The sequence below is a fragment of the Bradyrhizobium sp. Mp19 genome (assembly GCF_029952935.1).
In the GTDB taxonomy this organism is placed as follows: domain Bacteria; phylum Pseudomonadota; class Alphaproteobacteria; order Rhizobiales; family Xanthobacteraceae; genus Bradyrhizobium; species Bradyrhizobium elkanii.
Window position 1 is genome coordinate 1 of record NZ_JASAUT010000035.1, and the last position, 57,671, is coordinate 57,671.

Here is a 57,671-nt window from a genome sequence, read left to right on the forward strand (position 1 = left end):
CAGCGCGCATTCTCTCGCCCCCGAATCAACACGTAGGCAAGAGAATCACGTGGCGCTATTTAGGTACAGACCCTAACACGATCGACATCGTGTCTGACGTGAATCGATGCACGTACAGCCAAACTGAATAGCTCGCCGAGGAAGTGCCTAGTTGCCAATAGATTGGCGCCTTGCGCCGGCTCCGCGAGTACATCTTGATATGTTGCGCAAAGAACTCTTGCGCGAGCGTGCGTCGCACCTGCTCAGGCTCGCCGACATCGCACTGCACCGCGTCACACACCTCACCAATTCGGTCGACGATATCATCCGGATGACCCACGTCATCGGCGAGTATGCCGCGGCCTTCTCCGAAGGCGGATGCATTGTCCTGGAGCATGCCCGGGCTCCTTGCTCGAAGTGGAGCGTTTGGATCCACAGCAGGAGACTCACGCAGGGGAGTTGCGGCGCGGATGTCGAAGCGGCCCAAGGCCACGCCAACTAGCCACGAAAGTCGCCGGAGGTCGTCCGAACTTTCTTCCGACGGTTCGCCGACGTCGTCATCCCCGTCCTCTTCGGCTTCAGTCAGGCCAGATGCCCGTCCGATCTCCGAGAGAAGAAACGCCACGGACGGGGCTCCGATATTTAGGGCACTTGCCACGAGGTCATTGCATTCCGGCACCAAGGGGGGAGTATCGGCTTGGCACAGCGGCGCGCGGCTAAAGAGTCGCTCGGTCTCGTCGTACTGCAACTGTGCGATGTAGCCCCGAACTTTCGTGAAATAATTGCCGACAAGTTGCCGCTTTGCTCCGGCGTCCAGATCAGGTGTGGGAATGTTTGACACATATCCGACCTCGATCTTCCGCGGGGATGTGATCAAGCCCAGCAACGACCGCGCCACGTCAGACGCCAGATATTCCGGAATCCAAGCGTCATTAACAGCGTCGTTCACGTAAATTGTCGGGCTGTTGCCAGAGATGATCATCCCTTCCGGCAACGGAACCGGCGAAAATTTCCTGACGCGCCTTCCGAAGGAATATCCCGGACGGAAATAATAATCCGTTGACTGAATGAGCCGCGACCATCCCGAGCCGCCATATTTGCCGTCGACCGAGGTCTTCAGCTCTCTTCCGTTCTGGCGATAATTGATTACGAACGAGGTATCTACAAACAATCTTGCAGAAGCGCCGCCCTTCGCGATCGGACACCAAAAACGATCAGTGTACGTCATCTGCTCATACTGAGCAGGAGCCGTTCCGGGTGAGGCTGTCAGCAATCGATCTGGAGATACTTCCCACCAAAGCCTAACGAAACGCTGATCGTCGCCAGTCTCCAATCCCTGGCGCACTACGGCCCAATCGGACAAACTGGGGGCTGCAGCGAAGGCCGCAAGTGCGTCGTTCGGAGCCCAGTACGCGATTTGCTTGCTTGGAAGCGATAGAAGATCGCTGGTGCGCACCTCGAAGCGATCAGCCGCCTCGGTATTGCGTACGAGATCTTTCAATCGCAGATCTTTGTCATTCGCATCCAACAGTCGGAACGAGATTAGCGGAGCACCTCGGTCTTTTTCATCATCCAGCCGCTCCACGACATACGCAGCAGTGTCGACGGCCGCATCGAGCACGCCGCCGCCTAAGTCCGCGAGCAGCGTCGGCTTAGCGCTTGAGAAGAATACTTTGTTCCTCCAGTTCTTCGACTGGCCGAGAAACAGGCCGGTGCGGCTTGTAATCGCCCCCACGCAACCACGGTCGGCAGCCAAAGATAGCGCACGTTCCACGAAGCACTTGTATAGGTCGACCCGACGATCCGAGTACGAATTCGCCAAGAGTGGCTTTGCCTTCGCCGTTGCGTCTCCAAACGGCGGATTCATCAGAATGACGTCAAAACGGCGGTTCATGGTCTCGATGAACGCGATGCCCTGCTCGGCATCGTCTGCAAACAGCCGCCGGCGCGTCCCCTTCCCGTTGACCGCATCACTGACAAAGGCGTGCAGAGCCGAGAACATTTTGTCTTCGACCTGTTCGAAAAAGGCCGAATTGCTGATGCCAGATAGGTCAAGTTCCTGCTGCGCCTTGATCGGAGCCAAGCCTGGCAAAAACTTTTCCGCCTGAGCCTCTTGTTCCTTGTAGGCAACACGGGCTCTTTCGATCGATCGAGCCAGCGTTTGCTCGACAGGCAGCAGCGAACCCATTTCGCCAGCCAACCGCATCTCGCTAACGATTTCTTTGAACAAGTCGCCGATCATGGCAGGTTGAAGCGTCGCCGAAAATTCCTCGACTAACTTCGTATCGCCCGGCATCGGCTCCGCGATCACGACGTTCGCACGGCGAATGATGGGCCTTTCATCGCGCGAGATCTTCGCGTCCATGAAGGCCCGCTGGGCGCGCATCCAAAGGGCGAGTTGCGCGATCTGCGCGCAGCGCGGATCGATGTCGACGCCATGAAGGTTATGTCGAAGGATCAGGCCGGGCATCGCCAACTTGAGGGCGTCGAGCGTGGCGTAGTCCTGTCGAAGCGTCCTGCCCGTCGCGCTCGAGGCTGGCGAGGTCTCGTCGTTCCAAGCCTCTTCGTAGATCAGCAGCAGCAGCGCGAAGCAGTAGAGCAGAAAATGGCCCGAGCCGCAGGCCGGATCCAGAATCCGCAGATCGCGAGGGTCTTTCTTGGCCGGAATGGACGGCTCCGTGGTGCCGTCCGAAGTCTTCACCATGTACTCGCAGGTCTCGGCGAGGCCGGTACGCCCGTCGCGCATCTTGTGCCAGATGCGTCCGAGCGTGTTGTCGGTCAGGAACTGCACCACGTAGGAAGGCGTGAAGAACTGGTTGCGGATCGCAAGCTCGCGGCTGTTGCGCGGCGCCGCACTCTCGTCGCGCATCTGGCGACGCTCCTCGCCGGAGTTGAAGAACTGGTAGATCCAGCCGATCGTTTCGTCTTCCTTCCAAACCTCTTTGAGGTCGGCGCCGTTCAGGATCTCGAGGATTTCGTCGAAGGTCGCCTTCTTGGGCCAGAGGACGGAGGCAGGATCCCGGCGGTCGAACAGGACCTTCACCTCGGTGGAAAGTTCATCGAAAATGCTTTCGATGTAGAACCGGTAGCCGGCGCCGTCGGCGGTTTTCAGGGCCGGGGCCAGACCGCAGAATTCCGTGAAGCCGATCGAATTCTCGCCGCGGGTGATGCATTCCTGGACCAGCCCGCGCGGCTCGAGCATCTTGAGGGCGGCGAAACGGTTCAAGGTAGTGAAGGCGGCGTCCCCGGACGTAGTCGCGCACGGCGTCGGCCGGCTTCATGCCAGCGCGGCGCTTGTGCTCGATGGCAGCCACGACCCTGTCGCGCAGCAGGAGCTGGCGACCGGACAGATGCCGACCGCCCTCGTCGGCAACACGGCCGTCCAGACGCACGTCGAACACGCCGTCGAGCTGCTCGGCGAAGTCCTCCTGGAGGAGGCGGCGGATGCGCTGCGTGGCGCGTTCGATCGCGTTTCGGGTGTCCTTGTCCATCAGCCGGCGCTCACCTGACGATCACTTTCTTGCCCTCTCCGATGAGCCGCGAGAACTCGCCCCGGATCCCCTCCAGCGCCTGATCCAACTGCTCTTCGGTCTCGATGCCGCCCGAGAAGAACTGGCCGACCGACACGGTGGCCAGGCGCTCGCCCTCGAGGATCTTGTGCATCTTGGCGATGGCGGTCGCCAAGCGACTATCGGCCAGCTCCGCTTCTGATCGGAGGTGGCGGATCGTCTGGTTGTTCCAGTTCTTGTCCGCGCACTGTCGGAGGTGGCGCGAGACCTCGTCCCGCTGCGCCTCGTCGAGCCGTTCCCAGCCCGGCGTCTTCGTCAGCACCTCAAGGGCCCCCAGATAGGCCTTGACGCGAGCATCCAAGGCGGCGTCGTACCGCCGCTTGTACTCGGCCTTGATGGAGGCCGCCGCCGTCGAGATCGGCCCGATCTCGCGGTAGAACGTTTCCCTGCCCAGCAGGTCGCCGAGCAGTTTGCCCTGTTCCGGATAGACGCCGTCGAGGTCCGGTTCCTCCGCCAAGACGGGGACGAGCTGAGTGGCAGAGCGGGCTTCGGCAATCGTCTTCAGCGCCGCGTCGTTGAGGGCCGCAGCCAGATCGGAACCGCGCTTGATCGCATCCTTCAGGCTCTTGTGCGAGGCGTTGAAGGTGAGGATGGCGTTCTCTTCGTTGCCCTTCCGGATGGCCCGCATCTGGTTGACGGCACTTTCGAGGACGTCGGCGCCCGGGAGCTGGGCCGACCGCATCGTACCGAGAACGCCATCGAGGCCCTCTTCGTGGCGCTCGACCGCCGTGCGGATCTCGGCCGCGATCGGGCCCGGCGCCAGCTCCTTGACCTCGTCGCCGAACGTATCGCGATAGTTCTCCCCGGCTTCGGCAAGCACGGCGAAGTCGATGCCCTTTTTGGGCCGGAAGCTCGCGGCACGGAACGTGTTGTTGCCGGAGAAGCAGTCCTTGGCCGCGGTCGTGGTCGCCTGGTCGATCACTTGTCCCTTCGACGTCGCCTCGATCTTCCCCGCCCTGAGCAGGGAAAGGGTGAGGAGGCGCACGACGTCGAAGTCCCAGCCGAAGGGCGGCTTCAGAAATTCGTCCTCGAGATACTTGCCGGTCACCTGCTCGCCGTAGGCGGCCCGCTCTTCGATCTTCGTGAGGATCTCCGACAGCGGCACCACGTCCGTCCGGAACACCCTCTTGTTCTGCTCGTCGCGCAGCAGCTCAAGATGCGAGAACACGTTGGGCAGGCCCGCGAGGTTTTCCGCGGTGAGAAGGGCGTCGATGCCCTTGGTGACGTCGGTCTTCTTGGCGGAAGCTTCCGAGAAGCGGTTGTAGACGTCGGGCAACACCTGCTGCAGCACGCCCGTCACCGCCTTCGCGACGTCGGTGACGGCGCCGCCGGGGCTGCGATCGTTGCCGCGGAAGTACACTTTGCCGGCCAGGCAGGCCGTCTTAAGACGGCGCCCGAGCTCCTGCAGGTAATTGCGGTGACGGACCTTTTCCTCGGCGATGAGCGCGGTCTCGTCGGCGGTCGGGGCGCCGCGCCCCTTGCGCTTGATCATCTCGTCCGAGCGAAAGGCCTCGCGCATCTCGCGCTTGATGTCCTGGTCGAGCGCGATGCTCCAGAAGACGTCCTTCTGATCCATCTGGCTGCGCTTACGCAGGTTTTCCGCTTCGACGAGTGCCTGCTCCGCGCTATCGGCGAGATCGAGATGAAAGGAGACGTCGCCGGCGACCTCTTCGTTGCCGCCGACCATCAAGCCGGCCTTGAACGTCTTGGCGTCGCCCAGCGTGAAGCCAGGCTGCGGGGCCCAGAAGCCGGCGAGGACCGAGGCGTAGAGGCGCCGTTCGTCCGCCTTCTTGGGTTCGATGGACGCCCGGATGTTATCCCAGTCGTCTTCGGCCGGCGTCGGGATTCGGTAGCCACCATCGCCTTGACGGACCATGTGCGCGGACTCGAGCTGGATCAGGGCCTCGCGGACCTCGGTCAGCCTCGAATCGGCGTCCACGCGATCGACCAATCCCGCGGCGATGTTCTCCGGCGTCCGATGGACCGTCCGGACGAACTGCAGCAGGCACACGACCTTCGCGACGGCCTGGGCCAGGGGATGCTGAACCTTCTCGGGAATGGAGATGATCTTGGCGCGGATGTCGGAATTGATGTTGCCTTCGACCAGATCGTAGACCTGGTCGAGACGCACCAGAGCGCCGATGGTCGCGTCGGCAATCTTGGTGGCCGGGTTGATCAGGAGCTGCTGGGCGAGCTTGATGATCGTCCGGTTCGCGCCGCCGACGTGCTTGCTGGCGCCGCCCTGCATCCGCAGTCCGGAGACGATGTCGATGATCAGGTCGATCTGATAGGGCAGCAGCGGATAGAGGTCGACGAACCGTTCCCGGGACAGCGACGGCAAGGAGACGTCGGCGGTGATCTTGGAATTCAGATCGAGGCGGGCGCGATTGTCGTCGTAGAGCTTGCCGAGGGCGGTCTCCGCAGCGGCGTTCTTCGCCAGCACGCGGCGGCTGGTGACCTCGGAGATGTCGGACGGCTCGAGATGGACCTGGAGCGGAAAGCGATCCATCAGCTTCGGCAGCTCGATCCTGCGGTCGTCGAGGCCGCTGACGACCTCGCTCAACCGCTCCTGGGAGGTGACCGCGATCCAATATTTGCCGCGGCCCTTGACCCCGAGCTGCTGCACGATGGCCTGCAGGTCGAGCATCTTCTGGGTGTCCCTGGCGACGAACTGACCCACCTCGTCGACGACGAAGATGAGCGAGTGTCCCGGCTTGCGGCGCTTCATCAGCTCCACGATCCGGTCGGCAAGCCGGCCGGGAGTAATGTCGATCTTCGGACGCCCCTTCGACCACGAATCCGCCATCGGGTACGTGGCCGGCTCGAGCTTATGCAGCACGGCGCTCGCCTGGTTGAGGGCGAAGATCGGCAGGTTCTTCTGCGTGTCCCACGACTTCCCGTGAAGCTCCTGGAACACCTGCTTGAACTCGTCGAGGCGCCCCTCGGTCTCAAGGGCGATCTCCAGCTCAGCGGGATCGATCTCCTTGGCGTAGCCCAGGCTCGCCAAGAACAACCGGTACATGATCTCGGTCAGCATCTGATTGCCGGACCGGATGCCCCTGTCGGTCGAGACGTCGAAAATAACGGTATGCGTCGGGATCTTCTCGTTGATGGTCTTGAGCACGACCGACAGCTTCGGGTCGCCGGCGCGCGCCGCAAAGCGCTCTGCGGCCGGCACTCCGAGGATGTCGCGATCCTCGATCGCGAGGCCCAGCACCTTGGCGAAGCTCGACTTGCCGGATCCGAAGAAGCCGGAGATCCAGATCGCGACGCCCTCATGGGGCTTCTGGGGGGTCTCCTGGTAACGCTCCAGAACGTGGACGTAGTGCTTCTTGATGGCGTCGGTGACGACGTACTCGTCGATTTCGGATGCGATGATCTCGGACGACGTCTGGTCGACCTTGATGACTTCCTCGATCTGCCGAGTGATGTCGCTTGCGAACAGTGATGCGATCTTGGCCACGTTAGTCATTCCTCAGAAGATCTTCGGTCGATAGTTATGCTCGGCGTCGAGTTCGCCCATGAAGCGAAGGCCCGAGGCTCCGTCGAGGTCGCCCGGATAGAACAGGATGGTCGGCACGTGCACCCGCCCCTTGAGTTGCTCAAGCAAGGAGAAGGTCCGGTAGACCGGGTACAGCGCCCCGGTGCGCGAGATCAGGACGACATCCTTCTTCGGGTCCGGATCGGTGGGCATGCGGGTCGCGACGAGATCCACTAGAGGCGCATATTCCTCGAGGATGTTAGTGATGGTCTGGATGGTCTCCTCGACCGTTCCCGACCGCTCCGCTTCGTACCAGTCCTCAAGGGGGCGCTGCGAGGTCATGGCCTCGGATAGGCATTCCGCCAGCGAGATGCGCGTCACCCGCTTGCCCTTCTGGGTCAGCCGCGTGGCCAGCATCGTCAGCTCCCGCCGCAGCGGGTACTCCTGCTCCGGATCGTACCGGAAAAGCGCGTAGGGCATATCGTGATAGGCGCTAATCTTGGCGCGCGGGTCCGCGGCCGCCAGATGCGGCTCCAAATCGTTCCTCAAGCGCTTCTCGAAATCGGTCATGCCGCAACCCTCTCGGCGCATTCCAATGCGCTCTTAAACGGGAGCCCCACCTGGGCGACGTTGCCCGCCACTTCGTAGTTGAGCCGCTTGTACTGGTGGAGCCGCAAGAGGGCGACATGGACATCGGTCGGAGCCATGTAAGCGAGGCGCCAAAGCCGGCTGGAGAGCATCTTCGTGCTGTTGCCCTCCAGTTCGCTGATCATGTGGGCATAGAACATCGTCACGTCGTCGCTCATGGCGATCGAGGCGAACGTCTTGGCGGGGCCGTCGCCGGCCAGCATGCCGAGATCAACGGCCATCCTCAGCAGATCGCGGGCGCTCCGAAGCTGGCCGTACTCTGAAAGCGGCTTCGCCTTCGGACCGCGTGCCGCGGCGGCCTTTTCGAAGACCGGGCGTACGTCCTCGGAGCGGATCTGATAACGCCCCTTTTCGTGCTCGTTGAAGAGCCACCCCGTCGCGAAATCATGGAACGGCTGCTCCGTGGCCCCGATCCACAGACGCAGGCAGTCTCGCCAGTCGACGAGGGGCATGCCCCTCTTGGCGAGAGCGATCAAAGGGCGCACGGGCTCGATGTCGCGCAGACGGCGCTTGAGCGTGACGCTGACCTCCCGCTCCCATCCGGCGGTCTTGTGCCTTCCGGAAAGCGCAGACTTGATGTTCTCGGCGACCGACAAGCCGTCGCCCCAAGCCGCGAACAGCTCATAGGTCTCTTGGACCAGTACGCCCTTCCGCAGGAGGCGCTGCGACCACTCGGGGCGGATCTTCATGCGTCGGCCTTCCGCGCATAGGGGACGACCAGGTTGCCGGGCGCGCTTGAGGAGAACGACAGCGCCAACGAGGCGACGGTACGCCGGCGCCCCTCGAACTTATCCGGAATCTGGATCGACCGGCCGTCGGACGACTTCTTGATCTTGGCGTGGGCCTCGATCTCCGCCTCCGTGACCAGCTCGAAGTCCTTCAGCGCGGCTGCAACGTCGGTGGACTTCAACCCCGCGACGCGCTCGAAGAACGGCTGCCAGGCCCCGGCGGCGTCGAGCCAGCCCTCCCAGATCGAATCCAGGCGGTCTTCCAGATCGTCCGTCAAGCGCCAGAGATTGACCGACCCCGGCGGGTCGAAGATCTCCGCGCAGCGGGCGGCCGCGATCATCTGCACCGACTTCGCCTGGGCGAAATAGTGGGTCCGGGGAAAGCCGCGCCGCAGCACGATCACGCCCTGGCGCCCGAGCTGCCCCTGCGAATTCCACCAGCGGGCGCAGTCCATCTCGCCTAGGCGCGCCACGACTGTCCTCAGCCTCATCAGCCAAGCGAGATCGATGTCGTTGTAGGTGTCGGCGGCCCCCATATCGACCGCTACCGCTTTCCGGCGCGATGCCGCTCGAGCCATTCCTTGGCGGCGGTTTCCAGCACCTGCGACGCGGTCCTGTCCAGTTCGGCGGCCGCGACCTTTATGGACCGGATTACGTCCGGATCCATCGACGACAGGAACTGCTTTTTTTCCCCGTCCGGAGGCTTTCTTCCCCTTTTTGCTGCCGATTTCTTTTCCGCCATTACCCTGCCCGCGCGTTGTGCGTCCCAAGGAATCGTCCCATGGGTTGCGGGTTGCAGCAAGAGTCTGAGACCGGCGACCAGCCTTTTTCCCCGTCAATCGGCGGCTTTTTATCGATCCCAAAACGGAACATCCCTCTGAAATAGCGACAATTTTGCCGCGGCGGAAGCGCGATCCTTATCGACCTATATGAAATAGGTCTATCTAGACTATTGACTCTGGTTAAATGTTCCCGTTATGTTCTGTGCATAACGGTTGCGTTGTTGAGGTCGGTGATGTCGGGCGTCGTTGGAAATTGGAGGGTCGAGCTCATCGAGGCTCACCGCGACCACTTCGCTCCGCCGGCCGACACGCCGCTCGCGGCCCAGGGCGCTCCCGAGTGCGGCGAAGGCTGGCGCGACCTGCTGGACCGGATGTGCGTCCGGATCCGGGCGGCGGTCCAGTCCGGCGGTGGCACCTTCAAGTTCAGCCAGATCAAGGAGAAGTACGGCACTCTGAGGGTCTACTGGTCCGGCGCCCTGTCTCCGGAAGCGACCGCCTTGGTCGAGGAGGCGATCGCCCTGGCGGAAGCCCGCAGCGCCACGAGCTGCGAGGTCTGCGGCGAGCCGGGCCGCCTTTACGGCGACGGCTGGCTGACGACCCGCTGCGCCGCCCATGCGGAGGGCCGAGCGCCCGTCGAGGTCCGGCCTGGGTTCGAGAACATCCATATCGTCAGCTACGTGGCCGGCGACGAGGGCCGGGTCACCTGTCGGCGCTACGACCGCGAGAGCGACACCTTCACGGAGGTCGATCCCGCCTCTCTCGAAATCGGGGAGCATTGAGATGGCTATGGACTGGAAGCGCGACCTCATGCTCTGGCATCCGCGTCTGTTTCTCACGATGGCAGAAGAGCCCAGCCGTTCGTTCGGCTACCCGCATTGCGAGCGCGGATGGCAGGACATTCTGATGCGGCTGTGCCGCCGGATCGAAATCGCGCTGCGCGACGGCGAGACCTTCGAATTCGTCCGCGTCAAGCAGAAGATGGGCATCCTGCGGGTCGATTGGGACGCCGAGTCCTCGAAGGAGACCGAGGCGAAGCTCGGCCATGCGGTCGATCTCGCCGTCGCCCGCTCCGCCTGCACCTGCGAGATCTGCGGCTCCGACGGCCGGCTCTACGACAACAAGGGCTGGCTCGGAACGCGCTGTGCGCAGCACGCGGCGGGCGACCCGGTGCCGCCCAGATACGGATATGGCTTCGAGAACGTGCGCCGTCTGCGCCGGTGGCGCGGCCAGGCCGACGTCTACTACGCGCGCTACGACCGCGAGACCGACACCTTGACCGAGGTGCCGCCGCCGTCCGCGAGCCGGGAGGGATAGCGATGGCCAGATTCCGCTGTAGCGCCTGCGGCCATGACGGCGAAGTGACCTACGACCCGAAGCGCCACGCCTGCCCGCGCTGCGGCTCGTCCGAAGTCGTGTTCGCGCTTCCCATCGACGAACTGCCCGACGAGCTCGTCGAGGCAGTGGTTTCGGCCGAGCCTCTCGACGACCATCCGAAGAACGAGGATCGCTGACATGCGGCTCTGGATCCTCTCCGACCTGCATCTGGAATTGACGCGCGGCTGGGACCTGCCGTCCGGAGACGCGCGGCCGGATTTCGACGTGATGGTCGTCGCCGGCGACCTGATCCCGCGCATGGAAAGAGGCGTGAAGTGGCTGCTCGAGCGCGTGCCCGATCAGCCGGTGATCTATGTGGCCGGAAATCACGAAGCGTACGGCACCGACATCGACCGCACGCTGGAGAAGGCCAAGGCAGCCGCCGCCGGCACGAACGTGCACGTGCTCGAAAACGGGTGCGTCCGGATCGGCGTGGAGCCTCGTGATGTCCGACATCATGAGCATTCTGTCGACGTGACTTTCGCAGGCTGCACGCTCTGGACCGACTTCGGGATCAACGGGGACGCCCATCGCGCCATGACGGTCGCGGCCGAGCGCATGAACGACTTCAAGAAGATCCGGATGTCGGCCTACCGGCAGCGTTTCCTGCCGCACCACGCGCTTACTCGCCACTTCAAATCGATAGCATTTCTAAAGGCCGAGATGCGCAGGCCGCGCGAGGGCAAGCTGGTCGTGATCAGCCATCACGGTCCGATCCCCGCACCCCGCGGATCGGGCGAAGATCCCGCGCTCGACCCAGCTTTCAGGAGCGATCTTAGGCGGCTGATGTCGCCGGCGCCGGACGACGGCCGCGGCGCGCTGCGGCCGGCTGACCTCTGGATCTACGGCCATACCCACGAATCCTTCGACGCGGTGATCGGCGAGACGACGCGCGTCGTGTCGAACGCCAAGGGCTACGGCCCCTGGCCGGGGCAGATGCCCGCCTGGGACAACGCCGACTTCGATCCGAACTTCGTTATCGAAATCTAACCGAGGGGACGGCCATGACCGACGTCGACAACCAGAAGCGCACCGAAGCCACCCTGCCCGTCAACCAGGTTTCGAGTGTTTCGACATGCGTATCCGCAGGCTCCTCAGGGGCCGATCCGACTTCTTCGTTTCCGCCAAGGCACTTGCCCCGATCCCGGCGCGACATCCTGCTCTTCGAGCGGGTCTCATCCAGGCGTCGCTCGATCCCCAGGTTCGAACGATTGGTCACGTTGCGACCGCACATGTTGCGTCCGTACCGGTAGATCTCGACGCCGTCGTCCTGACGCGCGACGACGGCCGCTTCCTTCTCGACGTCGTCCCCGCGCGCAGGATCCGCGACGTCGACGAGGAGGGTCTCGTCCAGATCGCACTGCGCGATCTCGGTCTCAGGCCGTTCGTCGTCACGGCCGAGGACCTGAAGGCCGAGCCCCGCCGCACCAACGTCGACCTGGTCTGGTCGTACAACAAGCGTTTCGTCCCCGTCGGCCTACGGATCCGCATCCTGCAGGTGCTGCGCGACGACGGACCGATTGAGCTCGTCCGCCTCTTGGAGAGCATCCAGTCGGACCGCGACCCGACGCCTTCCGTGATGTCGCTCGCCTGCGACGATCTTCTCGAAATCGATTTGACGTCCGCTCCGCTCGGACCGCTTTCCCTTGTGAGGTCACGTTCATGAAGAAGTCCGTTTCCCGCCGCACTCCGAAGAAGCCCGCCATCCGCCACCGGATGGCGCCCAAGAGGCTCGTCGGCCTGGCGGGCTCGCCTAGGGCGATCTTCACGGACCGCTGCTTCGACGTCATGAACCGCAAGTTCGTCGACCTGAAGCCGCCGGCGGAAGACTTCGAAATCGAGGCCGGCGATCAGGATGAGGAGGCCGCGCCGCCCAAACCGCGGAAGCGTGGGCGGCAGTCGGCCATGACCGCGGTCATCGGCGCGGCCTTCGAGGCGGCGGTCTCGAAGGAGATCTTCCGCAAGCTGGAGCACGGCCAGGCGCTCGCGGCCATCGTGCTGGTGCCCTCGCCGGCCTGGGTCGCGCCCATGACGAACTATTTCCGCGCGACCTTCGGCGGCCGCTGGCTGCTGCAGGCCCGGGACGGCAAAAACCGCGCCCAGAACAGCGAGGTCGGGTCGGACGAGGTCTCGCGCGATTTGGCCCGGGGATTGTGCGTAGCCGGCATCTCCGCCGACGCCACGCTTCTTCCGCGCGCCTTGCTCGCCTCCGTCGACATCACGATCCGCATCGCGATGCCGACGCCGGCCGTGTTGCGGACCGCGGTCGTCCGCTTCGCCAAGCGGTCGCCGAAGGACCTTCCGCCCGGCCTCGGCATCGGTCTCGATCTGCATGAGATCGTCGCCTGCTTCCGGCCCGGATCCGGACCCGAGAAGATCGTCCGGCGGCTCCAGACCGCAACGTTCGCGTTGCGCGGCGAAGTCGTGGAGGAGCGCCTGCCGGACCTAAAGAGCGCAGTGGAGTACGGAGAAGCGAGAATTTTTGGATTACAACTTGCACGGGATATTGCGGCATTCCGCCAGGGGTCGGCCGGGTGGGGCGACCTCCAAAAGGGAATTTGCCTGGTGTCAGAGCCCGGCTGCGGGAAGTCGCTTTTCGCGCGCATTTTGGCCCGCGAGTGCGGGGTGCCCATCGTCGTTTCGAGCTGCGCCGACTGGTTCACCCAGAGTGGGTATTTGGATGACGTGATCCGATCGATGAGGTCGGTCTTCGACCGCTGTGCTGCGCTGGCGAATCCTTGCGCGATCGCCTTCCTGGACGAGGTTGACGCAATTCCGAACAGGGAGGATTTCAACTCCTCGAATTCGGGCTCCCGCAACAAGGACTACTGGCTGCCGCTGATCACCGACCTGCTTCTCAGGCTGGATAATTCGATGGGGTCGTCGTCGACGGGGTCACCGCGTCACGGCGTGATCGTGGTGGCCGCGACCAACAATCCGCATGGCGTCGATCCCGCGCTGCTGCGTCCCGGCCGCCTGGAGAAGATGGTCAAACTCGAGCGGCCGGACGCCGCGGGCGTCCAGAATATGTTGCGCTTCCACGTCGCCGGCGACTTGCCGGATCGCAATCTCTCGGAGATCGCCGCCATGATGGAGCGCTCGACGGGCGCGGAGATCATGGCTCTGGTCCGCGAGGCCCGCCGCATCGCCCGGCACGCCGGGCGGCCGCTCGCAGCGGGAGACCTCCGGGCGGCCCTGCTGACGGCGGAGAAGGTGCCGTTGAAGACGGACTGGCGCATCTGCCTTCACGAGGCGGGTCATGCGGTGACCGCGCTCGCGATCGGGTACGGTAGGGTGAGCCACTGCGTGGTGGGTGCGCGCACCGGCAGCGCCAATCGCACTCTGATCGACGCGGACACCGACGACCTGCCGACGCGCTCCGTGATCGAGGACAGGGCGACCGTGCTACTGGCCGGCCGCTCGGCGGAGCGCCTGCTCCTCAGGGACGGCCAGTCGATCGGCGCCGGAGGCGACGAGGATTCCGACATCGGCTTGGCCACGGAAGCCATCGCCTCTCTGCACTTATCCTGGGGTCTGGGCTCGACCGTCAGCTATCTCGGCAAGCGCCGCGAGGTCGTCGAGGCGGTGCGCTACGACGGCTCGCTGCGCGCTCTGGTCGAGGCCGATCTGCAGAGGCTGCAGGCGCGCGCCGACAAGATCGTGGAGGTGCATCGCGAGGCCCTCGTCGCGGTCGCGAAGGCGCTGCAGCGCCGCCGCCACCTGAGCGGCGATGCCGTCCGCGCGATCTTCGAGCAGCACCGGTCGGCCCCCGCCGTCAGCAAGAAGGAGGTGTCGGCGTGCTGATCGTGACCATCGATCTTTTGCCCGGCGGCGCCGGGCCCTTGCGCAGGACGCTCGCGACCGTGCGCATCGAGAACCTGAGCGATCTGGCCGAGATCTCCGATTACCGCGTGACCGCCATGGAGGCGCCGAGCGCGCTGACCGGTCACCCGGCCGGTATCGCCGCCACGAAAGTCCTTGCCCATCCGCGCCGCCAGCGCGTCTGGGCACTTCTCCAGAAAGCTTGCGAGGAGCTCATGAGCGTCGATTGGGTAGAACTTTAGTGATCGGTTAAAGGCCACGGCGAGCTCTTCGTGTTAGGAAGAGCGGTCATGACCATCACGATGATCACCATCCTTTCCGCACGCCCGAGGGCGATGCGCTTCGTACGCCAGGCGTAGAGCCGGTCGAGATCCGAAAGGATCCGCCGGCCCCGGCGGATGAGGTGAAGTCTCCTCGACGCGTCTTCCAGTTCGCATCGATTTCCGGCAGCCCGCCGGCCCGAGGAGTTCGCCATGATACCTCGCCTGATCGAATCCGGAGCTGATCCAGCTCGGTAATCCCGCCTTCCCGACCGCGCGATGCGTCCGGAGCGGGCCCACCCTCCCCACAACGACTGAAGCCCTCGCCACGCGGACGACGCGATGCTGAGGCTGCCCGGGCAATCGCGCCGGAACGGCCTCGCACACGGAAGAAGCGCCTTGGAGGTCTTCGGCGAACCCCACGGACGCCTCGCACGCGCGACGCTGCGCGATGTGGAGGCGGCCGGGGAGGTGCATCAAACCTGATTGATCCTCCGTCATGCCGCGCGCTGGCCGTGCGGCGACCGGATGGTCGTGGGCGTCGCTGAAAAGCGAAACGCTCCTTCGCGTCGACTGGCCGGGGATTCTTGGGCCCGGTCTTCGCCGCCAGGAGCGTTGCCTTCGGCATCCGGACGAACCCGATGGAGGGCCGTGGACGCCGCGTCTGAACACCGCAGTCCATAGCCCGAAGTCGATCCCGAGGCAAACCCGCAAACGGCTCGTTTGCGGGAACGGCGAAGCTTTGTCGGCGGCACGGTGAACGGTTTTCGACTGGACGTCGAAGGCACCCGGTCTCGCTGCAGCTTCGCCTCCGAAGGAAAGGAGCTGTGTCATGCACGGCAACTTCACGACGCGCATCCGCGCGAGCGACCTGCTGCGGCTTTCTTGCGAGATCGTGGTCCTCCAGGACCACGGGCCTGATCTCGCGGACTGTTACCGCGTGACCTGCAGCGACGGCGAGACCGGCGTCATCATCGACGAGATGGTCTTGCCGGCCGGTCCGAACGGCGAGCCGCCCGTGCTCACGGTGGGCGACATCGCCGGACTGATCGGCGGCCACCGGCCGGCCCTCCTCCACGTGGAGATCGAGGCCGAGCGGCAGCCGAAGCCGTCGGTCGCGTTCGAGTCTGCTCTCGAGCAGGCATGGTTGGCCCAGGTCCAAACTGGGGTCCGGCCATGAAGTGGCAGTCGGTCAGGAATCCCAAGCGGTACTTCGGCGACACCTACACGGGCTCCGTCAGGATCACCCGGAACGGCAACGTGCAGGTCCCGTTCGAGTCGCATCTCGAACGGGACTGGCTGATCCGCACGGACGCGTTCGACTTCCGTTTGAAGTCGATCGTGGCCCAGCCGCGCGTCCATGAGACGCAGCGTGGGCTGCCCTACCGGTTCGAAGGCCGGCCTCGCGTCTGGATTCCGGACTTCATCCGGATCCGGCACGGACGCGACGGCCTTCAAGATCCGCCGCCGGTGCTGATCGAGGTGAAGCCGTGGATCCGGATCTACCCGGAGCACCGTAACCGCCACCGGCAGGCGGAGCTGCGGGCCCGCGAGAAGGCGCGGTGGAGAACGATCCGCCAGATGGCGTACGCCCGGGGCTTCGGCTTCGAGCTCGCCACGGAGAAGGAGATCCGGATCGAACCGAGTCTCCTCAACGCGGTGACGATGCGCCGCTGCGCGGACGGCTTCTTTCCGGAGGCCTGGGAGCGGATCGGCCGGCTGGCGCTGCTGCGTCTGCCGGCCGAAAGCAGCATCCGGCAGCTCGCGCGGGTGTTGCCGGCGGACGTGGACGCCTTCGCGGTGGCGCTGCGACTGGCCTGGCGGGGCGAGATCGTTCTCGACCCGTCCGAAGTGTGGACGCGGACGACGAGCTTCGTCCGCGCATGACGAAGGCGACGGTCCAGAAAGGACTCGTTGTCGATGAATCAATCGTAAACGCGCGCAGAACGCGCGCGTTTACGATTTGATTTCGTCTCGCGTGGGATTGGTTCGATAGGGGCGAAACAGATGGCAGTACAGGTACCCGTCCGGATCCAGAGCGGCGCGCCGGTCCGTATCGACGGCAAGGCATATTCGGCAGGACCCGTGATCAGCGGAGGCCGCGTCTTCTATGACAAGGAAGCCGGCTCGCAGATCGTGATCAGCGAGGTCCAGCAGTTGCGCTTGGCGCTGCATTTGCGGCTGCTTGACGACAAGAAATTCGAGAAGCTGAAATCCTCCCGCAGGCAGTCGCTGAGGATCGACTTCGGCACCTTTTCTTCCGACGAGCGCCGCATAGCGCTGGCGCGGGCGCGCTTCGTGCTCAAAATGGAGAAGGTGCAGCCTCCGCTACATCGTTCGAGGAAGAAGATCATCGAGCGGATAATCGAGGAGGTCTGGAAGACCGGCAAGATCCGACTGAAAGACAAGCCGAACGCTCGCCAGGTCCGCACCTGGTATCGCTTCTACGTCGCCGGCGGGCGGGACGTGCGCGCTTTGGTGCCGTGCCACTGGGCCAAGGGGCGCCGCGGAGAACGCTACTCGCAATGGCATCGCGACACCATTAACCGGCTGATCAGCGAGAAGCTGGTCTCGCCGACGCCTGCGAGCTTTCGGCATGTACGAATGCTGGCCGATCGCGAGCTGCGGGAGGAGGCCGCGCGTCGCGGCGAGAAGCTCGAGCGCAACGACGGCACTCTGTTCGAGCGCATCGGCGACAAGCTTGTCGCCCGCATGCTGAGGAAGCGCGACAAGTTCGGAGTGATGGTCCATACGACCAACTGGCGCGAGGCGCAGCGCCGTGCGCGCTCGATCCAGCTTGGCCCGCAGGGCGAGTGCGTGAACAACGAATGGGAGGTGGACCACACCCTCCTCGACATCCTTGTCATCGACGAGGAGACGATGCAGATCGCCGGGAGGCCGTGGCTGACCGCGATCATCGATCGGTACTCGCGCTGCATCGTCGGCTTCTCGATCAGCTTCGCGCCGCCTTCCTGGGCCAGCGTCATGGACGCCTTGCGGGTCGCGGTGATGCCGAAGGACTGGGTGTACGAGGGTTTCAAGATCCTTGGCAACGGCCAGAGCGGCATCGAGAATCCGTGGAATTGCCACGGCAAGCCGGATCGGCTGATCATGGATCACGGGCGGGACTTCAAGTCGCTCTCGATGGAGGAGACGCTCACCGCGCTCGGCATCGAACCGGACTACGCCAAGCCGAAGAAGCCGTGGCTGAAAGGCAAGATCGAGCGCTGGTTCGGGACGCTCGAGGAGCAGATCGTCCACACGTTGCCCGGCACCGTCTTTTCGAAATGGGAGAACCGCAAGTTCTACAATTCGGAGAAGATGGCCGTCCTCACGATCGACGAGGTGAACTGGATCGTCGCCAAGTGGGTCATCGACATCTACCACCAGGATCAGCACGGCAAGATCGGCCGGTCGCCGGCGCAGGCCTGGGAGGAAAGCCTGAAGGAGATCGTGCCACATCGCGAGATTCCGAAGGACCTCCTCGTCCCGCTTACCGGGCTCGTCGTACCGAGAACGCTCAGGGATGGAGGCATCCGCTACAAGGGTCTGCGCTGGGATTCGGACGAATTGAGCAGAGTGCGGGCATACCTGCCCGACTCGGCCGACGTTCAGGTGAGGATAGATCCGCTCGATATCTCCGTTTGCTATGTCTACGACGAGAAACGCGAGGAGTGGGTCGAGGGGGAATTGGTCGAGCCCATGCAGGCGCTCGGCAAGACTCTCAACCAGTGGATCGTCATTTCGCGGCTCGCCAGGCGGCTGCGCGAGGAGAAGAAACTGGAGCGCGAGGACGCGCTCGCGCGGGCCTTCCAGCAGATCGACGCCTACGTCAAGCAGCGCGTGGCGGAGCGCAACAAAGGCTTGGCGCCGAAGCGCTTCGCCGCGTTCGTGAGCAGCCAGTCGGCCTGGTCAAAGGTTCGGCCGGCGCGCTTCGACGAAGATCATGAACCGCCCGGGGCGCACCTCCTAGACGATGATGACGATGCGCCGCCTAAACCGAAACGGGGTCCTTTCCGCGAGCCGAAGCGCCAATGGATGGCATCTCCACCCCTTGAGGATCCGCCCGAGGACAAGGCGCGCGCGACCGAGTTCGAGCAGCGAGCGGACCAGGAGGCGGCCGAGGACGTCGTGGTGTCGCCAGATGTGCGCGTCGACGCGCCATCGCCGCCGCTGGCGCCCGATCCAATCGCCGACCGCGCCGATCCGGAAGAGGCGCCGCCCGTGGCGGCTACGGAGCATTCCGGCGACGACGAGCAGACCGACGGCGGCAACGACGGCGATGATGACGATGATGACGACGTGACCCCCGTCGGCTTCGGGCGCAACTGAAAGAGGCTGAGGCGATGCACGATTTGAGCAAGATGCCGGAGAAGTTCGCGGACTGGGCGCCGGAAGCGCGCGTTCAGCACCTCGCATATCGCTTTCTCAAGACCCCCTTCACCAAGGCGGTCGACGAGATTCTCGAGCACCTGTACTGGCCGGCGGGGCTGGAGCCGGAAGGCGAGGGCTGCTTCATCGTCGGGGACACGGGCGTGGGCAAGACGACCGCGGTACGGATGTTCACCGACCGCAAATATGCGGAGCTGCGCGCGAAGGATCCAAGCGGCAAATGGCATAGGCCGAAGCTGTTTGGGACCGATCTTTCACCGATCTGTCACATGACGTCGGAGGGGCTGCGCCGCCCGATCGCGGCGGTCTGGGTGGACCCTCGCCCGCGCTTCAACTCGTTCATGGCGGACACCGCGCTGGGACTGGGCATCGATCTCGGATCGCGATTCAGCTTCGGCAAGGCCTGCATCGAGATCGCAAACGCGATCGAGCAGCAGCAGGTCAAGATGATCATCTTCGACGACGTGCAGCACGTCATCGAGAACGGCATGGATCTCTATGGCGTCGGCGACGTGTTCAAGGTGTTCGCCAAGGCGCGCGTCCAGGTGATTTGCGTCGGCATGCCGGACGCGCTGAAACTCGGCGATGAAAACGAGCAGCTCGAACGTCTGGTGGCCAACTCCTACACGGTTCAGCCCCTGCGTTGCTCGGTCGGCGACTTCCCGCCGCTCGACGAGCACGGAAAGCCTCTCGTCCGTACCGAGCGCCAGGCGCTGACTCCATACCGCAAGCTCATGCGGGCGCTGGATACGCGGGACGGCAAAAACTCGGTGCTGCCGTTCGATGAGCCGTCGAACTTGTCCGACCCCGGTATGGCCCTGAGGCTGCACCAATCCTATCGCGGCTACACGGGCAAGATGCTGAAGTTGGTGATGCGCGCAGCGAAGCTCGCCATCGCACGCGGCAACAGCAGGATCACCATGCAGCATTTCGAGGAGGCCTACCGCCAAGCGACGAGGTGCTCGGACGAACGGAACTGGTTCAGGATGCCGTTCTCGCAGGTGCGCGACGTTTTCGGGACCGTCGTTCCCTTGCAGCCGGTGGGACCTGAAGAGGGCGAGGATCCCGCCTCGAAGGGACATGTGACGAAGGGCAAGGCTCGCGGTAAGAACAAGAAGGCGAAGACCATTCCCGACGACGAGCGCCGGATGATCGAGGATGCGTTCGCGGGGCGGAAGTGAAATCGAAGTCTTCCATCGGACTCTGGGGCTGGCGACCGATCGAGCCCGAGGAGACGGCCATGGGCCTGCTCCTGCGGGTCGCCGAGATTCAGGGGCACTCTTCGACCGACAGGACGGCCAAGGCCGCCGGCATCAGCCGCTCGCGGCTCGCGCACGGTGTCGCGACCGAAATCAAAGCTTTCGCTACGCAGGTCGATCAGGACCCGGCCCGCATCGCGGCGGACAGTCCGAATCTGGACCGCAAGGGCCGCCTGCACCTTCGCGGCCATCCGATCGGCGATATGCTCGACTTCGCGCGGCGGCGGGTCTGTCCGGCCTGCCTGGACGAAGCCTGGTATCACCGCTTCTGGTGGGACATCCGAGCCATCGGAACGTGCCCTCGACATGGTATCGATCTGGTCGACGCCTGCGCTTGCGGCAAGGCCTACACGTGGCGCGGCGGCGGTCTGCTCAAGTGCTCGGCCTGTCCGAACAACGACACGATGACGTTGCCGCGCACTGCGGCCGATCCCAGGGTGCTCCGCAAGGACGCTTATCTGCTGTCGCGCTTCGGCGCCGGCGAGGCCGAAGCCGTACCGATCCTGGACGAGTTGTCGCTGCGGGAGGTCTTCACCACGCTTGAGCGCATCGGCGCCGCCTGCGAGGGCTATAGCCGCCAATGGAAATCGGCGGAGAGCTTGGGTATTCCGCTTGCCGTGCTGCAGGCGCGTGGCTTCGAGGTGCTCGCCGACGATGGACTCGACGAGGTCCTCACCAGGATCTACGACGGCTTTATCGCACTAGGTGGCAGGCCGGAGGAAGGCTTCACCGCCTGCTATGGCTGGCTCTATCACTGGTTCAACCACAAGCGCGGTGCGAAATTCTCGCCGCTCCTCGCCGAGGCCTTCCATGCCCACGGCGCAGCGCGCTTTCCGATCGTGCCGAAGGCCCGGCTGGGCAAGCTGCCGCCGGCGGCGGTCAAGAAACTGTCCCTGAAGGCCGCCGCGGCGAAAGCCGGTGCCAGTGTCTATGCGATGAAGAGCATCGGCCTGGCGCTGGAACTGATCCGCACCGAGAAACGGTCCGGCAGCCAACTGTCCTTTCCGGTGGAGGACGTCGAACGCATCGCGCGCGATCTGAAGGGCGCCCTGTCGCTCGAAGAGACGTGCGAGCGTCTCGCCATCGGTCGCAAGGCCATGGTCTCGCTGATGGAGGGAGACTTGCTGCAGCCGGCGCTGCGCGGCGGCGGCCGTCGGCACGACTACGTCTTCCGGTCGCAAGACGTCGATGCCCTGCTCGCAAAGCTCGGGAGCGGCGCCCGCTGCGCGGCAGGCCCGAAGCACGGGCTGATCGCCATCGCGGACCTTGGCCGCAGCACGGCGGCGACGATCGCCGAATGCGTCCGCAAGATCCTCGAAGGCCGGCTCCGGGTTCGCATCCGGGTCGGGGGGCGGCCAGGTCTGAAAGGCCTGTTCATCGACCAAGACGAGCTGATGGCGGCGGTCGCCGGCGAGGTGCTGTCGTTCGCGGCCGCGGCGATCCGGATGAGGCTGAACGCGCGGGGCCTGCGCAAGGCTATCGATGGCGGGCTAATCGCGGGCGTGAAACCGGGGTCGAAGACGGTGCCGGCGAAGGCGGCGGACGCATTCGCGGCGCGCTTCATGATGCTGGGCGAGATCCGGGACCGGCTCGGCGGCTGGTTTCCGGAGCTGCGCAAGGGCTTACAGAGGGCCGGCTTCTCTCCGGATCCGGATCTCGAGAAATGCCTCTGTGCCGGCTATCTCCGGAGCAGGATCGAGCCGTTCGTCCGGCAAATCGAGACCGGCAAGACGTCTCTCGCCAAGCCGGAAGGCAGTTGGAAGCCGCTGGTCCGCGAGGCGGAAAGGATCCTGGGCGGCGCCAAGGCGCCGATCCCGTCCGAGGACCTGCTCGCGAAGCTTCGCCGCAAGATGACCATCGGGCCGTCCGACCAGGCGGACTTCTTCTACAGCGCGATGTGGGATGCGCGGGAGACGTTCGTTCACGTCGAGGGTGCCGGCTGGTGGCTGCGGGCACGCCCCTATCTGGACCGCGCGTTCCCGCTCGATGGTCCGGCGCCGACACAGACCGAAATCGTCGACGAGACCATCATCGACATGCTCCGCGTCGCCGCCCGACCGCTATCACAGGAGGACGTTCTCGCAGCGCTGAAGGCGCGCTCGATCCAGACGCCGGTCATCGACGGCGAGGTGTTCCTGCGGCGCTTCTTCGTCCGACACGCCGACAAGCTCATCAAGCTCACCGGTCTGGGCTACTGGGACCGGGCGCGCCCCTACCCGCCGGCGCTCTACGATCCGAAGACCTGGTCGGGCAAGACGCAGACCGCCGTGCAGCGGGCCGGACTCTGGATCATGAAGCTGATCGCGGACGGGGGGCACCCACTCAGCCGGGCCCAGCTCGAGCCCATGCTGCGGGATCGCGGCATCATCCCGGGCAAATGCACCCGGGCCTATGTCGGGAATGCAGTCTCGGAATTTTCCGATGAGATCGTCTACCTAGACCGCGAAGGCTATTGGCTCGCCCGGAAACCGTGGCCCGCTGCGGGGTATCGGCCGGCCGGCAAGAGACAGGCGGCCTAATCGTCGGTGGAATCGATGGCCAGGAGGCCTCGGCGGCGAAATCTGTCCAGGTAGGAAAGGCCGCGCCCGCGCCTCTGGAGGCGGCGCTTCCGTCGACGACGAGAGTTTCCGTTATCTCTTCGGGCCGACCATGACGTGTAAGGCGTGCGGATTGCCGTTGACGGAGGTGTACGGAGCTTCGCGTGCGTCGATGCCGATTTGGTTCAGGGCTTGGATCAGCGCGTCCGCTGCAGGCAGGAGGACTTGTCGCTGGTTCGGGTCGATTTCTATTTCCACGTTTTGGGCCAAGGCTGATCCGGAAATGGGACGGTTGCTGCGCCGAATAGCGGAGGCGTTCGCGGGTGAGGCCCAATCGATCTGTTGCCAGCCCGCAGCGTCGAGCGCTGCTTCGATGTCCCACAGGATGTCGCCGATTTCCCGCTCGAAATGGCTCATGGCGGTGTCGAAAACCGTCCCCGCGAACGGACGCATCAGGTTCATGAGCTGGGCTTGCTGCGGACCGATCACGTGCCGCCTGGTCGTCCGGAACGCGATGAGCTCCTCCTCCGCGGAAGCGGCTCGATTGAGTGCCGCCGCGAGCTTCGCATCGTTTTCGGCCTCCGCTTCCCTGGACGCGATGATCGTCCAGCGGATGCAGAAATACTCGATCGCGAGCCCGATGCCGATGAGGGCGTTTGCCAGAATTGAAAGCCAGAACCTCGCTTCGTCCGGGTGGTATTCGTATTTCCAAAGGACGGCGATCTCGATGAGAATTCCGACCAGGATGCCCAAGGTGGCGCCGGCGGACCAGCGCTCTAGCGTCTCCATGCGTTCGTGCGGCGACTTGCTCGTTTTCATGATGCTCGGGTTTGGATGAAGTGGTGAGGGGGCGGGCCGCCCGGAGAAGGCCCGAGGCCCAGCGTCCTCGAAGACCGGCGCGTGGTCCTCGATTTCGCCCGCGTCTGCAGGATCGTCGGCATCATCGACTCCGAAACCGGCCTGATCCGGTCCCCGCAGCGGGACGAAGACAGCCCGGCGAGGTGACGGGTGGGGCGGCGGAATCCGTCGCGCGTCTTCGGCGGCAGGATCATGGCCGCCGAGATGAAGGCGGACTCGGCCAAGAAGGAAGCCGCCGAAAAGCTGCGCGAAGCCGCCGCCGAGACTTGCGCGGCCTGGAACTATAGGATGATCGGCTTCGGCGGACCGGTGCAGCCGTCCCCAACGATCGCCGAGGCGCTCGCCGGCCGTTTCTACTATCTCGAGGTCAAGTGCCGACGGTGCTCGACGCACTCGATCATCGACCTGACCGCCGTCAACCAAATCCGCCGAAAGCCCGACACGCCCATCTGGAAGCTCGAGGCGTCGCTGCGATGCCGTCACTGCTCCGAGTCGCTGCGCGGCCGGCGTCCCGCCGCCAATATCGTGCGGCTGCGGAAGGAAAACACCCTCGAATTCGAACCCTGGTATCCGGAAGACGAGCGCTGAAGCATGTGCAATCTGTATTATGCCGACCTCTGGATTATGCCGACCAACGGCTCAAAACGCGCTCTGGCGGTGGCTATCGCTGCTGTGAATGAGGGCATAGTTTGTCCTTAAGGACCCTCGTTTTTTGCATGTTTGGCCGTCGATTCGATCTGCAGATGGGAGCAAAGCTCGCCGCAAACTCGAGCATAGTCGGCCCGCAATCTATCTCTTGCCGACCGTGACCGCCGCGCCGGCTGAATCGGCACAATCCCTGGATCAGTGGCCCAGGGAAATCGAGGGAGAAGGAACGATCAGGATATCGTCCGCCGACTTCGCGTCGATGCTGCGCTTGAACATCGCATCCAGCTCGTCGATACTCAACGCCGTGAGCCGGCTGTTGAGGTCGGCCGGAACATCGTTCGGAAACTTCCTCTGCAGGGTTTCCGTGATCACGACGACCAGCCTGTTGGCGTCCGCCTCGGCCCGGACCCGATCGTAGCTCTCCTTCATCAAGGGGCTGTCTTCGAAGTTGACGGGCAGGTTCATGTTCTCTCCACTCCATCGCGACGATCTCGCCGGCACGGCGCAGGCCGGCAAACGAGGTCAGCAGGGCACCGGCGTTGAGCGTCTTCGATTTCGATGCCTCAGCAACCCTCTGCACGATCTTTCGTATCATATACGGCTTGTGGCCATTGCGAAACAGCACCGCAAAGGCGGCATCTTCGACGGTTTCGCTTGTGAACAAGACGTCGGAATCGAGCGTTTTCACGTCTAGGTAACCGCACTCGAACTCGATCTGGGGCTCCTCAGCCGCAGCTTGGGATGCGATGGAGTCGGCATAACCGATGATCTCACGGCGTATGGTCTCCATCTTGCCAATTGAAGGGAGGCTTGAGCCCTTATAAGGGGGCGGTCCGATCTCGGCTTATGCCACCGTTTTACTTCGCGCCAACAGAGGAAGCGGCAATCGTCTCAGCGGTCCGAGATGTACCAGCTCGATCGGATTATGCCGACGTTATTGCGGCAGTTACCGCCACGAAAGCTCGATCTCCGACACTGCTCGGCATAATCTAGAAGTCGGCATAATAGAGATTATGCCGATCTCGGCATAACCTGTATTCGATCACCACGAACCAGGCGGCCATCGCCGGGCTCTTCCGGCGCCTCAACCGCTACGCCGGCAACCTGCCGCCGATGCCGGGCGTCTTTCCCGACTATCCGGCTCCGGTCATACGCAACGCGGGCGACGCCGAAGAGATGGTGTTGATGCGCTGGGGCACGCCTCCGCCGCCGCGCACCGGCGGGCCGCCGGTGACCAACATCCGCAACACTTCGTCGCCGCACTGGCGCGGCTGGCTGAAGCCGGAGAACCGGTGCCTGGTGCCGGCGAACAGCTTCGCCGAATACGCGCCCCAGCCGAACCCGGGAACGAAGAAGAAGGATGTCGTCTGGTTCGCGCTCGACGAAGTGCGGCCGCTGTTCTGCTTCGCCGGCATCTGGACCGAGTTCAAGGGCAACCGCGGCACGAAGTCGAAGCCGATCCCCGGACCACACCTGGTCTACGGCTTCCTGACGACGTCGCCGAACGCCGTCGTCGAGCCGATCCACCCGAAGGCGATGCCGGTGATCCTGACGAGCGAGGAGGAGCGCGACGTCTGGATGCGCGCGCCGTGGGACGAAGCGAAAGCGCTGCAGCGACCGTTGCCCGACGACGCGCTCAAGATCGTCATGCGGGGCGCCGACAAGGAGGACAAGGCGGCCGCCTGACCGGCTTGTGCACAGGGCGACGGAACACGTGGAAAAGCTCGAGCCACGACGATTCGGAATCCCTGCCCTGTGATAGCAGCCGGAACGATGGAGGGGGCGGAAGGATTCGTCCCCCGCGTAGGAGCGACGTTCCGATGCTGATGACGAAGGACAGGCGACCGGCGATCCGCACGCTGCGCGGCTGGGCGATCAGCGTACTGAACGAGGCCGGCGCCATCCGCGAGTGCGAAGAGCACGGCTGGACGCAGGATCGAGCGGACCCGCACGCCCGCGAACGCGCCTTCGACCTGGCTCGCCGAGCGCCGCAGGGCTGCTCGCCGGACGAAGCCATCGCCGAGCTCCGCGATGTGCTGGATTCGATCGGAGACACCTGTCCGGAGTGTGAAGCCCTTCCGCGCCCCTAGGCGCCCCGATCCGGCCGCTCAATGGAAGAGGCGGGAGCGGAGCTTCCTAATAATTTCGCGAAGGTCCTCCGCGTATTGCTCGACGACCCGGCGCGCGCCCTCCAAGCGGGAAGGCTTGGACTTCGACGGTTCGTCGCGCTTGTCTGGGTCTTTCGGCTGTTTCACGTCCTGACGATCGAGGACCCCAGGCCCAGACCATTGCGCTAGATCAATGGAATCCCGACACTGCTACTTGCGTGCCTTCCGCAGGGCGGCTTCCAGCTTTTCCTTCCGCTTCTCCCAGCGGACCTCCTCTTCCTCAGCTCGCTTTTCGAAAGCCGCGCGTTCCGCTTCGATGGCGCTCGCCTTGGCGTCGTGCTCGGCCTTCGCATCATCGAGGGCCGCCTGAGCCTTCGCGACCGCCTTCTCACGCCGCTCCTGCTCCTTGGCCATGGCGGCCTGTTCTCGCTGGCGCTCGACATCGCGGCGCTTCTGCTCCTTCTCGAAATCGGCGGCGGCTTTTCGGGCCGCCCGCTCGCTGATCTTCGGAGCGGTTCGCTCCTCTCGCTTCGGGCGACGCCTGCCCCGCCCTCCGGTCTCGCCGGCCCCCAGGTCGGACGGGAGATCGGAGTGCTCGCCGAAGCGGCCGTTCGATCCGGCGGGACGCTTGAGGACCACGCCCGGTTTCGCCATCGTCGCGGCGACTATGTCCGGGTCGTCCGTCTCCTTGGCGGCGCCCTGATGGAAGAGATTGCTGCCGGCGCCCCACGCCTCCAGCGCCGCCTTCATCGAAGGCGCCGAGATCGCGAGGTCATAGAACCCCAGCGAGGTCTGAAATGTCTTGAGCTTCCTTGCCATGGAGCGTGCCGGCCCGCCGATCTCCTAGATTTAGCGCCGGCGCGCGACCCAGACGCCGAGCAGGAACGCGACGAAGAGCGACTGCAACGGGGCTTTCACGGTCACCTCGCGCAACTGGTCGGCCCAGCGCATCGCCATGTCCGATTGGGGTGAGTGCCTTCGAAATTCTCGCGGCTCCGCCCGGCTGCTCGGCCTGGCTTCAGAAGCCTGCTCGATGCCACCCTGCTCGTTGGTCAGCCCGGAGGCTTCCGTCATTGCCGAGGCTTCTTTCATATCCATGCGGCTCTCCTTTGGCATCAGGCGGATTTGCGTTGCGGCCTGGCTGTCGGCTTCCTCGCCGCCGCCTCCTTTGCCGGCTTCTTGCCGGCGATCGGCATCAGCATTTCCTTTTGCCCGGCCGCCGTCTTCCTGGCCTTCTTCGCGGGCTTCTTCGGAGCGGTCTCGCCGGATGCGCCGCCGACGCTCCGCCGCAGCGCCTCCATCAGGTCGACGACGTTGCCCGTGGCTGGCCGCTCCTTCGGCGTGATCGGCTTGCCGCTGCGCTTCTGGTTGATGAGGTCGACCAGCGCGGTCTCGTAGTGGTCCTCGAACTTCTCGGGATCGAACCGCCCCGCCTTCTGGTTCACGATGTGCCTGGCGAGGTCCAACATGTCCTTGGTGACCTTCACGTCCTGGATCTCGTCGAAATACTCCTGCTCGCTGCGGACCTCGTACGGATAGCGCAACAGCGTGCCGACCAGTCCCTTGTCCAGCGGCTCTAGCGCGATGATGTGCTCGCGGTTGGTGAGCACGACCCGCCCGATCGCGACCTTGTCCATCTCCCTGATGGTCTCGCGGATCACCGCGAAGGCGTCGTGGCCTACCTTGCCGTCCGGACGCAGGTAGTAGGGGCGGATCAGGAAGCGCGGGTCGATGTCGGTCTTGTCGACGAACTCGTCGATCTCGATGGTGCGCGTCGATTCCAGCGCGACGTTCTCCAGCTCTTCCTTGGTCACCTCGATGAAGGTGTCCTTGTCGAGGGCGTAGCCCTTGACGATGTCCTCGGAGGGCACCTCGTCGCCGGTCTCGGCATCGACCTTGAGGTATTTGATCCGGTGCCCTGTCGCCCGGTTGAGCTGGTTGAACGAGATCTTCTCGGACTCGGAGGTGGCTGGGTAGAGTGCCACTGGGCAGGTGACCAGGGACAGACGCAAAAAGCCCTTCCAGTTGGCTCTCGGTGCCATGACTTCAATACTCCGGACACGCGACCTGGATTCAAGACGATCATGTGGGCCCGGTTCCGACACGTCCAAACGATCTTCCGACGATGCCCTCCGCGGCCGCCCCGCGCCCTTGACTCGACATGAACAAACAGGGAACAATGGGCCATGTCCGCGGCCCCCGAAACCTCATCCAACGTCGCCGACCTGGACGTCGCTGCGGACCAGGCCATAGCCGCCTGCGGCGGCGACGCGAGGGAGGCGGTGAAGGCGCTCCTGGTCGCCAACGACTTTCTGGAGCAGCAGCTCGAGGCGCTCCGGACGAAGGTGTCTACCGGCTACGCCCGCGGACGGCTCCCAGCGGCTAGGGAACACAAGGACGAGGCAGATGGCTGAAGTGACCTACTACGTCGCTCTACCGTTCGTTTTCTCCGACGACGGCGTCGCCGCCGGCGAGGCGACGGAGTGCTTCAGCGCCAATGCCGCGGTCATGCGGGCCGAGGCGCTGGCGCGCAAGCCCGGACACGCCGGCGCCGTCGCGTTCAGCCGCAGCGGGGACCCCGCAACCGGGGACTTCGGCGACGCGAAGCTGATCCGGAAGTTCGGGGACGTGCCGGACGATCTGAGCGCACTCTGACCGACGGCAAACCCGAGTCACTCGTCACCCCGACCGACGGCATCTCCCGGTTCTAGCAAGCTCAGTGCGGTCTCGATCTGCGTGAGCTGCCTTTCGATTTCCTCGCGCTCGTTCGACCCGGGATCGCTCTCCAGTTGCGCCAGTAGCCGTTCTTTCCGCGCAAGCAACTTCGCGACGGTCGACATCGCGCCCTCCCCATATTCTGCAGCGGCATCTCTCAAAGAAGTTGGTGCGCCGGCGACGATCCCGCCAGTCCTGTCGCCGGCAACGGATGCCACCGCAGGCAGGATGGTCACAGACGGATGGACAAACCGGCCTCGGCGCCAGGGCCGGATTCTTGGGAAGCTACTTAGCCGGCGGGCGCAGCGGGCTGTCCGCCCATTTTTGGGCGGCGGGGTTGTGCAGCGGATCCTCGTCGCAGGCGGGGCAGACGTATCGCTCGCCGCCCCGGTCCGTCTCGTCGGGGACAAGCTTCATCGCCTTCCCGCAGTGCGGACACCGCTTCCGGATCAGGTACAGCTCGGACATCTGAATTTTCCTGCCGCGACCAGCTTAGTGCCGCAACGAGCGCTCGCTCAAGGGAAATCGCGGAGCACGCCAGATCGAACGATGCTGCTTGACGATGCCGCCGTCGATGTCATCAAATTAAATTCGTCGGTGGCGTTGGTGGAGTGACGCGTCATGGCGCTGGAGCAGGAATTCTACCGGGCGATGGCCCATCGCGTGCGCGAGCTGGCCGCAAGGGCCGACCCCTTCATCAGGCGGCGCCTTTTGAAGCTGGCCGAGGGATACGAAGCCAAGGGGCGCCCGCAGGCGCCGGTCCCGAGAGTCGAGCGGCCCCTGCCGATTCCGCGCCCGCCTCTTCACCTCGTCCAGGGACCCGGCGAGGCCTGAAGCCCAGCGTCGATCGCGGACGCCGCTGCGGGCCGGAAGTGGATTCGTCGACAACAAACGGTTTCCGCCGAAGGCATCGGAGCGAGACTCCAAGGATTCGTTCATCAAGACTGGAGAAGGCGTGCGGCCCAGGACGGGGCGGCGCCTCCTGTTAATCCGCTGGAAGCCAGGCCGGCGCCAGAACCGCGGAAAAGAAGCGCGGGGGCGTTCATGGCGGAATGGGCGGACGGGGAATTGGCGGCGTTGGTCAGGCGGGTGCTCCCGCCGCGGCGTCCGGAATGGCGGGTGCAGGTCGTCGACAACCCCGACGAGGCCTGCGCGATGTTCGCCCAAGACCTTCTTCGGGTGCAGCGTCACTGGCGGGAGGCCGTCTACGACGCCGGCCTGCATTCCGTGATGATGCATCATCCGCTGAGCCTGGTGAGGCTGCGCGGGGGTGCACGCATCGGCCTCGAGATCTGGCGCGCCAGGGCGATCCGCAGAGAAAAGCAGAGCCTTACGGAAGTCCCAGGCTATCTCGCGCGAGCGGTCGACGGGAAACGACTCGCCTTCGACAAAAACCGGAAGAAGGCAGAGTTCTTGGCGCTGGCGGCGGCGCAGGGACCGAAGTCAGGTCCGGTGTTGGCGTCGCCGGCGCGGGTGCGACGGCGACGGGCCATGTTGGACGACCTCGTCAGCCGGATGAGGTACGACGGCGGCTTCCGCGTGGCGGCTGCGGACTACCAAAGGTGGTTTCCGGCATCCGGCATGGCCGTATTCAGAGGATATGGGGCCGAAGGCGTTCCGATTGTCGCGGTCGTGAACGAGGCCACGGACGGTCTGGCTGCGCTGCAGGATCACGAATTCGAAGACTTCATGGTTCGGCTGCGGTGGGACTTGGAGCGGGCCGGATTGACCGAGCTGGGCGGAAGTCCGCGGCTTGCTCCGGAGGACGATGCCGTCCTCGCGGAGCTCGGGAGCGCTCAAGGTTAGCTCTCGGTCGTCTCCAACTGCGCCAAGTCGTCTTCGTCGAGCTTCGTCCCCAGGCTGTAGCTGTGTAGCCGCGCGCTGCGGTAGCGGAATTTCGCGCCTCGCATGACGACAAACTTGAGGCGTCCGGCGACCAGCATCTGCAGGATCGGGACCAGCGCGTCGGACGGGATCCCGACGTGCCCGTCGATCCTCTCCGGATAGAGCTCGAGCGATCCGACCGCGATCGGCTTGAGATCCTTGCGCCGCTCCTCTTCCAGGCTGACCGACGGAAACAGCGACACTTCCACCCGGTCAGTCTTCAGCCCCGCCGGCCTCAGCATCCGGCCCTTGAGCTCCACGTGCCGGTGTTCATGGTAGGGATCGAGCGCGTTCCGCAGCGTGTTGAGCGCCAGCCAGTAGGAAAAATCCCAGTCCTCGATCTCGACGATGTAGTCGACGATCTCCTCCGGCGGCGCCCGCCGGCGCTTCGCTTTCCTGGTCGGTTTAGGCTTCGGCTCGGTGCCCATGGCGATCTCTGCCGGCATCCCGCAGCGAGGCTATCCGAGTCGGCGTCTCCCGGGAATTCCAGCGAAGGATCCCCGCCGGCCACGATCCCGCGCAGGACGGCGAGGCGCGGGTCGACGAGATCGTTGGCCACCCGCTCGAACTCGGCGCGGTCCATCTTCGCGAAACCGTCCCACCAGTCCGCGGCGTACCGCTCCTCGAACACGACGCCGAGCACAAGAATGAAGTTCGCCTGCACGACCTCGTTCTCCCGCAGCCGATCGCGGAGCACGGGGACGGCGCCTGCAGCCTCGGCGATGGCGCCGGCGCGGGATGCCTCGTCATCGAGAGCCTCACGGATCCTCTCCTCGACGAAGTCCATCAGGTCGAGGACGAAGGCGACGAATTCGGTTCGTGGTGTCATGACTTGCTCCATCGGGTTTCGATCCCGATCGCGTAGCCGCTGAAGGTTTCACATGGTCTCATTCGCAGTCACCGCGGCAACATTTGTTGACAGAAGTCGTCGCGAAGAAAAGTTAGCTTCCCATCGCGCTCAGAAAATTGCGTAGAGCGAATTCCGCTCCGCTCTTCGGGGTTGCAATTCCATTCGAGCAGCTGGACAACTTTTCTTGCGGAGTTCTGGCGATGGCTTCCGCGAATTCGGTGGCGTTTCGCTTGTATCGCGTCGTGACGTCGAAATGGATTCGTGGAAACGGGAATGCGTCATCGTTGCTCTCAGCAGATGTCTGTCAAATCTGACACTTCCTCCTCCGAACAGGTAAGTGCCGCCGGAGCCGTGCCGTCCTCTCACCGCACTGTTGCGAGGGGCGCCTTCGCCGCATTCCTGTCCGCGTTCGCGGTTGGCCTGGTGGCGCTCTTGCCGGCGCCCCCGGCTAAGGCGCAATTCCTCAAGAACACCATTCCGCCAGCGAGTCCCTTCTTTCGCTTCAAGGCCGAATACGTCGTTAAGGCGACGGGCGAGGTCGTGAAGTTCGACCTGGTGCGGCCGTGCGTGGCCAGGTTCGCCCGCACCACGTCCGGCGACCGCATCGATCTCGGTCCGCTCGGCGGTGAGATGTACAACGCCGCAGGACACTTCGGCGCGGTCCACCTGTTTCCGAAAGTGACGCAGGATCACCACGCCATCGTGGTTCGGATTCCGCAGACATGCGACGGCCAGACGACGGCAAACGGCGCCGTGCCGATCAACATGACGCCCTGGGTCCGCTGGTACGAAAATGCCGACGACCTCTCCGACGGGCTACTGTACGCGACCGAAGAGTCCTACAGGAGCCCGTCGGCGAAGATCGAATTCCGCGGCGCCTCGATCGAGACCGCGACCGTGGACGACTTCAAGGAATGGATCAGGCGCGCGCCCGAAGGCTTTCGGCCGTCAAAGGACGTTGAGAGTCCGCTCGGATTTACCCAGTACCAGATCATCGGGTCCGATCCGATCGCCTCGACTTGCATCGGCATCGAGAAGCTGACTTTCCCGCCGGAGCTGGTGACGCGTCTGGACGAACTCTGGCCGCCGGAGAAGCCGCATTTCTGGAGCTGGATGGTGGCGGAGCAGGCGGGCAAGGAAGAGCAGCTTCGCAGCATCTTCCGCGACGTCGGGCGGCACGACGCGCAGTACGTCTTCGACGGCATCCCAAACAGATACTTCCTGCACGAAAAGAACGCTGAGTGGATGCCTCATCTGCCGGACGGAAAGTCCGTGCCCGTATTTCCCTTCGGACACATCCCGCACGGCAGACGTTCGGCGGAGCGGGAGAAGGAAATGGGGATGCCACTCTATTTCGACTTCGATCTCCGGCCCGAGATGCGAGGATTCCTGTCCTGCAAATCGATGAGGACGTTGGAGCTGCTCTACCGCGGCATCTACGCCCCGATCATCGAATCCTTCGCTGGCGGCGAACCGATCGTGGGCGAGAGCAAGAAGAAGATCACGCCGTCTGGGCAGAACGAGCCGACGAGATTCTTCGAAAACGACACCGCGATGTATGTCCCCACCGCCGTCAGATAAAGGCAAAGATGACTGATAATCTCAATTGGGCGGCGACGTACGCGGCACTTGCTGATGAAGTGTATCGATTCAACGACCAAGATTCTCCGCTCCGGCCGCTCGACATCTTGCCGGATGCATCGGCAGCGCAACTAAACGATATCGCACTGAGCTCGCTCGGACTGTCCTACGACCGTGGGACCGGAATGGTCTACTCCACGACCGGCGACGGGTTCGGTGCGCAGGTTCTCCAAGTCGGCGGCCAATATATTGTTGCGTTCCGCGGCACCGACTGGGCCGGCTCGAAGGATGGCGGCGATTTCACGGCCGACGTCGAACTTGGCGCTTTCGGCAGCCTGAACAATCAGGTTCTGGATCTCATGAACCTGATGACCAACGTCATCAACACCTCAGGCACAAGTGCGAATATCACGGTCGTCGGCCAGTCCCTGGGCGGCGGCCTGGCCACGCTGGCGAGTGCCATCTATGGCGTGAAGGCCTACGTCTATGACCCTGCGCCCTTCGGCAACGAGCTCAAGACCCTCGCCTACTACGAGACCGCGAGGGATTTCGATCTTCTGGGGAGCGTCGGATTCGGCACGAGCGCTGTCGCTATCGCGCGCCTTGTGCTGTCAGGCGGGACCGACGTGCTGACGGCCGCCGGACAGTATATGTCCCAGTACCTGCACAACATATCGACCCTGGTCCAGGCGTATCGCGTCAACGGCGAGGCGCTTTCCGTCATGTCCAACATAGGGTCGTTTCTCCTCGCTTACGGCTCTCAGTCCTTCACCTCATCCGGACTCTACGCCGGCTTCACCTACGACGGGCAGCCCATCACGCCGCTACAGGCCAGCGTCCTGACGTCTGGCAACTACACCGGATGGGACGCCGCCGCCGGCCTTCACAATCCATCCCTCATCGCACTCATGATGAAGGAGGCGTCGCTCCAGGGCGCCACGTCGGGAGACACGCCGTTCGGACTGCTACTGGCGTCCGACCCCGCTTTCGCCCACGCCCTATTCTCTAACGACGGCGTCATCGCCGGGCCGACCGACAACCAGCGGAACGACCCCACCTTAACGAACTCCTCGGGAGGGCAAGTCCCAAACACCAGCGCCGTCGACGGCAACGTCCCCGACGTCGGAACATTATATCGGGCGCTGTGGGTCAACGACCAATTCAGAAGTCATTTCGAGACCGCCTTCAACCAGATCGAGAACGGCATCGCAGGAAGCGGACTGGGCTCCGCCAGCTACGCTCTGTCCGCCGATGGAGACCCGACACTCGACATCCATCAAGCTCTCATGGAGCTTGGTCTGCGGGTCGTACGCGATGGCATTAGTTCGTATTTCGACGCCGGTGCGCAGAGGGTCGTCTACAACATCACAACCGCGGCGCGATACGTCTTCGATTCGATCCAGGGCAGTGCGGACGCGGGCTCCGACAACTACGCCATCGTGCGGACGGGCGACTTCCACGCAAACGGCGGCACGGACCAGACCCTGATCGACCAGGCCCACACGGCCATCGACAACGCATTCCTGGCGCTTACCGGCAACGCATTCGGGCTCGCGGGCTGGTCGGCCGAAAGTCAGTTCCTGAGCCCGGCACTTCCGTGGAAGGTCCTGGTCGTCCAGGACGGCGCCGACGACGCCGCGATGTACTACACCCCGACGGCCGACGTAATGAACGAAAACCACCTCGTCATCGGAGGGGCCGGAGTCGACGTCGTCTACGCCTCTGCCGCGACGGACTACATCTACGGGGGCGGCGGATCGGACCTGTTCTACCTCGGCGACTGGAGCGGCCAGGCGGCCGACAGCGGTCAGGGCGACTACGTCCACGGCGGCGACGGATTCGACACGGCTTCCTATGACAGTTCGACGTCGGGCGCCGTAGTCCACCTCGACGGGTCCGGCGCCGGACACTTCCTCACGGTCTCCGACAATGGCCGGGGCGGCAGCGACGAACTCGCATCGATCGAAAAGATCACGGGCGTCAGAGAACTCGACGTCACCGGCATCGACATCTCGGGCTATGGACTCGAAGACGATGGAGTCGGATCCACGCTCCTCCTGATCCAAGGCAACGGAGACGCCACCTTCGGCAAACTGACGTCCGGCTGGATCACGTTCGGGGAATCGGCATCCGAAGCCGGCTATTACGAGATCTACACGCTGCATCCTGGCTGGTTCGGCGGGTACTCCATCCAAGACACCGGGGTGGCCATCTCCGGATTCTCGACCTACGCCATGTACGGATCCGGAGAACAAGAAGCAATCTTCTCCACTCCTTTCTCCAAATTCGAACTCTACGGCCCCTCCGAGACGATCGACATCTCGGGCGCTTCCGATCTGAATGACGCCACTATCACGGCCATCGGGTCGAACGCGAAGATCATCGCTGGCGACGCATCGGTCACGATCGAAAACGTGCACAACGATGCCACGCTCGACCTCCCGGGATTGTGGCTCGATTACCTGATTTCACAGGACGAAACCGACGGTCCGTTTACGATTGTATCGGAAGGAACCGGGCAGGTCGTCCTGTTGGACGGCATCGGGTACGTCGACTTCGAAGGCCAGCTCCTCGACCGCGACCATCTTCTGGAAGAGGCTCCGACGGGAATATCGCAGATACTCGGACCCGTCGTGGTTATCGGCCCCGGGGATCCGGTCCCGCCGTGGACGTTCGTCGGAAAGGCAGTCGATGCCAATCAGTTCGACACCTGGGCGTACTCCCTCGACAGCGGATCCGATCAGTATTTCGACCTCGACTACGTCCCCTCCGACCCCACCGAGTTCTCGCTGACTCAGAAGGCAGACGCTCCGATCGATCCCGCCGAATGGAGGGACATGATCGCGACAGCGCTCGGCTATGCGCCATCCTTCCTGGACGCCAACGACCTATACTTCCTGATCGCCGAAGCCAACAGCGGCCAGCACCAGGACATCGCCGACGCCTTGGCCGCCGCATTCGACGGAACGCCGTACGTCGCCGAAGTCAAGGTAGAAGACGGCTTCGGCGCCGACGTAACCGTCCCCATATTTCTCACTATCCACCAGGAAACCTCTCGCCAAGACGTCGTTCCCGCCCAGTGGAACGGACTCCCTATCGGAGTGACTTTTGCGGATCCGGACGTCGGACTCGACTACACCTTCGTGGACGACGGCGGCAGACTGGCCTATGCCGGAAGCGCGCCGATCATCGCGGGCAACGATGTCATCATATCGAACGCGGACTCGACCAGCATCGAGGCCGGTAACAACGCGCAGATCACGGTGAACGGCTATTACGGGATCGGCGCCACGATCACGACCGGCGAAAACTCGGTCATCGCCATCTCCGACGACTGGAACGCGGACTACAACACTGCATACTACACAGTCGACGCGGGAGCCGACTCATGGCTCTACGACCAGGTGTGGGGCAACTCCACGCTTTCCCTGTCGGCCGGTACCAGCATCGAAGTCAGATCCTGGTTCGGCCATCAAACCATTTACATGAACGAAAGCCTGCAAGGGCTCACCGTCATCCCCAACCCAGACTTCGAACAGCACCCACACGCCTATGAACTGATCTCCGGATCAACCGTCCAGGTCGTCGATTTCATTCCAGGCCTCTATTTATTCACTCCTGACCAGAACTACTTCCCGACGCTGGTCTTCAACGACGTCACGGTCAATGCCGCCGACCTCTGGCACTATTATGCCGATCAGGCCTCGCTGACAAACGGGGACAGTTTGGCGTTCACCGGCACCCTGACGGAGATATCAGGCGTCTCAGCGCAGAACCCGCACGGCCTGAACTCTGCATACGCCGGTGTAACCTATCGAGACCCCTATTCTCTTTCGACCCAGCCAGACACAATCTCCGTTACCTATGCGGGAACTACGCCCCAGCTCGGAGCGCTGTCCGTGGCCGGAATTGTGCAGCCGTTCTTCGGCAACGGCTTCGCCTCTCTAAGCTACAACCTATCGGCATCGGCAGCGATCCCGAAGATGGGCGTACAACAGGATTACGTCGTAACCCTGTCCGACCAGAACGGCCACTCCGTCTCGCAGAACTACAGCGTCTTCGTCAGCGGCAGCGGCCCCACGACGTCGTACGATTCTTCGTTCCTGAACCGAATCGCCGTCTTCGAAAATCCGACTGGGGCGACGACCGCCGTCGGCGCCTTCTCGTTCGCGGACAGCGACCTCTCGGACGTGCACTCTGTGTCCGTCTCGCCGATCGTCTCCTACGGAGCCACTTACGGCGGCCACGTCGGCACCCTGTCCGCCTCGATCGCGCTCGATACGACGGGCACGGGTGACGGGCAGGTGTCGTGGAGCTACTCCGTCGACGACAGCGTGCTCGCCGCGATGAAGCCCGGAGAGACCTACTTCGATTCCTTCCGCGTCAAGATCGACGACGGAGTCGGCGCTCCGATCTACAAGGAATTCGATTTCGTCGTGGCCCCGACGCCGGGGCGTATCACGTGGGATGCGGCCAGCACGCAGCCGCAAACGATCGTCGAACCGGAAAACTCCGTCGACACCCAGATCCAAAGCGGAAAGATCTTCTTCACCGACGCGAACGCGGCCGATCAACACCAGCTAACCGTGCGCAGCGCCGGCGGAGCGATGTTGGGCACCTTCAACGCCACCCTTGTGAAGGACACGACCGGGGGCGGAACAGGCGAAATCGACTGGACATATACCGTCCAGGGAAGCGCGACCAATTGGATGAGCGCCGGCGATTCCCATGACGACCGGGTACTGCTCGAACTGACGGATCAAAGGGGCGACACGGCGACGACCCCTCTCGATTTCAGCACGACGAAGACGCCCGGCCCGGATCAGACCTCCGCGTCCATCTTCCTGGACATCGCGGCGCTCGGTGAACACGCCGCGCCGGAACAGATCGACCTGCTGCAGGTGCTGACGGGCGCCGCGCAGGCTGGTCTCTCGGTCGTCCCCGGCAGCCTCATCGCGGTCGCCGGCGACGGCCGTCAGGCGCAGGTCTCGGTTCAGAACGGCGTCGCGACTTTCGACCCCTCCCAATTCGCAGGTCTTTCAGCCGGCCAAAGACTGCCGGTTGCGCTCAACTTCGACGTGACCGACGGGATTGTCTCGATCCATGTGACCGAATCGCTGACGATCCTCGGCGAGAACGACGCTCCCGTCATCAGCGCGCTTGCGCCGCAATGCGTCGGCCAGAACGACGCACCGACTACGATCGATCTCGCCGCAACGGCGATCGACCCCGACATCAACGATGTCGACAGGCTGGTTGGAGGCAGCGTTTCGGTTTCGTCGAGCGATGGCCACCAGGTCCAGTTCTCTCAATCGTCCACGGGCGTCACGTTGGATCCCTCGCAATTCAGGTATCTTGCTGCGGGCGAGCATCTCGACTTGATCGTCTCCTACGCGGTGACCGATGGCACGACAACGACGGCCGGCCAGCAGACGATCACGATTGCCGGTGCCGACGACAGGCCTACCGTGGCGCCGATCACCGCCGGCAGCGTGACCGCACGCGATGGGGTCCGCAGCATCGATCTGCTGCAGGGCGCGGCCGACGTCGATCACGGAACCACGTTGTCGATCGATGCGCAGTCGCTGACGATGACCTCGTCCGATGGGCACGCCGTGACCAGCTCGCTGAGCGACGGCGTGCTCACGATCGATCCTGGTCAATTCCAGTACCTGCACGCGGGCGAATCCGTCCTCCTCACCGCCACGTTCGACGTGTCGGACGGCGACTTGAGCGTTCACAACACGGCCATGCTGACGGTGGTCGGCATCAATGGCTCTCCAGAAGCCACGCCCATCATGGTCGGCACCGTCGACCAGAACGACCCTGTCAAGGTCATCAACCTCCTGCAGAACTCGACCGATCCTGACGGCGACGTCCTGTCGGTTGTCGCCGGCAGCTTCGCAGCAACCGCCGCGGACGGCCGCACCGTCCAGGTCTCGGTCCAGAACGGCATCGCTACGATCGATCCATCCCAGTTCAAGGATCTTGGTGCCGGCCAGACCTTGGCCGTAACGTTCGGGTTCGACCTCACCGACGGGGCCGAGACAACGCACGGGACCGGATCGCTCTTGGCCAAGGGCGAAAACGACGCGCCGGTTCTGGCGACCCTGCCGCCGCAGACCGCAGGGCAGAACGACGCCTCTTTGACCGTCAACCTCGCTGCGACCGCGACCGATCCAGATCTGAGCGACGTCGACACGCTCGTCGCCGGCAGCGTCTCCGTTTCGTCGAGCGACGGACACCAGGTTGGGTTCTCGCAGACCGCGACGGGCGTGGTCGTCGATCCGCATCAATTTGCCTATCTGGCCGCGGGCGAGCATGTCGACCTGACGATCTCCTACACCGTCACAGACGGCTCGGCGACGGCAGCGGGACAACAGACGATGACTATCGCCGGTGCGGAGGATGCCCCCACCGTGACCGCCGTCCTCGCCGGTTCGGTGACGGAGCGCGATTCAGCCCAGGCGATCAACCTGCTGCAGGGCGCATCCGACATCGATCACGACACGACGCTGTCGGTCGTTCCCCAGTCCTTGACTCTCATGTCCTCCGACGGTCATGCCGTCGTTGGCTCCCTAAACGGTAACGTACTCACGATCGATCCGGGACAGTTCCGGTATCTGAACTCCATCGACTCTGTCGTTGTCACGGCGAGCTTCGACGTGACCGACGGCTCCGCCATCGTCCACAACACAGCGATGCTGACCGTGACCGGCGCCAACAGCGCTCCGACCGTTTCGCCGATTACCGTCACTCTCGACCAGAACGACCCCACTACTTCGATCGATCTGCTGCAGAACGTCGATGATCAGGACGGCAAGAGCACGGTTTCGATAGATCCCACTTCGTTCGCGGAGTGGGCTGCCGACGGGCATGCGGTCACCTATACCCTGACGAACGGCATCTTCAGCCTCGATCCGCATCAATTCAACTATCTCAAGGCCGGGCAATCCGACGTCGTCACCGTGATCTACAACGTCACCGATGGCGAGGCCATGGTCCACAACACGGCGACCATCACTGTCAACGGAGAGGACGATCCTGCCGTCGTTCCGTGGCGCATCCTGGGCGGCATCACGCCGACAACAACCACCTACAACATCAACGGCCTGACCGGCGTAACAACGCCGGACCAGGGCACGCATACGTTTTCGATCGTGGATGGATCGATCTCGGCGGTGTCGAGCGACGGCCATGCCATCGCAGTCACCCACTCCGCCGGCAGCCAATACATTTTCCTGGATCCGAGCCAGTTCGATTATCTCGGCGTCGGAGAGTTCACCACGCTCGCCGTCAACTACGACGTGGCGGTCTCCGGATCCGCAGCGGCGCCTGCCCACGCTTCTCCGACGCTTCTGATCTTCGGCACGAACAGCGGCATCGCGATCCCGACCCAGCCAACGATTCAAGTGCCCGATACGTCCAGTTTCGACATCTATCCGGGCATCTCCGGGACGTTGACCGCGACGGATGTCGACATCCACGACGGTCGGTTCTGGACGCCCTACGGGTATGCCCTGGTCGAAGCGACCGTGGTCGGATCCTATGGCGCTTTCCTGGTGACGCCGGATGGCCATTATACGCTCGTTCCCAGCTCGCAGAAGATCAACGTGCTACGCGCTGCGGGAACCTTCCAGGATTCATTCAGCGTACAGGTCGACGATGGGTTCGGTGGGCGCAACACCGGCAAAGTCTGGGTCAACTACGCCCCGGCGAATGACGCGCCCACCTCCCCGTATTTCAACACAGGAGGCGCCGTCCTCGAACATGCCAGCAACGGCTCCGCTGTCGGGACGCTGAAGGCCGTCGATCCGGATGCGAGCGATGGTCTCACCTGGTCGCTGATCGACAACGCCGGCGGGCGGTTCGCCATGTCGGGGGCCGGACAGGTCACCGTCGCGAACGGAGCCCTGCTCGACCACGCAGACGCAGCCGGGTACGACATCACGGTCAAGGCCACCGACCTCGGCGGCCTCTTCGTCCAGACGACCGTCCACATCGCCCTCCTGCAGATGCCGACGGCGACGACTGCCGGCACCGCGAGCGCCGACACGCTGACAGGCACGTCCGGCAATGACGTCGTCACGGGCCTCGCCGGGAACGACACCATCAACGGCGGCACCGGCGACGACCTGATCCTTCCCGGGGCCGGGGTCAACCATTCCGACGGCGGGACCGGCGTCGACACCGTCTCCTACGTCGACAGCACCGTCGCCATCACCGCCAACCTGGCGGCCGGCACGGTCGTTCGCAGCACCGGCACCGACACCGCGACGAACTTCGAGAACATCGTCGGGACGTCCTATGACGACACGATCTACGGGACTTCCGGAGCCAACGTGGTCGACGCTGGCGCAGGCAACGACAAGATCTACGGACGCGGCGGTGCGGATACCATCGACGGCGGGATGGGCGTCGACACCGTCTATTTCGACGACGCCACGGCGGCGCTGACCGTCAACCTGCAGACCGGAGCCACCGGCGGGGCCGCAACGGGGACGACCCTTCTGAACGTCGAGGGCGTGGTCGGAGGATCCGGGAACGACACCCTCACCGGCCTCGCTATCGTGGCCAGCACGCTTTCGGGCGGCGCCGGCGACGACGTCCTGACCGGCGGATCCGGCAACGACACCTTCGACGGCGGCACCGGCCACGATACCGTCTACGGCAGCCTCGGCGCCGACGCGATCACCGACGTCGACGACCTGGTGCTGGACTACTCGGCTTCTCCATCGTCCGTCGTGCTGTACTCCACGGGCACCTACACCTATGCCGGCATGGGCGGCTACGCCGACGGCGACACGCTCACCTTTGGCGATGCCGCCCACCAAGGCACCGCCAAGCTCGAGCTCCACCTGACTGACTACGTCGACGGTGTCCGTCTCAATCCCTACGACGTCAATACGGTCTACGCCGGCGGCGGCAACGACAACGTCTACGTGCTCGACAGCACGAACTTCGCGATCCAGAGCAAGGAAACGATCTACGGCGGGGACGGCTATGACATCATCCACCCGGGCAACGACGGCTATGACGTCGTCGACTTCGGCGCCGGCGGCGGCGTCCTCGACTACCAGATCAACAACGGGTATGTGAACTTCCACTGGGCCGAAGCCGGCGGCACCGGCACGGTCGAGGTCTACAGCGGCACGACCGCGACCAATATCGCCGACCACGGCCAGACCCTGGTCACCGGCGACTTCGAAACCTTCGAAGGCAGCAAGCTCGCCGACACGATCTTCGGCAATAGCCAGGCCAACTTCATCTTCGGCAACGGCGGCAGCGACGTCATCGACGCCGGCGGCGGCGACGACCACATCGCGGCCGTCGGCACCATCCACGGTGGCGCGGGCAACGACTCGATCTACATCACCGGAACGCCGACCGCGGGGGCCGGAACCGCCAACGTCTACGGCGATGACGGCAACGACACCATCTTGCTAGGCACCTCGTCCGCGACGGACATCGTGATCTGGGGTGGCGCCGGCGACGACGTCATCGACGCCTCGGCCGGCAATGCCAGCACCATCGTTCATGGCGGCGCCGGCGCCGACACGATCCGGATGACCTCGTCCGAGACTCTGTCCTACAGCGACGCCCAGTCGGGGGTCGCCATCGACGGCATCAACGGGACCGCGGGGGACGCGCTGGGCGACTTCATCATCGGCGCTCCGAAGATCGTCGGCTCGAACTTCGGGGACACGTTCACCAACACCGCCTTTGAACTCCATCTCGGCACCGGCAACAACACGGTCACCAACAACACGGGCGTCGTCTTCGGCGGTACCGGCAACGACACCATTACGGGGAGCTCCGGGGCGGACATCATCCACACCGGCGGTGGGGCCGATCATCTTTGGGGCGGCGGCGGGTCGGATCAGTTCTACTTCGACCACCCCGGCACGAACGACCAAGCCACCCTGCAGTACGCCTGGGGCGACGGCGGCGACACGATCTACGGCTTCACCCACGGTCTGGACACGATCGACATCGCCCGCATCGCCGGCGATCCGGATCCGACCGTCACCGTGTCCCAGGCCAGCGGCAACACCACCGTGCACATCGCCTGGGACGCTTCGCACTCGGCGTACATCACCCTGAACGGAGTGCAGCTTTCGAGTTTCATCGCCGGCCAGGACTACCACCTGATCTGAAGAGGCCGCTGCGGGCCGCCACCTGCCGGCCAGGCGCCGGTCGGCCGCATTCGCCCCGGAATCGAGCCGCCGGCGGCCTGCAGCGGCCTAATTCGGCGGTTGAATTGCAACCTGAGATAACGGACGGCGGATTCCGTTACACTCTTATGAGTCCCAAACGCGGCTCCGATACAATCTTTTGAGTCCCACGTGACAATCTTATGGGTCCCACTGGCACCGGAATCATTGGGGTTTGTTGGTTAATTTGACACTCTTATGAGTCCCGGCACATCCGCGTCGTCCTCACACCGAATGCAAGCCGTACTGCTGTGGTTTCAGGCGGGCCGCTTGGTGAGGGCTGCCTCGCCCTCCTCGCGTCCGGGTACGCTGACGTGGACCTCGTGCCCCATCCTGATCGCCAGAGCCGCGGCGGCCGCCGCCGATTCGAATGCAGCTTCCTTGGTAGCGTATCCGCCGTTGAGATTGCCGTCGTGCAGGACGCCCCATTCCTCGCCGGCCGCAATCACCGCATATTGAGCCAATCCCATCGTCTCCTCCTTGCGCGAGCGCCGCTGCGTCAGGTCTCATTCCGCTGGTATCTCTCGCGGACGACCTCCTCGCCGGCCTGCAACGCGCGCCTGCTGCGAAAATGGTGCTGAAGCACGCCGAAGATCAAAGCGGTCAGAAGCACGAGCGCTCCGATGCCGTAGATGATTTCAAGGCCCATATCCATTCGGTCTCTCCAAGCCTTGCTCTCGAAGCCTTGTTCTCGAAGCCTTGTTCTCCAAGCCTTGCTCTCTTGCCGCCCGCCGGGCGGCATCGTTCATCCGCTCTTCTCGGCGCTGTCGATGCTTTCGCGGTGAATTTCGCGGGCGTCGCTGCCGATCACCGAGATGAAGTAGCCGCGTCCCAGATATTCCTGTCGGGTCTCGGCAAGGTCGATCGCGAGCCGCTTGGCGACGGCAATGGCTTCATCGCGGTCGGCAACCGGCTGGCCGGTTGCATCGATCACGCGCTCATCATTCACGATCGCGAAGTGAAAGGCGGGCATTCGCTATCTCCGCGCATCACTGCGTGTTCGATTCATGTCACTTTTCCAGGTCCGGCTTCTCGTCTCCGGAGCGCTTCGCGTCGCCGGAGCGCTGCTCCTTCTCCGGGTTTCCCTTCCACGGCTTGTCGGTTTGCGCGTGGGAACCCCACTCGCTCGGGCGTCCGGAATCCGGCGTGACAGGCTTTCTGTTCACGACAATCTCCTCAGGAACAGAAGCTTTTGTATCCCGATGCGTTCCTAACCGGCCGCGCTCAAGGTCCGCCCGCAACTGAGCCTGCGATCACCATAACCAGCGCATCGAGGTCGATCGTGCAGCAGTATTGACGCTCCCTCACTCAGGATCGCATTCGCGTGATCATCCGCGATGTTCGGAGCTATATTATTGCATCCTAATAGTTCGCATCCTATCTAATTTGCATGCCGCCTTCGCAGTCCCATATCCACGCCGAGATCGGTCGCCTGGTGACCAGGCTCGCCCGGATCTGGCGCCGCCAGTCGGATCAGGCCTTGTCCGACCACGGCCTGTCCTACGCGACGGCGATTCCGCTGCTGGTGTTGTCGCGCCAGGGGGAAACCGTCCGGCAGGGCGTGCTGGCCGATGAACTGGGAATCGAGGGGCCCTCACTGGTGCGGCTGATCGATCTGCTCCAGTCCGAAGGCTTCGTCGAGCGTCGCGAGGACCCGACCGACCGGCGCGCCAAGACGCTGCATCTCACCACGAGCGGCGAAGCCAAGGTCGAGGAGATCAACCGGGTACTGCGCCGCGTGCGGGCCGGCCTGCTGAAGGATATCGGCAGCGCGGAACTTGCGGTAACCTTCGAGACGCTGCAACTCATCGAGCAGCGGGCGAGCCGCCTGCAGGACGCCAGGATTGCACCAGCCAAGACTGCTCCAGAGGCGAAATAGTCATGCGCGCGGAAGAGCCGTTCCTGGTCCGCCACGCGGACCTCGTCTTCGCGTTGAAGACGTTCGCGGCGTCGATGCTGGCGCTCGTCATCGCCTTGGCGATCGATCTGCCGCGCCCCTATTGGGCGATGGCGACGGTCTACATCACCTCCCAGCCGCTGGCCGGCGCGACCAGCTCGAAGGCGTTCTTCCGCGTGATCGGCACGCTGGTCGGCGCGAGCGTCACGGTCGCCCTGGTGCCGAACCTGGTCAATGCGCCGGAACTGCTGTGCCTCGCGATCGCGCTCTGGGTCGGGCTCTGCCTTTATCTGTCGCTGCTTGACGGTACGCCGCGCAGCTATGTCTTCATGCTGGGCGGATATACCGTCGCACTGATCGGCTTTCCGTCGGTGGCTGACCCTGGCAGCATATTCGATGTCGCGCTGGCACGGGTCGAGGAGATTTCGCTCGGCATCATCTGCGCGAGCCTGGTGTCGACAGTGGTGTTTCCGCGCAGCGTCGCGCCGGCTGTCGGCGGCCGCGTCAGGAGCTGGCTAGCGGATGCGCGCCGCCTGTCGCGCGACGTGCTGCTTGACCATGGGACCAGCGAGACGCACCGGGCCCAACGCCTGCGTCTTGCGACCGACATCGTCGAGATCGATACGCTGGCGACCCATGTCTCCTATGACCGCCTGGCCGACGTCGGCACCGTGCGTGGCCTCGGTGAGGTCCGGCTGCGCATGCTGATGCTGTTGCCGATCATCACGTCGATCGAAGACCGGCTTGCCGCACTCGGCGAGGCGGCGCTGCAAAGGCAACCGGAGCTACGGCGCCTGATCGACGATCTCGCCGCATGGATCGTGGACGAGGACCGCCAGCGGCAATCCGGCGAGCAGATCCGCGCTGCAATCGCCGAGCGGCAATCCGCGCTCGACGGCGTCGTGTCGCGGGAGCGCATCATCACGATCAGCCTGCTGCTCCGGCTCCGCGAGCTTGTCGACATCTCGGCCGACTGCCGCGCAATAGGTGACGCGATTGCCGCGGGCCGGGACATCTCCACCGTCCCGCTGGCGTTTCACCCGGAGTCGGGAGCCGCGCCGGTCCGTCATCGCGACCACGGCATGGCGCTATGGTCCGCCGCGGGGGCGGCGGTGGCCATCCTGATCTGCTGCGGTCTGTGGATTGCGACCGGCTGGGCCGATGGCGCCTCGGCGCCGATGATGGCGGCGGTCGCCTGCTCCTTCTTCGCCGCGCAGGACGAGCCGGCGCGCAGCATCCGGGCCTTCGGGCTGTTTTCGCTGGTCGCGATCGTCGTCGTCGCGATCTATCAGTTCGCACTGGTGCCGGGCATATCCCATGTCGAGGTCCTGATCGCAGCGCTGGCGCCGACCTTCCTCCTGTACGGTTTTTTGATCGCACGGCCCAAAACCGCGCCGATTGGCATGGCGCTCGCCGCCAACACCGCGACGCTGCTCGCACTGCAGTCGACCTACAGCGCGGATTTCGCCAGTTTCGCCAACACGTCGGTCGCCTTCTTCCTCGGTGTTGTCATCGCGGAGATCGTGACGCGGATCGCGCGCGGCGTCGGCGCCGAATGGATCGCCAAGCGGCTGATGACGTCGAGCTGGCAGACGCTCGCAGTCGCGGCCGAGCGGCGCGGCCACGGCGATCGCGCGCAGTTTGCCGGCCTGATGCTGCATCGGCTCGGCCTATTGGTCCAGCGGATCGCCTTCATCTCCGAGAGCGACCGCCGCGATGCCGACAGCCTGGTCCAGTTGCGCATCGGGCTCAACATCATCGACCTCCGACGGGCCCGTTACGGCCTCGCCGCGTTGACCGTGCGTGCCATCGACGACATGCTGGACGACCTCGCGGCGGCGTTTCGCGCCCATGCGGACGAGGCAATGTCGGCCGGACTGCTGACGTCCGTCGATGCGGCGCTGTCCGCGGTCGTCAAGGATCCCAATGAGCGCGCGCGGGACGATGCGTTGCTCGGCCTCGTCGGCATCCGCCGCGGCTTGTTTCCGGATGCGCCCGCCTATCGATCGCAGCCCGAGGAGAGTTTCGCCGCATGAGATATGAGCTCGACATTTACGGCGTGCTCGTTCCGGCACTTTTGCTATGGCTCATCGTCGCCTATGCGCTAAGCGCGGTGGTGAGCCGGATCATGCAGCGCTTCGGGTTCTACCGGCTGGTCTGGCATCGCGCGCTGTTCAATTTCGCCCTGTATGTATGCCTGCTCGGCGTCGTGGTTTATCTTTCGGAGTTTCTGCCATGAAAGGGAATTTCGCCTGGCTCGGCCGGGTTGCGCTGACCGCGGTCGCCGTCATCGCCGCACTCGCTGCCGCTCGCGCGCTCTGGGTCTACTATATGGAATCGCCATGGACCCGCGACGGCAGGGTCCGCGCCGACGTGATCCAGGTGGCTCCCGACGTCTCCGGCTTCGTCACCGACGTACTGGTCAGGGACAATCAGCCGGTGCGTCGCGGCGACATCCTGTTCCGGATCGATCGCGCACGCTTTGCCCTGGCACTGAAGCAGGCCGACGCGGCGGTCGCCGGCCATCGCGCAACGCTGGATCAGGCCGACGCCGACCTCAAACGCTACAGCTCGCTGACCACCGATGCGGTGTCGCAGCAGAAGCAGGAGCAGGTTCTGGCGACGCAGCTGCAGGCCAAGGCGGCCTATGACCAGGCGGTCGCCGACCGCGCCGTCGCGCAGCTCAATCTGGATCGCAGCGAGGTGCACGCTTCGGTGAACGGCACCATCACCAATATGGACCTCCGGCCGGGCGCCTACGTCACCGCGGGCAAGGGCGTGATGGCGCTGGTCGACACCGACACGCTGCATGTGGAAGGCTATTTCGAGGAGACCAAGCTCGCGCGCATTCGCGTCGGCGACAAGGCGCAGATCCGGCTGATGGGCGAGCCGGTGCGGCTCACCGGACATGTCGAGAGCATTGCGGCCGGCATCGAGGATCGAGACCGCGCGGCGGGCGCGAGCCTGCTCGCAAACGTCAATCCGACCTTCAGCTGGGTTCGGCTCGCGCAGCGCATTCCCGTGCGCATCGCGCTGGACCATCTGCCGGATCGCATCGCGCTGGTCGCCGGCCGTTCGGCGACGGTCGAGATCATGGACTAGCCGGCCGGGCCGCACTCGCCTATTGCACGCCGTAGCGCGTGAAATCGTCGCCGATGCTGCCCTGGATCGCCTTGGCCGCCGCGATGTCGATATTGCCGCCGGCCTTGTCGCCCCGCTTCAACTTCGCGAGCCCCCGTCCATAGAGTGCGCTTGCGAGCTTGGGATCGATGCGAAGTGCAGAGCTGTAGTCGGCAATCGCCGCGCCAAGCTCGCCGGTCTTCAGATAGATCAGGCCACGCGAGTCATACGTCGCGGCGTTGGCGGGCCCCGATTGAAGGGCCTTGTTGCAATCCTCCAGCGCCGCCTGCAATTCGCCGAGGATGGCCCGGCTCCAGCAGCGTCCGCTCCACACCCCGTCCAGGTTCGGCTTGAGGCGAATGGCCTCATCGTAGTCCTGCACCGCGCGCGCATAATCGTTCTTCTTCAAATACGCGCCGGCGCGGTTGGCGAAGGCCTCGCCGTAACTTGGGTTGAGCCTGATCGCCTGATCGAAGGCGTCGGTCGCGCGATCATATTCGCGCTTCCTGAGATAGGCCACGCCGCGGTTGTTGAACGGCTTGGTGTAGGTCGGATTGAGCTCGATCGATCGATCAAAATCCCGGATGGCGCCGTCGTAGTCTCCCTTGGCAGCGTAGGCGTTGCCACGGTTGTTGTAGGCGATCGCGAGGCCGGCAGGGGTCATGTCCTGACCCGCATCGATCAGCGCCGTGCAAGCAGCAACGCGCGCGTCGGCCGGTGTGCGATCAAGGCCGCTGCACAATCCGATAGTGCGGAGATAGTTGTCCTTCTTCGGGTTCTGCGCGATCGCAGGCAACGCGGGGAGCATCGCAACGAGAAGCGATGTCAGGCTGACAATTACGCCGGCGCTTGCACGAAGTTTCATATCGGGCCTTGCTTGCACGAAACGGGCTGCGCCTGGCCTAGCACCCTCGACAGATGTTCGGATTGAACTTGTGGAGAGTGTTTTGCTCAGGTTGCTGCGGCGTTCGTGTCCCGACCTTCCTGACCTTGCTCTTGCCCTCTTCAACAAGCGTTGCGAACTTCACCGTTCCATCGTCCGATATCTCGATGCGTGGCGTTGTGCCTCGAATACCCATCGTTGCCACGGGAGTGTCGATCTTCATGTCGCCGGTCTTCGCAATGTTGCCGGCAACGAAGGTGAACGTCCCGTTGGTCAGTTTGAGTAAGGTCGAGTTTGACTTGCCGTTCGGATCGTACACGAACTCGGTCATCGCCATCTTGGCGTTGCTCGACAGATTGAACGAAGTGCCGTCGGTGAAATTGATCCCGACGCGTCCGTCAGCTCCCGTTTGCACCACGTCGCCCAGATAAACGGGGTCGCCAACCTGCGCCTGAGGCAATTTGCCAGGCAGCCCTGCCTGAACGACGACTGCACTCGGATGCTCGATCGTGACCGAACCGGTGGCGGCTACGACTCTGCCGATGAATTTCAATTGAATATTGTCGACCGCAGGCTGGGCCGGTTCGGTTTGCGCCTGCACCTGGCCGGGCGCGAGCGTTGCGAGCGCCAGGACGAAGCTTGCAAGCAATTGAACAATCAAATGGATGCGCACGATCCCCTCCACGAGAAGGTCTTGTCGTGTCGTGGCTCGATGGGTGGTCGGGACCGCCGGGCCGAGACTGCAGGACCTTGAGTGCCAGACGAGTTGTCGCGGACAGGCCTAAATGCCTGACGCAGTTCGACTAAAAATTAATAAGTGGACAATTTGCATGGTAATCATACTATTAATTTTGCGGGGCTGCACGCGCGATAAAGGACAGCAGTGCTGTCATTTTCGTATTGCTCCCCACAGTATTGGAATTCGATTTTTACTGCCGAATTTTGGTTTCAATCAGGACGTTTCAGCGGACAAGCCTATGGCTGACGGCGCGGGGTTTTTCGCCGCGTGGCCGAACCAAGCCAAAATAAAAAAGACTGCGGCACCACCTCCCGCTCGAACTGCCTAACAGGCAAAAAGCCAATGTCAGTTGCGTCCGGCGTAGAGTTCGGGGACGCGTGCATGGCCGTTTTTGGCCAGCCGCCCCGCGTGGTTGGCACTGTTTGGACGACGATCGGCTACGGCACGATCGCGCGTGCCCGCGGCATACCGATTCAAATCGTAGCTGGCGATTCCGTTCGCCAGGGTGACGTCATCGAGGTCGGAGACGGCGGGCGGATCGAAATCCGCCTGGTCGATGGCAGGGTGCTCAATTTGCCGGCCAGCACCCGGCTGGAGTTGGGCGACATCGCGCAGGATCCCGGCGCGGGCTTGCGGCCGGGCCCGTTCGCAAAAGCCAGAAGCCTCTTCCGCCTCATCGGCAGCCGGCTGGCAGGGTCTGGCGTCCTGACCGCGGACACACCGGTCGGCACCATTCGGGCCAGCGGCCTCGGCATGCTGTCATTGGCCGCCCTGACCTTCTCACTGCTGGAGGACGCCCGGGCCGCGGAGCCGAACGTCACCTTCCTGGACGACGACAACATCAAATACAAGGACCTCCACCACGGCGTGTTCGAGCTCGTGACCAAGGAGGCGATCCCCCGTCATATCATCGTCGAGGATCCTGAAGAGACGATCACTCTGAGCAGAAGAGGATCTTCCGTCGGCGTAAGCCATGCCACGAATTCCCCTGCGCACATGGAGGAATTACGGGAGGCCCAACAGGAGACGCTTGCCTATTTCGAGAAGGGACCGGCATCGAAAGGGTCCGGCATGCCCGCTCTCGAAGGGGGCCAGCTGCTGCTGCCGATCAATTTTATTCAGCAGTCCCCGCTGTCGCCGGTGCAAGATACGCTCGGGCCGCTGCCGGTGGCGATCTTCGCGAAAAATGATCTCTTCAAGCTGCCGCCGGCTCCGCCGAAGCTGAACCTCGGAGCGGGGCCGACTGAAATCGATACGGTGATATTTGACGACTTTAATGCGGCGAGCGGGACCTTTTCCGCGACCAGCATCAAGGGCGGCGCACTGAAATTCGGCATCAGCGGAGGCGCCACCGGCAATACGGTGCTGGGACAGGCGACATACGACGTGTCGAGCGTCGGTACATTTGGCACGCTCTATCTCAACAGCGCCACCGGAAATTACACCTTCGTTCCGAACAATGCCGCAATCAACGCGCTGAAGGCCAACACGACCCAGAGCTTCGTGATCACGGTCTCGGACGGCTCGCTCTCGGCCAGCGAGAGCTTCGACATCAGCATCCTCGGCGCCGATGATGCCTCCATCATTTCCGGCACCAAGGCCGGCTCGGTGGTGGGTGCGGTCGGCGTCAGTCATGCCTCGCCCGGCCTGCTCATTGCAAAGGGCACGCTCACCGACACCGATGTCGACGATCCCGCCAATACCTTCAGCGCCGTGAACGCGCCGACGACAACCGTTGGTGGCTACGGCTCATTCACGCTGACAACGGCCGGCGTGTGGACCTATACGCTCGACAACGCCAACAGCTCCGTGCAAGCCCTCCATGTCGGCAATACGCTGACCGACAGCTTCACGGTGACCACGATAGGCGGCACCCCGCAGACGGTGACACTCACCATCCACGGCCCCTTGATCGAGATCGGAACCGCGCCATCGCTGACGTTGAGCGAGACCCATCTGACAGCGACGACGCTGGACGACAACATCGCCGGCTCGGCACCGGACGTCGCGCTGACGACGACATCAGGCGAGTTCTCGGCGGCATTCGTCACCGAACCGGGTCTGACGGTCAGCTACGCACTGACGATCACCGGCGGCAACGGTACGGCGTCAGGGCTGATCGATTCGCATACCGGCCTCGCTGACCTGCTGGTTCTGAACGGAAACACCATCGAAGGCCATGTCGGTACAGCAAGCGGGGCGCTCGCGTTTACCATCACGGTTGACCCGGCCACGGGCCGCGTGACCTTCGTCGAGCACCGCGCGGTCGAACAATCGTCGGGTACCAGCCCCGACAGCGGCGAAGGGATCGCGCTGGGGACCGGCCTCGTCAACCTGATCGCGACGGTCACGGAGAGCGACGGCCAGTACCAGGATCTCAGCATCGATCTCGGCAAGCAGCTGACGATCACGGACGACGGCCCGCGAATCGAGGCGGCGGGCACCGCCCCATCGCTGACGTTGAGCGAGACGCATCTGACGGCAACGGCGCTGGACGACCACATCGCGGGCTCGGCACCGGACGCGGCGTTGACGACGACTTCCGCCGATTTCTCGACGGCGTTCACTTCGGTGCAAGGCGCCGATGGCGCGACCATCCGCTACGCGCTGACGATCACCGGCGGCAACGGCACGGCGTCGGGGCTGATCGACTCGCATACCGGCCTCGCTGACCTGCTGGTTCTGAACGGCAACACGATCGAAGGCCGCGTCGGCGCGACCAACGGCACGCTGGCATTCACCATCACGCTTGATCCAGCCACGGGACGCGTGACCTTCACCGACTACCGGCCGGTGGAGCAGCCGCTCGGCACCAGCCCGGACAGCGGCGAAGCCGTATCGCTGGCCGCGGGCATCGTGAGCCTGAACGCCACGATCACGGACAAGGACGGCGACTTCCAGAGCGCCAGCCTCGACCTCGGCACCAAGCTAAGCATCAGCGACGATGGCCCCTGCATCCGGGCCAATTGCACCGCTCCGTCGTTGACGCTGAGCGAGACGCACCTGACGGCAACGGCGCTGGACGACCACATCGCGGGCTCGGCGCCGGACGCCGCGCTGACGAAAATTTCCGCCGATTTCTCGACGGCGTTCACCTCGCTCCAGGGCGCCGACGGCGCGACGACTCACTATGCACTGACGATCAACGGAGGTGACTGCACCCCATCCGGTCTGATCGATTCGCATACCGGCTGCTCCGACGTGCTGGTTCTGAACGGCAACACCATCGAAGGCCATGTCGGCACAGCGAGCGGGGCGCTGGCATTCACCATCGCGGTTGATCCGGTCACGGGATGCGTCACCTTCACCGAATATCGCGCGGTGACGCATCCGTCCTGCGACAACCCTGACAGTGGCGAAGCTGTGTCGCTGACCGCCGGCGTCGTCAGCCTGGTTGCCACCATCACCGACAAGGACGGCGACTTCCAGAGCGCGTGCATCGACCTCGGCAAGCAACTGACGATCACGGACGATCACCCGAGCATTTGCGGCTTCCCGGAGACCTTCGTTGCCGCTCAGGACCATCAGACTGCGACAGGCACCTACGATATCAATTTCGGCGCGGATGGCGATGCCGCGATGTTCGTTGCCGTCCACAACGGTCCAGTCGGCTGCACGGGATATGATCTGGCCACGTCATGCCTGGGCAACGGCATTACCGCGGTGCACGTCACCGGACATGGCGATGATTACAACTTCTACTATACGACCCATGAGGTGGGCGGCGGCGTCGAACTCGACGCGTATCTAACCGATTGCGGCGGCAGGCTGGACGATCCGTATTTCAAGTTGCTGATCGATCCGGATGGAACCTTCTGCTTTGATCTCGAGCACGCCGGGCCGTCGAAGGACGTCACCGTCAGCGGCTCGGATTTTGATGCCCCGATTTGCGGTACGCCGTCATTGACTGCTCCGGACGGACAACTGGTGATTACCGGGTCCGACTGCGCCGGCCATCCGCTCGATGTCAAGGCATCGGACTGCGGTATTGCGGTCGGCGACAGCGGATTGCAAATGGACCCGGCCGAGCAGTTGAACCTCGCGTTCACCGAGAAACAATCGCAGGTCAGCTTCAATCTCACTGAATGGCAGGGCTACGGCACCGCCGGTGTGATCTTCAAGGTTCTCGATGGCAGCGCCGACGTTCACGACTTCTGCATCGATGTGCCCAGGCCGCTCTGCGGCAGCGCGAGCTTCATGGTCCAGGAGACATCGGACGCATCGCTGATCGATACCTACTCCTTTGATGCCACGACGACGACATACACGCTTTACGTTGACAGGTCGTTCAGCCAAGTCCAGGTCGATTACGATCGGGTGGAAGCCGGGTGTCCCACCTTCGCGGTCAACAACATCAGCTATACCGAGAAGACGAGCATCAACGCGGATCTCCTGTTCGATGTGACAGCGGTCGATGCGGACGGCGATTCGGCCACGACCAACCTTCAGGTCGATATTCAGTGTCACACGGCGGGGATGGACGCCTTCATATTCGCCGCCAGCCCGGACAGCGCGGCGCCGCCGGCCGGCGGCAGCGCTCCAGCGCCCGATGTTAGTCCGATGTCAACGAGTAGCCACGAGGACGTGGCGTTGTCTCAGGCAATGCTGCCCTTCGTAGACAGCGGAACGACCGGGCAGTCCTTTCATTTCGCGGAGCCTTCGAGCCTTGAACAGCAGGGAGTTGTGTCTCCTCCACAATTCGCTCAAAGCCCCACGTGGTTCGGTCACGACGATTCCGCCGGATTTCAGCTGGCACAAGGAGTTGCAGTTGGTGGAACGCCGGCAATGGGGCCGGCTATCCCGGCGCAAACAGATTTCTTCCCGGACCATACGCCGGACACCGTCGTGACCCATCCGCTACACGATCTGATCGTGTAGCGATCCCTTCGTCGAGCGATCCCTTCGGTAGCGATCCTTGGGCGCGTGGCCGGCATTCTGGCCCGCGTCGGACGTTGACGCGGGCCAGAACCGTTTCTCGTGTCAGTGCCAGCCCTCGCCGGCCTTCAGCGCCGCCGAGAGGCTACGCACGGGACGGGTCACCAGCGGGTCGAGGTCGAAGCGCTTTTCGAGCATCTTGAGGATCGACGTCGTGTCGAAGTCCTCATGCGCGACGCCCGACTTGTTGAAGCGCTTGGCGATCAGGAGCGCCGGAATGCGGGTGCCCGGGCCCCACTGGTCCGCAGCCTTGGCTTCGGCACCATGGCGGTTGAACGGCGGCGGAGGAACGTGATCCCACTGTCCGCCGAACTCGTCATAGGTGATGACGATCAGCGTGTCCTTGCCATCCGGCCCCTCCACGATCGCCTTGACGAGATCGACGAGATGCTGGCTGCCTTCGGACTCGCTGGTGTAGCCCGGATGCTCGTTCTCCTCGCCGATCGGCTTGATGAAGCTGACCTGCTTCAGCCGGCCGGTCTTGGCCGCCTGGATGAACTCAGCCTCGTCCTTCAGGTGATCCTTGCGGGCTTGCGTTCCGGGCGCGTAGTTGGCGAAGTAGTTGAACGCCTGATGGTGGTACTGGAAATCCACGTCCGGGCAGTTCGGGAACACCGCCGTGGAAACATGGTTCGGATCGTTGCAGGTCGTGCCGTTGCCGTTGGTCCAGCCCGACGCGCCGACGTCGCCGTTGGCGTTCGACCAGCCGCCCGAATACCAGGCCCAATCGACGTGCTTTGCCGACAGCCGATCGCCGATGTTCGGCGTGTGCAGCGGCGGCAGGCGCTTGATGTCGGCGGTGCCCGGCGAATAGGGCTGATAGAACGGCTGCGTGGTGTTGATCGCGTAGTCGCCGCAGGCGAGGCCCGCCGGCAGGCCGGCTTGATTGCACTTCGCCGTCAGCTGCGCATCCTTCACGGTCGAGAGCGGCGTGTAGAGCGGCGTGCTGGTCGGCATGCCATTGGCATCGACGATCGAGTGGAAGTCGTTGGCGCTGCCGTCGTTCAGGGCACCGACGAACTGCGGCGCCGCGGCGGCGACCAGGAACTGGTGGTTGAGGAACGAACCACCGAACGCGCCCTGGAAGAAGCTGTCGGCGATGATGTAGTTCGGCGCGCCGCGGCCGTGGAGATAGGTGTAGATGGGCAGCTTCTTGGTGTCGTAATAGCCCATCACCAGACCCGCCGCATCGCTGCCGGTCATGTAGCGGTTCTGCCGACCGCCGTTGAGCTGGTACTGCTCGCTGTAGAAGCGGTGCACGATGTCCGCGGTGCAGCCGCCGGGGGCGCCGGTGCCGTTGAGGAAGCCATGGGCCGCGAAAGCGCCGAGCGGCTTCGGGCAGGTGGTGGCCGAGGTCGGAATGAATTCGTTGATCTCGAACGGCTTGTTCTTGAACGCGCTCAGGATCGCGACCGTGCCCGTATTGTCGGTGCAGCTTGTCGGCTGCGGCGACGGAGAGGTCAGGTTGACGTCGTTCTGCAGCAGGCAGGCATAGACGGTCTGGTTGTCCTGCCGAACCTGCAGGGTGTGCGCCGAATCGGCATCGGATGTGCCGTTGATCCGGTCGCGGCCGACATCGCCCCAGTGGCCGTAGAGGTTATCGAAGCTGTGGTTCTCCTGATAGATGACGACGATGTGCTTGTACTGGCGCACGCCTTCATGACCGCGATCACGCAGATCGCGCAGCTCGTCCCTGATCTCGTGCTTGAACTCATCAACGATCTTTTCGACCAAATTCTCTGCGTTTGCTACCGGCGAGATGGCAACGGCGCCAGCAACAACCGCGAGCGCCGGAATGGCTCCCCAAAGCCGCATAGTGCTCTCCTGATTTAGAAAGAAATAGAAATGGAGCTACACGCTATGCAAAACACATTTCGCTGGGATGACTGTTTTTCGACGCGCGCACAAACGCGCGGAATGATGCTCGCGCACCAACAGACTTTCATGCTGTCAAACGCAGACTCCGTTGCAGTTCGCTGATCGAGCGTCATCAAACCGCAATCAAAATTCGTCTATCCAGTCAGATGGTCATTGATCCTGCCGACAGGAAACTGTCACCTCCGCGACATCTTCCGACGCACGGCAGCGCATATGCATTTGTGACAGGGGCGTTTTCGCGCAATGGCTTGGGATATTCTGGCGTCCGGCTCCGGAAAACATCGTGCAGCTGCCGATCGCGTTAGACCGTCACGCGTCGCGTGGCTGGCGCTCGTCGTTGCGCTGCTTCCGTTGCGCGCGACGGCGTTCCCGCTCGGCGGCGACCAGACCGTGCTGCCGGCCGGCACCGAATTTTCCGAGGAGGCGCTGGCGCGGCCCCGCGAACTCTTTCATTCCGAAGCCGTCGGTGGGCGAAAGTCCTATTTGGTCAATCTCGGCGATCTCGCGTTCAACTCGCCTTCCATCCTGGG

The 57,671-nt window shown here is 63.8% G+C and carries 50 protein-coding genes (1 of these 50 running past the window's edge); 29 read left to right on the forward strand and 21 right to left on the reverse strand.

The genetic code is table 11. The features are described from left to right. Positions 1 to 55: 55 nt before the first annotated feature. Positions 56 to 3,205 carry a BREX-1 system adenine-specific DNA-methyltransferase PglX gene (pglX, locus tag QJT82_RS30115; RefSeq protein ID WP_281446665.1) on the reverse strand — a complete coding sequence of 1,050 codons (3,150 nt, stop codon included), beginning with the start codon at positions 3,203 to 3,205 and terminating at the stop codon, positions 56 to 58. A gap of 4 nt (positions 3,206 to 3,209) precedes the next feature. On the opposite strand from pglX, the gene QJT82_RS30120 reads away from it, so the two are divergent. Further along, positions 3,210 to 3,488 carry a hypothetical protein gene (locus QJT82_RS30120; protein ID WP_155258458.1) on the forward strand — a complete coding sequence of 93 codons (279 nt, stop codon included), beginning with the start codon at positions 3,210 to 3,212 and terminating at the stop codon, positions 3,486 to 3,488. On the opposite strand, the gene brxC is transcribed toward QJT82_RS30120, so the two are convergent. From brxC to QJT82_RS30145, 5 genes are read right to left on the reverse strand one after another with little or no spacing between them, the layout of a single operon-like run. Further along, positions 3,481 to 7,011 (reverse strand): BREX system P-loop protein BrxC, encoded by a 3,531-nt coding sequence (gene brxC / locus QJT82_RS30125; protein WP_245288697.1) that lies wholly within the window; start codon positions 7,009 to 7,011, stop codon positions 3,481 to 3,483. The two genes, QJT82_RS30120 and brxC, sit on opposite strands and share 8 nt — an antisense overlap. A gap of 12 nt (positions 7,012 to 7,023) precedes the next feature. Then, the gene (locus tag QJT82_RS30130; RefSeq protein ID WP_028340344.1) at positions 7,024 to 7,599 is read right to left on the reverse strand and encodes a BREX protein BrxB domain-containing protein; all 576 of its coding nucleotides are present in this window, start codon (positions 7,597 to 7,599) and stop codon (positions 7,024 to 7,026) included. Further along, positions 7,596 to 8,366: a BrxA family protein gene (locus QJT82_RS30135; RefSeq protein ID WP_028340343.1), complete on the reverse strand. Its 771-nt coding sequence runs from the start codon at positions 8,364 to 8,366 to the stop codon at positions 7,596 to 7,598. The genes QJT82_RS30130 and QJT82_RS30135 overlap by 4 nt, the downstream gene beginning before the upstream one ends. Continuing rightward, a complete protein-coding gene (locus QJT82_RS30140) occupies positions 8,363 to 8,941 on the reverse strand; it encodes a BrxE family protein (RefSeq protein WP_028340342.1) in 579 nt (192 codons plus the stop codon). The genes QJT82_RS30135 and QJT82_RS30140 overlap by 4 nt, the downstream gene beginning before the upstream one ends. 8 nt (positions 8,942 to 8,949) lie before the next feature. Continuing rightward, positions 8,950 to 9,147, reverse strand: a complete 198-nt coding sequence (locus tag QJT82_RS30145) for a hypothetical protein (protein WP_028340341.1) — start codon at positions 9,145 to 9,147, stop codon at positions 8,950 to 8,952. 273 nt (positions 9,148 to 9,420) lie between these two features. Between QJT82_RS30145 and QJT82_RS30150 the strand changes: the two genes are divergently transcribed. The 12 genes from QJT82_RS30150 (at position 9,421) to QJT82_RS30205 (ending at position 22,813) form a co-directional block, all read left to right on the forward strand. After that, entirely contained in the window at positions 9,421 to 9,966 is a 546-nt protein-coding gene (locus QJT82_RS30150) for a hypothetical protein (protein WP_051447837.1), read from the forward strand. Position 9,967: 1 nt separating this feature from the next. After that, complete coding sequence (locus tag QJT82_RS30155) at positions 9,968 to 10,501, forward strand: hypothetical protein (protein ID WP_155258457.1); 534 nt, start codon at positions 9,968 to 9,970, stop codon at positions 10,499 to 10,501. Between the two features lie 2 nt (positions 10,502 to 10,503). Next, entirely contained in the window at positions 10,504 to 10,698 is a 195-nt protein-coding gene (locus QJT82_RS30160) for a hypothetical protein (protein WP_155258456.1), read from the forward strand. 1 nt (position 10,699) lies between these two features. Next, complete coding sequence (locus QJT82_RS30165; protein ID WP_028340339.1) at positions 10,700 to 11,551, forward strand: metallophosphoesterase; 852 nt, start codon at positions 10,700 to 10,702, stop codon at positions 11,549 to 11,551. Between the two features lie 85 nt (positions 11,552 to 11,636). After that, positions 11,637 to 12,227, forward strand: coding sequence for a hypothetical protein (locus QJT82_RS30170; RefSeq protein WP_035631439.1), 591 nt, complete (start codon positions 11,637 to 11,639; stop codon positions 12,225 to 12,227). Continuing rightward, positions 12,224 to 14,365, forward strand: coding sequence for an AAA family ATPase (locus tag QJT82_RS30175; protein ID WP_051447836.1), 2,142 nt, complete (start codon positions 12,224 to 12,226; stop codon positions 14,363 to 14,365). The genes QJT82_RS30170 and QJT82_RS30175 overlap by 4 nt, the downstream gene beginning before the upstream one ends. Beyond that, the gene (locus tag QJT82_RS30180) at positions 14,359 to 14,625 is read left to right on the forward strand and encodes a hypothetical protein (protein ID WP_028340337.1); all 267 of its coding nucleotides are present in this window, start codon (positions 14,359 to 14,361) and stop codon (positions 14,623 to 14,625) included. Before QJT82_RS30175 ends, QJT82_RS30180 begins: the two co-directional genes overlap by 7 nt. Before the next feature lie 850 nt (positions 14,626 to 15,475). Continuing rightward, positions 15,476 to 15,823 (forward strand): hypothetical protein, encoded by a 348-nt coding sequence (locus QJT82_RS30185; protein WP_028340335.1) that lies wholly within the window; start codon positions 15,476 to 15,478, stop codon positions 15,821 to 15,823. After that, positions 15,820 to 16,530, forward strand: coding sequence for a TnsA endonuclease N-terminal domain-containing protein (locus tag QJT82_RS30190; protein ID WP_028340334.1), 711 nt, complete (start codon positions 15,820 to 15,822; stop codon positions 16,528 to 16,530). Before QJT82_RS30185 ends, QJT82_RS30190 begins: the two co-directional genes overlap by 4 nt. Positions 16,531 to 16,650: 120 nt before the next feature. Further along, positions 16,651 to 18,975: a DDE-type integrase/transposase/recombinase gene (locus QJT82_RS30195; protein WP_028340333.1), complete on the forward strand. Its 2,325-nt coding sequence runs from the start codon at positions 16,651 to 16,653 to the stop codon at positions 18,973 to 18,975. A 14-nt stretch (positions 18,976 to 18,989) separates the two neighbouring features. Next, complete coding sequence (locus QJT82_RS30200; RefSeq protein ID WP_028340332.1) at positions 18,990 to 20,216, forward strand: TniB family NTP-binding protein; 1,227 nt, start codon at positions 18,990 to 18,992, stop codon at positions 20,214 to 20,216. After that, a complete protein-coding gene (locus QJT82_RS30205) occupies positions 20,213 to 22,813 on the forward strand; it encodes a TniQ family protein (protein ID WP_028340331.1) in 2,601 nt (866 codons plus the stop codon). Before QJT82_RS30200 ends, QJT82_RS30205 begins: the two co-directional genes overlap by 4 nt. 111 nt (positions 22,814 to 22,924) lie before the next feature. On the opposite strand, the gene QJT82_RS30210 is transcribed toward QJT82_RS30205, so the two are convergent. Beyond that, positions 22,925 to 23,650: a hypothetical protein gene (locus tag QJT82_RS30210; RefSeq protein WP_155258454.1), complete on the reverse strand. Its 726-nt coding sequence runs from the start codon at positions 23,648 to 23,650 to the stop codon at positions 22,925 to 22,927. A gap of 189 nt (positions 23,651 to 23,839) precedes the next feature. Between QJT82_RS30210 and QJT82_RS30215 the strand changes: the two genes are divergently transcribed. Further along, positions 23,840 to 24,277 carry a hypothetical protein gene (locus QJT82_RS30215; protein ID WP_028340329.1) on the forward strand — a complete coding sequence of 146 codons (438 nt, stop codon included), beginning with the start codon at positions 23,840 to 23,842 and terminating at the stop codon, positions 24,275 to 24,277. A 255-nt stretch (positions 24,278 to 24,532) separates the two neighbouring features. Here QJT82_RS30215 and QJT82_RS30220 read toward each other — a convergent pair whose 3' ends face one another. Beyond that, on the reverse strand, positions 24,533 to 24,802 hold the full coding sequence (locus QJT82_RS30220) for a hypothetical protein (protein WP_028340328.1): 270 nt from the start codon (positions 24,800 to 24,802) through the stop codon (positions 24,533 to 24,535). Here QJT82_RS30220 and QJT82_RS30225 point away from each other — a divergent pair. The 3 genes from QJT82_RS30225 (at position 24,801) to QJT82_RS30235 (ending at position 26,427) form a co-directional block, all read left to right on the forward strand. Further along, on the forward strand, positions 24,801 to 25,031 hold the full coding sequence (locus QJT82_RS30225) for a hypothetical protein (RefSeq protein ID WP_155258453.1): 231 nt from the start codon (positions 24,801 to 24,803) through the stop codon (positions 25,029 to 25,031). The two genes, QJT82_RS30220 and QJT82_RS30225, sit on opposite strands and share 2 nt — an antisense overlap. Positions 25,032 to 25,369: 338 nt before the next feature. After that, a complete protein-coding gene (locus QJT82_RS30230; protein ID WP_028340327.1) occupies positions 25,370 to 26,023 on the forward strand; it encodes an SOS response-associated peptidase family protein in 654 nt (217 codons plus the stop codon). 134 nt (positions 26,024 to 26,157) lie between these two features. Further along, the gene (locus QJT82_RS30235) at positions 26,158 to 26,427 is read left to right on the forward strand and encodes a hypothetical protein (protein WP_028340326.1); all 270 of its coding nucleotides are present in this window, start codon (positions 26,158 to 26,160) and stop codon (positions 26,425 to 26,427) included. Between the two features lie 228 nt (positions 26,428 to 26,655). Here the strand turns inward: QJT82_RS30235 and QJT82_RS30240 are convergent, their stop codons facing one another. From QJT82_RS30240 to QJT82_RS30250, 3 genes are read right to left on the reverse strand one after another with little or no spacing between them, the layout of a single operon-like run. After that, positions 26,656 to 27,264, reverse strand: a complete 609-nt coding sequence (locus QJT82_RS30240) for a hypothetical protein (RefSeq protein ID WP_028340324.1) — start codon at positions 27,262 to 27,264, stop codon at positions 26,656 to 26,658. A gap of 30 nt (positions 27,265 to 27,294) precedes the next feature. After that, positions 27,295 to 27,543: a hypothetical protein gene (locus tag QJT82_RS30245; RefSeq protein WP_028340323.1), complete on the reverse strand. Its 249-nt coding sequence runs from the start codon at positions 27,541 to 27,543 to the stop codon at positions 27,295 to 27,297. Between the two features lie 17 nt (positions 27,544 to 27,560). Next, positions 27,561 to 28,487: a Ku protein gene (locus QJT82_RS30250; RefSeq protein ID WP_028340322.1), complete on the reverse strand. Its 927-nt coding sequence runs from the start codon at positions 28,485 to 28,487 to the stop codon at positions 27,561 to 27,563. Positions 28,488 to 28,631: 144 nt separating this feature from the next. Here QJT82_RS30250 and QJT82_RS30255 point away from each other — a divergent pair, with 144 nt between their 5' ends. Continuing rightward, positions 28,632 to 28,859: a hypothetical protein gene (locus QJT82_RS30255; RefSeq protein WP_028340321.1), complete on the forward strand. Its 228-nt coding sequence runs from the start codon at positions 28,632 to 28,634 to the stop codon at positions 28,857 to 28,859. Next, positions 28,852 to 29,100, forward strand: coding sequence for a hypothetical protein (locus tag QJT82_RS30260; protein WP_028340320.1), 249 nt, complete (start codon positions 28,852 to 28,854; stop codon positions 29,098 to 29,100). Before QJT82_RS30255 ends, QJT82_RS30260 begins: the two co-directional genes overlap by 8 nt. A gap of 17 nt (positions 29,101 to 29,117) precedes the next feature. Here QJT82_RS30260 and QJT82_RS30265 read toward each other — a convergent pair whose 3' ends face one another. Next, a complete protein-coding gene (locus QJT82_RS30265; RefSeq protein ID WP_196238150.1) occupies positions 29,118 to 29,285 on the reverse strand; it encodes a hypothetical protein in 168 nt (55 codons plus the stop codon). A 160-nt stretch (positions 29,286 to 29,445) separates the two neighbouring features. Beyond that, positions 29,446 to 29,628 carry a zinc ribbon domain-containing protein gene (locus QJT82_RS30270; protein WP_028340319.1) on the reverse strand — a complete coding sequence of 61 codons (183 nt, stop codon included), beginning with the start codon at positions 29,626 to 29,628 and terminating at the stop codon, positions 29,446 to 29,448. Between the two features lie 153 nt (positions 29,629 to 29,781). Between QJT82_RS30270 and QJT82_RS30275 the strand changes: the two genes are divergently transcribed. Next, the gene (locus tag QJT82_RS30275; protein ID WP_035631433.1) at positions 29,782 to 29,994 is read left to right on the forward strand and encodes a hypothetical protein; all 213 of its coding nucleotides are present in this window, start codon (positions 29,782 to 29,784) and stop codon (positions 29,992 to 29,994) included. 210 nt (positions 29,995 to 30,204) lie between these two features. Beyond that, on the forward strand, positions 30,205 to 30,966 hold the full coding sequence (locus QJT82_RS30280) for a hypothetical protein (protein ID WP_028340317.1): 762 nt from the start codon (positions 30,205 to 30,207) through the stop codon (positions 30,964 to 30,966). On the opposite strand, the gene QJT82_RS30285 is transcribed toward QJT82_RS30280, so the two are convergent. After that, positions 30,963 to 31,490, reverse strand: a complete 528-nt coding sequence (locus QJT82_RS30285; RefSeq protein ID WP_264623070.1) for a hypothetical protein — start codon at positions 31,488 to 31,490, stop codon at positions 30,963 to 30,965. The two genes, QJT82_RS30280 and QJT82_RS30285, sit on opposite strands and share 4 nt — an antisense overlap. A 755-nt stretch (positions 31,491 to 32,245) precedes the next feature. On the opposite strand from QJT82_RS30285, the gene QJT82_RS30290 reads away from it, so the two are divergent. Beyond that, a complete protein-coding gene (locus QJT82_RS30290; protein ID WP_155258452.1) occupies positions 32,246 to 33,475 on the forward strand; it encodes a hypothetical protein in 1,230 nt (409 codons plus the stop codon). Between the two features lie 8 nt (positions 33,476 to 33,483). After that, positions 33,484 to 43,632: a VCBS domain-containing protein gene (locus QJT82_RS30295; protein ID WP_259245038.1), complete on the forward strand. Its 10,149-nt coding sequence runs from the start codon at positions 33,484 to 33,486 to the stop codon at positions 43,630 to 43,632. Between the two features lie 314 nt (positions 43,633 to 43,946). On the opposite strand, the gene QJT82_RS30300 is transcribed toward QJT82_RS30295, so the two are convergent. The 4 genes from QJT82_RS30300 to QJT82_RS30315 form a co-directional block, all read right to left on the reverse strand. Continuing rightward, a complete protein-coding gene (locus QJT82_RS30300; protein ID WP_028333636.1) occupies positions 43,947 to 44,159 on the reverse strand; it encodes a hypothetical protein in 213 nt (70 codons plus the stop codon). A gap of 29 nt (positions 44,160 to 44,188) precedes the next feature. Next, complete coding sequence (locus QJT82_RS30305) at positions 44,189 to 44,344, reverse strand: hypothetical protein (protein WP_155258451.1); 156 nt, start codon at positions 44,342 to 44,344, stop codon at positions 44,189 to 44,191. A 90-nt stretch (positions 44,345 to 44,434) separates the two neighbouring features. Continuing rightward, positions 44,435 to 44,662, reverse strand: coding sequence for a hypothetical protein (locus tag QJT82_RS30310; protein WP_035631430.1), 228 nt, complete (start codon positions 44,660 to 44,662; stop codon positions 44,435 to 44,437). A 37-nt stretch (positions 44,663 to 44,699) separates the two neighbouring features. After that, a complete protein-coding gene (locus QJT82_RS30315; RefSeq protein ID WP_196238149.1) occupies positions 44,700 to 44,855 on the reverse strand; it encodes a hypothetical protein in 156 nt (51 codons plus the stop codon). A 224-nt stretch (positions 44,856 to 45,079) separates the two neighbouring features. On the opposite strand from QJT82_RS30315, the gene QJT82_RS30320 reads away from it, so the two are divergent. Genes QJT82_RS30320 through QJT82_RS30335 form a run of 4 tightly spaced genes read left to right on the forward strand, consistent with a single transcriptional unit; the run spans position 45,080 to position 48,688 of the window. Next, the gene (locus QJT82_RS30320) at positions 45,080 to 45,568 is read left to right on the forward strand and encodes a MarR family transcriptional regulator (RefSeq protein WP_028340313.1); all 489 of its coding nucleotides are present in this window, start codon (positions 45,080 to 45,082) and stop codon (positions 45,566 to 45,568) included. 2 nt (positions 45,569 to 45,570) lie between these two features. Further along, a complete protein-coding gene (locus QJT82_RS30325; RefSeq protein ID WP_028340312.1) occupies positions 45,571 to 47,622 on the forward strand; it encodes an FUSC family protein in 2,052 nt (683 codons plus the stop codon). Next, positions 47,619 to 47,825, forward strand: a complete 207-nt coding sequence (locus QJT82_RS30330) for a DUF1656 domain-containing protein (RefSeq protein ID WP_028333641.1) — start codon at positions 47,619 to 47,621, stop codon at positions 47,823 to 47,825. Before QJT82_RS30325 ends, QJT82_RS30330 begins: the two co-directional genes overlap by 4 nt. Continuing rightward, positions 47,822 to 48,688, forward strand: a complete 867-nt coding sequence (locus tag QJT82_RS30335; RefSeq protein WP_259245039.1) for an HlyD family secretion protein — start codon at positions 47,822 to 47,824, stop codon at positions 48,686 to 48,688. Before QJT82_RS30330 ends, QJT82_RS30335 begins: the two co-directional genes overlap by 4 nt. Positions 48,689 to 48,707: 19 nt before the next feature. Here QJT82_RS30335 and QJT82_RS30340 read toward each other — a convergent pair whose 3' ends face one another. Beyond that, positions 48,708 to 49,571 (reverse strand): tetratricopeptide repeat protein, encoded by an 864-nt coding sequence (locus QJT82_RS30340; RefSeq protein WP_028340310.1) that lies wholly within the window; start codon positions 49,569 to 49,571, stop codon positions 48,708 to 48,710. 37 nt (positions 49,572 to 49,608) lie between these two features. Beyond that, positions 49,609 to 50,274, reverse strand: a complete 666-nt coding sequence (locus tag QJT82_RS30345; RefSeq protein WP_028340309.1) for a FecR family protein — start codon at positions 50,272 to 50,274, stop codon at positions 49,609 to 49,611. Positions 50,275 to 50,595: 321 nt separating this feature from the next. On the opposite strand from QJT82_RS30345, the gene QJT82_RS30350 reads away from it, so the two are divergent. After that, positions 50,596 to 55,206, forward strand: coding sequence for a DUF5801 repeats-in-toxin domain-containing protein (locus QJT82_RS30350; protein ID WP_264641732.1), 4,611 nt, complete (start codon positions 50,596 to 50,598; stop codon positions 55,204 to 55,206). Between the two features lie 102 nt (positions 55,207 to 55,308). On the opposite strand, the gene QJT82_RS30355 is transcribed toward QJT82_RS30350, so the two are convergent. Next, positions 55,309 to 57,078 (reverse strand): alkaline phosphatase family protein, encoded by a 1,770-nt coding sequence (locus tag QJT82_RS30355; RefSeq protein WP_028340308.1) that lies wholly within the window; start codon positions 57,076 to 57,078, stop codon positions 55,309 to 55,311. Between the two features lie 306 nt (positions 57,079 to 57,384). Here QJT82_RS30355 and QJT82_RS30360 point away from each other — a divergent pair, with 306 nt between their 5' ends. Beyond that, on the forward strand, positions 57,385 to 57,671 hold the 5' portion of the coding sequence (locus QJT82_RS30360; RefSeq protein WP_028340307.1) for a cytochrome c peroxidase. The gene runs 1,138 nt beyond the window's last position; 287 of the gene's 1,425 nt are visible here — the first part of the coding sequence; its start codon is at positions 57,385 to 57,387; the stop codon falls past the right edge of the window.

Bases quoted from the DNA above. Each gene is read 5' to 3' on its own strand.
- QJT82_RS30130 (WP_028340344.1), bottom strand. From the start codon at position 7,599: ATGACCGATTTCGAGAAGCGCTTGAGGAACGATTTGGAGCCGCATCTG.
- QJT82_RS30135 (WP_028340343.1), bottom strand. From the start codon at position 8,366: ATGAAGATCCGCCCCGAGTGGTCGCAGCGCCTCCTGCGGAAGGGCGTA.
- QJT82_RS30140 (WP_028340342.1), bottom strand. From the start codon at position 8,941: ATGGGGGCCGCCGACACCTACAACGACATCGATCTCGCTTGGCTGATG.
- QJT82_RS30145 (WP_028340341.1), bottom strand. From the start codon at position 9,147: ATGGCGGAAAAGAAATCGGCAGCAAAAAGGGGAAGAAAGCCTCCGGAC.
- QJT82_RS30150 (WP_051447837.1), top strand. From the start codon at position 9,421: ATGTCGGGCGTCGTTGGAAATTGGAGGGTCGAGCTCATCGAGGCTCAC.
- QJT82_RS30155 (WP_155258457.1), top strand. From the start codon at position 9,968: ATGGCTATGGACTGGAAGCGCGACCTCATGCTCTGGCATCCGCGTCTG.
- QJT82_RS30160 (WP_155258456.1), top strand. From the start codon at position 10,504: ATGGCCAGATTCCGCTGTAGCGCCTGCGGCCATGACGGCGAAGTGACC.
- QJT82_RS30165 (WP_028340339.1), top strand. From the start codon at position 10,700: ATGCGGCTCTGGATCCTCTCCGACCTGCATCTGGAATTGACGCGCGGC.
- QJT82_RS30170 (WP_035631439.1), top strand. From the start codon at position 11,637: ATGCGTATCCGCAGGCTCCTCAGGGGCCGATCCGACTTCTTCGTTTCC.
- QJT82_RS30175 (WP_051447836.1), top strand. From the start codon at position 12,224: ATGAAGAAGTCCGTTTCCCGCCGCACTCCGAAGAAGCCCGCCATCCGC.
- QJT82_RS30185 (WP_028340335.1), top strand. From the start codon at position 15,476: ATGCACGGCAACTTCACGACGCGCATCCGCGCGAGCGACCTGCTGCGG.
- QJT82_RS30190 (WP_028340334.1), top strand. From the start codon at position 15,820: ATGAAGTGGCAGTCGGTCAGGAATCCCAAGCGGTACTTCGGCGACACC.
- QJT82_RS30195 (WP_028340333.1), top strand. From the start codon at position 16,651: ATGGCAGTACAGGTACCCGTCCGGATCCAGAGCGGCGCGCCGGTCCGT.
- QJT82_RS30200 (WP_028340332.1), top strand. From the start codon at position 18,990: ATGCACGATTTGAGCAAGATGCCGGAGAAGTTCGCGGACTGGGCGCCG.
- QJT82_RS30210 (WP_155258454.1), bottom strand. From the start codon at position 23,650: ATGAAAACGAGCAAGTCGCCGCACGAACGCATGGAGACGCTAGAGCGC.
- QJT82_RS30225 (WP_155258453.1), top strand. From the start codon at position 24,801: ATGTTCTCTCCACTCCATCGCGACGATCTCGCCGGCACGGCGCAGGCC.
- QJT82_RS30220 (WP_028340328.1), bottom strand. From the start codon at position 24,802: ATGAACCTGCCCGTCAACTTCGAAGACAGCCCCTTGATGAAGGAGAGC.
- QJT82_RS30235 (WP_028340326.1), top strand. From the start codon at position 26,158: ATGCTGATGACGAAGGACAGGCGACCGGCGATCCGCACGCTGCGCGGC.
- QJT82_RS30240 (WP_028340324.1), bottom strand. From the start codon at position 27,264: ATGGCAAGGAAGCTCAAGACATTTCAGACCTCGCTGGGGTTCTATGAC.
- QJT82_RS30245 (WP_028340323.1), bottom strand. From the start codon at position 27,543: ATGGATATGAAAGAAGCCTCGGCAATGACGGAAGCCTCCGGGCTGACC.
- QJT82_RS30250 (WP_028340322.1), bottom strand. From the start codon at position 28,487: ATGGCACCGAGAGCCAACTGGAAGGGCTTTTTGCGTCTGTCCCTGGTC.
- QJT82_RS30255 (WP_028340321.1), top strand. From the start codon at position 28,632: ATGTCCGCGGCCCCCGAAACCTCATCCAACGTCGCCGACCTGGACGTC.
- QJT82_RS30260 (WP_028340320.1), top strand. From the start codon at position 28,852: ATGGCTGAAGTGACCTACTACGTCGCTCTACCGTTCGTTTTCTCCGAC.
- QJT82_RS30265 (WP_196238150.1), bottom strand. From the start codon at position 29,285: ATGTCGACCGTCGCGAAGTTGCTTGCGCGGAAAGAACGGCTACTGGCG.
- QJT82_RS30270 (WP_028340319.1), bottom strand. From the start codon at position 29,628: ATGTCCGAGCTGTACCTGATCCGGAAGCGGTGTCCGCACTGCGGGAAG.
- QJT82_RS30275 (WP_035631433.1), top strand. From the start codon at position 29,782: ATGGCGCTGGAGCAGGAATTCTACCGGGCGATGGCCCATCGCGTGCGC.
- QJT82_RS30280 (WP_028340317.1), top strand. From the start codon at position 30,205: ATGGCGGAATGGGCGGACGGGGAATTGGCGGCGTTGGTCAGGCGGGTG.
- QJT82_RS30285 (WP_264623070.1), bottom strand. From the start codon at position 31,490: ATGCCGGCAGAGATCGCCATGGGCACCGAGCCGAAGCCTAAACCGACC.
- QJT82_RS30295 (WP_259245038.1), top strand. From the start codon at position 33,484: ATGACTGATAATCTCAATTGGGCGGCGACGTACGCGGCACTTGCTGAT.
- QJT82_RS30300 (WP_028333636.1), bottom strand. From the start codon at position 44,159: ATGGGATTGGCTCAATATGCGGTGATTGCGGCCGGCGAGGAATGGGGC.
- QJT82_RS30305 (WP_155258451.1), bottom strand. From the start codon at position 44,344: ATGGATATGGGCCTTGAAATCATCTACGGCATCGGAGCGCTCGTGCTT.
- QJT82_RS30310 (WP_035631430.1), bottom strand. From the start codon at position 44,662: ATGCCCGCCTTTCACTTCGCGATCGTGAATGATGAGCGCGTGATCGAT.
- QJT82_RS30320 (WP_028340313.1), top strand. From the start codon at position 45,080: ATGCCGCCTTCGCAGTCCCATATCCACGCCGAGATCGGTCGCCTGGTG.
- QJT82_RS30325 (WP_028340312.1), top strand. From the start codon at position 45,571: ATGCGCGCGGAAGAGCCGTTCCTGGTCCGCCACGCGGACCTCGTCTTC.
- QJT82_RS30330 (WP_028333641.1), top strand. From the start codon at position 47,619: ATGAGATATGAGCTCGACATTTACGGCGTGCTCGTTCCGGCACTTTTG.
- QJT82_RS30335 (WP_259245039.1), top strand. From the start codon at position 47,822: ATGAAAGGGAATTTCGCCTGGCTCGGCCGGGTTGCGCTGACCGCGGTC.
- QJT82_RS30340 (WP_028340310.1), bottom strand. From the start codon at position 49,571: ATGAAACTTCGTGCAAGCGCCGGCGTAATTGTCAGCCTGACATCGCTT.
- QJT82_RS30355 (WP_028340308.1), bottom strand. From the start codon at position 57,078: ATGCGGCTTTGGGGAGCCATTCCGGCGCTCGCGGTTGTTGCTGGCGCC.